This is a genomic window from Pseudomonas sp. 10S4, from assembly GCF_034344865.1.
In the GTDB taxonomy this organism is placed as follows: Bacteria; Pseudomonadota; Gammaproteobacteria; order Pseudomonadales; family Pseudomonadaceae; genus Aquipseudomonas.
Window position 1 is genome coordinate 1323122 of sequence record NZ_CP133774.1, and the last position, 57671, is coordinate 1380792.

The 57671-nt window shown below is 60.3% G+C and carries 46 protein-coding genes and 8 pseudogenes (2 of these 54 running past the window's edge); 26 read left to right on the plus strand and 28 right to left on the minus strand.

Annotated features, from left to right (window positions below; translation table 11 throughout):
* The 3 genes in view from rdgB to RHM58_RS06240 are tightly spaced (at most 22 nt apart) and all read left to right on the plus strand, a layout consistent with a single transcriptional unit that may run on beyond the window.
* On the plus strand, window positions 1-569 hold the 3' portion of the coding sequence (gene rdgB / locus RHM58_RS06230; RefSeq protein ID WP_322269883.1) for an RdgB/HAM1 family non-canonical purine NTP pyrophosphatase. Its footprint begins 28 nt before the window's first position; only the last 569 of its 597 coding nucleotides appear in the window; the start codon falls outside the window, past its left edge; it ends in the stop codon at window positions 567-569.
* Entirely contained in the window at window positions 566-1771 is a 1206-nt protein-coding gene (gene hemW, locus RHM58_RS06235) for a radical SAM family heme chaperone HemW (protein WP_322269885.1), read from the plus strand. Before rdgB ends, hemW begins: the two co-directional genes overlap by 4 nt.
* Window positions 1772-1793: 22 nt before the next feature.
* Complete coding sequence (locus tag RHM58_RS06240; RefSeq protein WP_201190067.1) at window positions 1794-2117, plus strand: DUF3392 domain-containing protein; 324 nt, start codon at window positions 1794-1796, stop codon at window positions 2115-2117.
* 131 nt (window positions 2118-2248) lie between these two features.
* Here the strand turns inward: RHM58_RS06240 and trmB are convergent.
* The 4 genes and pseudogenes from trmB to RHM58_RS06260 form a co-directional block, all read right to left on the minus strand.
* Window positions 2249-2973 (minus strand): annotated as a pseudogene (trmB, locus tag RHM58_RS06245) (tRNA (guanosine(46)-N7)-methyltransferase TrmB).
* A gap of 9 nt (window positions 2974-2982) precedes the next feature.
* Complete coding sequence (locus RHM58_RS06250; protein ID WP_008068101.1) at window positions 2983-3777, minus strand: thiazole synthase; 795 nt, start codon at window positions 3775-3777, stop codon at window positions 2983-2985.
* A gap of 60 nt (window positions 3778-3837) precedes the next feature.
* Window positions 3838-4038 (minus strand): sulfur carrier protein ThiS, encoded by a 201-nt coding sequence (gene thiS, locus RHM58_RS06255; protein WP_322269886.1) that lies wholly within the window; start codon window positions 4036-4038, stop codon window positions 3838-3840.
* Window positions 4039-4208: 170 nt separating this feature from the next.
* Window positions 4209-4580 (minus strand): DUF423 domain-containing protein, encoded by a 372-nt coding sequence (locus tag RHM58_RS06260; protein ID WP_201198306.1) that lies wholly within the window; start codon window positions 4578-4580, stop codon window positions 4209-4211.
* 74 nt (window positions 4581-4654) lie between these two features.
* On the opposite strand from RHM58_RS06260, the gene mtgA reads away from it, so the two are divergent.
* Window positions 4655-5377 (plus strand): monofunctional biosynthetic peptidoglycan transglycosylase, encoded by a 723-nt coding sequence (gene mtgA, locus RHM58_RS06265; protein WP_322269888.1) that lies wholly within the window; start codon window positions 4655-4657, stop codon window positions 5375-5377.
* A gap of 192 nt (window positions 5378-5569) precedes the next feature.
* On the opposite strand, the pseudogene rpoH reads toward mtgA, so the two are convergent.
* The 4 genes and pseudogenes from rpoH to ftsY form a co-directional block, all read right to left on the minus strand.
* A pseudogene (gene rpoH, locus RHM58_RS06270) lies at window positions 5570-6425 on the minus strand (RNA polymerase sigma factor RpoH).
* 113 nt (window positions 6426-6538) lie between these two features.
* Window positions 6539-7560, minus strand: a pseudogene (gene ftsX / locus RHM58_RS06275) (permease-like cell division protein FtsX).
* Window positions 7557-8229: pseudogene (ftsE, locus tag RHM58_RS06280) on the minus strand (cell division ATP-binding protein FtsE). The pseudogenes ftsX and ftsE overlap by 4 nt, the downstream one beginning before the upstream one ends.
* Window positions 8226-9758, minus strand: coding sequence for a signal recognition particle-docking protein FtsY (gene ftsY, locus RHM58_RS06285; protein ID WP_322269889.1), 1533 nt, complete (start codon window positions 9756-9758; stop codon window positions 8226-8228). The pseudogene ftsE and the gene ftsY overlap by 4 nt, the downstream one beginning before the upstream one ends.
* A 344-nt stretch (window positions 9759-10102) precedes the next feature.
* Here ftsY and RHM58_RS06290 point away from each other — a divergent pair, with 344 nt between their 5' ends.
* The 5 genes from RHM58_RS06290 to RHM58_RS06310 are packed head-to-tail and all read left to right on the plus strand — an operon-like array spanning window position 10103 to window position 15457.
* Complete coding sequence (locus tag RHM58_RS06290; protein ID WP_201198576.1) at window positions 10103-11458, plus strand: M16 family metallopeptidase; 1356 nt, start codon at window positions 10103-10105, stop codon at window positions 11456-11458.
* Entirely contained in the window at window positions 11451-12941 is a 1491-nt protein-coding gene (locus RHM58_RS06295; RefSeq protein ID WP_201198578.1) for a M16 family metallopeptidase, read from the plus strand. Before RHM58_RS06290 ends, RHM58_RS06295 begins: the two co-directional genes overlap by 8 nt.
* A complete protein-coding gene (gene rsmD / locus RHM58_RS06300; RefSeq protein WP_201198580.1) occupies window positions 12941-13558 on the plus strand; it encodes a 16S rRNA (guanine(966)-N(2))-methyltransferase RsmD in 618 nt (205 codons plus the stop codon). Before RHM58_RS06295 ends, rsmD begins: the two co-directional genes overlap by 1 nt.
* A gap of 56 nt (window positions 13559-13614) precedes the next feature.
* Window positions 13615-14613 (plus strand): hydrolase, encoded by a 999-nt coding sequence (locus RHM58_RS06305; RefSeq protein WP_322269890.1) that lies wholly within the window; start codon window positions 13615-13617, stop codon window positions 14611-14613.
* A gap of 4 nt (window positions 14614-14617) precedes the next feature.
* On the plus strand, window positions 14618-15457 hold the full coding sequence (locus tag RHM58_RS06310) for an AraC family transcriptional regulator (RefSeq protein WP_322269891.1): 840 nt from the start codon (window positions 14618-14620) through the stop codon (window positions 15455-15457).
* Window positions 15458-15813: 356 nt separating this feature from the next.
* Here RHM58_RS06310 and RHM58_RS06315 read toward each other — a convergent pair whose 3' ends face one another.
* From RHM58_RS06315 to RHM58_RS06325, 3 genes are all read right to left on the minus strand, one after another.
* A complete protein-coding gene (locus RHM58_RS06315) occupies window positions 15814-16839 on the minus strand; it encodes an IS110 family transposase (RefSeq protein ID WP_322269892.1) in 1026 nt (341 codons plus the stop codon).
* Between the two features lie 90 nt (window positions 16840-16929).
* Window positions 16930-17784: a sulfurtransferase gene (locus tag RHM58_RS06320; RefSeq protein ID WP_201198586.1), complete on the minus strand. Its 855-nt coding sequence runs from the start codon at window positions 17782-17784 to the stop codon at window positions 16930-16932.
* Between the two features lie 15 nt (window positions 17785-17799).
* Window positions 17800-18489 carry a TetR/AcrR family transcriptional regulator gene (locus RHM58_RS06325; RefSeq protein WP_201198588.1) on the minus strand — a complete coding sequence of 230 codons (690 nt, stop codon included), beginning with the start codon at window positions 18487-18489 and terminating at the stop codon, window positions 17800-17802.
* A gap of 146 nt (window positions 18490-18635) precedes the next feature.
* Here RHM58_RS06325 and RHM58_RS06330 point away from each other — a divergent pair, with 146 nt between their 5' ends.
* From RHM58_RS06330 to RHM58_RS06350, 5 genes and pseudogenes are all read left to right on the plus strand, one after another.
* Entirely contained in the window at window positions 18636-20066 is a 1431-nt protein-coding gene (locus RHM58_RS06330) for a coniferyl aldehyde dehydrogenase (protein ID WP_201198589.1), read from the plus strand.
* 28 nt (window positions 20067-20094) lie between these two features.
* Window positions 20095-20640: a twin-arginine translocation pathway signal protein gene (locus RHM58_RS06335; RefSeq protein WP_201198590.1), complete on the plus strand. Its 546-nt coding sequence runs from the start codon at window positions 20095-20097 to the stop codon at window positions 20638-20640.
* Between the two features lie 156 nt (window positions 20641-20796).
* Window positions 20797-22391 (plus strand): annotated as a pseudogene (locus tag RHM58_RS06340) (GMC family oxidoreductase N-terminal domain-containing protein).
* Window positions 22392-22506: 115 nt separating this feature from the next.
* A complete protein-coding gene (gene coaD / locus RHM58_RS06345) occupies window positions 22507-22986 on the plus strand; it encodes a pantetheine-phosphate adenylyltransferase (protein ID WP_201198592.1) in 480 nt (159 codons plus the stop codon).
* 123 nt (window positions 22987-23109) lie between these two features.
* Window positions 23110-23361 carry a YfhL family 4Fe-4S dicluster ferredoxin gene (locus tag RHM58_RS06350; protein WP_010466792.1) on the plus strand — a complete coding sequence of 84 codons (252 nt, stop codon included), beginning with the start codon at window positions 23110-23112 and terminating at the stop codon, window positions 23359-23361.
* Window positions 23362-23524: 163 nt separating this feature from the next.
* Here the strand turns inward: RHM58_RS06350 and RHM58_RS06355 are convergent, their stop codons facing one another.
* The 3 genes from RHM58_RS06355 to RHM58_RS06365 are packed head-to-tail and all read right to left on the minus strand — an operon-like array spanning window position 23525 to window position 25580.
* Window positions 23525-23854, minus strand: a complete 330-nt coding sequence (locus RHM58_RS06355) for a multidrug transporter (protein ID WP_201198593.1) — start codon at window positions 23852-23854, stop codon at window positions 23525-23527.
* A 54-nt stretch (window positions 23855-23908) separates the two neighbouring features.
* Window positions 23909-24721 carry a bifunctional DNA-formamidopyrimidine glycosylase/DNA-(apurinic or apyrimidinic site) lyase gene (gene mutM / locus RHM58_RS06360; RefSeq protein WP_201198594.1) on the minus strand — a complete coding sequence of 271 codons (813 nt, stop codon included), beginning with the start codon at window positions 24719-24721 and terminating at the stop codon, window positions 23909-23911.
* A gap of 43 nt (window positions 24722-24764) precedes the next feature.
* Window positions 24765-25580: an HDOD domain-containing protein gene (locus RHM58_RS06365; RefSeq protein ID WP_322270816.1), complete on the minus strand. Its 816-nt coding sequence runs from the start codon at window positions 25578-25580 to the stop codon at window positions 24765-24767.
* A 355-nt stretch (window positions 25581-25935) separates the two neighbouring features.
* Between RHM58_RS06365 and RHM58_RS06370 the strand changes: the two are divergent.
* The 6 genes and pseudogenes from RHM58_RS06370 to RHM58_RS06395 all read left to right on the plus strand — a co-directional run bounded on the left by RHM58_RS06370 (window position 25936) and on the right by RHM58_RS06395 (window position 34070).
* Window positions 25936-27137, plus strand: a pseudogene (locus tag RHM58_RS06370) (class I SAM-dependent rRNA methyltransferase).
* A gap of 423 nt (window positions 27138-27560) precedes the next feature.
* Window positions 27561-28640 carry a SagB family peptide dehydrogenase gene (locus RHM58_RS06375; RefSeq protein ID WP_201257183.1) on the plus strand — a complete coding sequence of 360 codons (1080 nt, stop codon included), beginning with the start codon at window positions 27561-27563 and terminating at the stop codon, window positions 28638-28640.
* Window positions 28637-29602 carry a diiron oxygenase gene (locus RHM58_RS06380; protein ID WP_322269895.1) on the plus strand — a complete coding sequence of 322 codons (966 nt, stop codon included), beginning with the start codon at window positions 28637-28639 and terminating at the stop codon, window positions 29600-29602. Before RHM58_RS06375 ends, RHM58_RS06380 begins: the two co-directional genes overlap by 4 nt.
* Complete coding sequence (locus RHM58_RS06385; protein ID WP_322269896.1) at window positions 29595-30800, plus strand: MFS transporter; 1206 nt, start codon at window positions 29595-29597, stop codon at window positions 30798-30800. Before RHM58_RS06380 ends, RHM58_RS06385 begins: the two co-directional genes overlap by 8 nt.
* Window positions 30801-31057: 257 nt before the next feature.
* Window positions 31058-32899, plus strand: coding sequence for a dihydroxy-acid dehydratase (gene ilvD / locus RHM58_RS06390; RefSeq protein WP_054044474.1), 1842 nt, complete (start codon window positions 31058-31060; stop codon window positions 32897-32899).
* A 145-nt stretch (window positions 32900-33044) separates the two neighbouring features.
* The gene (locus RHM58_RS06395) at window positions 33045-34070 is read left to right on the plus strand and encodes an IS110 family transposase (RefSeq protein WP_201256610.1); all 1026 of its coding nucleotides are present in this window, start codon (window positions 33045-33047) and stop codon (window positions 34068-34070) included.
* Window positions 34071-34469: 399 nt separating this feature from the next.
* Here RHM58_RS06395 and RHM58_RS06400 read toward each other — a convergent pair whose 3' ends face one another.
* Complete coding sequence (locus RHM58_RS06400; protein ID WP_201198615.1) at window positions 34470-35537, minus strand: haloacid dehalogenase-like hydrolase; 1068 nt, start codon at window positions 35535-35537, stop codon at window positions 34470-34472.
* Window positions 35538-35790: 253 nt separating this feature from the next.
* Between RHM58_RS06400 and RHM58_RS06405 the strand changes: the two are divergent.
* Window positions 35791-37181, plus strand: a pseudogene (locus tag RHM58_RS06405) (L-cystine transporter).
* Window positions 37182-37276: 95 nt separating this feature from the next.
* Here RHM58_RS06405 and RHM58_RS06410 read toward each other — a convergent pair.
* Entirely contained in the window at window positions 37277-37789 is a 513-nt protein-coding gene (locus RHM58_RS06410; RefSeq protein ID WP_322269898.1) for a dihydrofolate reductase, read from the minus strand.
* Window positions 37790-37874: 85 nt separating this feature from the next.
* Between RHM58_RS06410 and RHM58_RS06415 the strand changes: the two are divergent.
* Together RHM58_RS06415 and RHM58_RS06420 are read left to right on the plus strand one after the other, a co-directional pair.
* Window positions 37875-39246 (plus strand): annotated as a pseudogene (locus tag RHM58_RS06415) (DUF2868 domain-containing protein).
* Complete coding sequence (locus RHM58_RS06420; RefSeq protein WP_322269899.1) at window positions 39239-40603, plus strand: GTPase/DUF3482 domain-containing protein; 1365 nt, start codon at window positions 39239-39241, stop codon at window positions 40601-40603. Before RHM58_RS06415 ends, RHM58_RS06420 begins: the two are co-directional and overlap by 8 nt.
* 111 nt (window positions 40604-40714) lie before the next feature.
* On the opposite strand, the gene RHM58_RS06425 is transcribed toward RHM58_RS06420, so the two are convergent.
* The 7 genes from RHM58_RS06425 to RHM58_RS06455 form a co-directional block, all read right to left on the minus strand.
* Window positions 40715-41272, minus strand: coding sequence for a phosphonate degradation HD-domain oxygenase (locus RHM58_RS06425; RefSeq protein WP_322269900.1), 558 nt, complete (start codon window positions 41270-41272; stop codon window positions 40715-40717).
* Complete coding sequence (locus RHM58_RS06430; RefSeq protein ID WP_322269901.1) at window positions 41272-42405, minus strand: TIGR03364 family FAD-dependent oxidoreductase; 1134 nt, start codon at window positions 42403-42405, stop codon at window positions 41272-41274. The genes RHM58_RS06425 and RHM58_RS06430 overlap by 1 nt, the downstream gene beginning before the upstream one ends.
* Before the next feature lie 117 nt (window positions 42406-42522).
* Window positions 42523-43548, minus strand: coding sequence for a putative 2-aminoethylphosphonate ABC transporter substrate-binding protein (locus tag RHM58_RS06435; protein ID WP_201198621.1), 1026 nt, complete (start codon window positions 43546-43548; stop codon window positions 42523-42525).
* Window positions 43549-43588: 40 nt separating this feature from the next.
* Window positions 43589-45313, minus strand: a complete 1725-nt coding sequence (locus tag RHM58_RS06440) for a putative 2-aminoethylphosphonate ABC transporter permease subunit (protein WP_322269902.1) — start codon at window positions 45311-45313, stop codon at window positions 43589-43591.
* The gene (locus RHM58_RS06445) at window positions 45313-46389 is read right to left on the minus strand and encodes a putative 2-aminoethylphosphonate ABC transporter ATP-binding protein (protein WP_322269903.1); all 1077 of its coding nucleotides are present in this window, start codon (window positions 46387-46389) and stop codon (window positions 45313-45315) included. The genes RHM58_RS06440 and RHM58_RS06445 overlap by 1 nt, the downstream gene beginning before the upstream one ends.
* 275 nt (window positions 46390-46664) lie before the next feature.
* Complete coding sequence (locus RHM58_RS06450) at window positions 46665-47528, minus strand: LysR family transcriptional regulator (protein WP_123361013.1); 864 nt, start codon at window positions 47526-47528, stop codon at window positions 46665-46667.
* Between the two features lie 16 nt (window positions 47529-47544).
* Window positions 47545-49821, minus strand: a complete 2277-nt coding sequence (locus RHM58_RS06455; RefSeq protein ID WP_322269905.1) for a heavy metal translocating P-type ATPase — start codon at window positions 49819-49821, stop codon at window positions 47545-47547.
* Window positions 49822-49906: 85 nt separating this feature from the next.
* Between RHM58_RS06455 and cadR the strand changes: the two genes are divergently transcribed.
* Window positions 49907-50356: a Cd(II)/Pb(II)-responsive transcriptional regulator gene (cadR, locus tag RHM58_RS06460; protein WP_201198629.1), complete on the plus strand. Its 450-nt coding sequence runs from the start codon at window positions 49907-49909 to the stop codon at window positions 50354-50356.
* Between the two features lie 93 nt (window positions 50357-50449).
* Here cadR and RHM58_RS06465 read toward each other — a convergent pair whose 3' ends face one another.
* From RHM58_RS06465 to RHM58_RS06475, 3 genes are all read right to left on the minus strand, one after another.
* Window positions 50450-51421 (minus strand): thymidylate synthase, encoded by a 972-nt coding sequence (locus RHM58_RS06465; RefSeq protein WP_201198631.1) that lies wholly within the window; start codon window positions 51419-51421, stop codon window positions 50450-50452.
* A 62-nt stretch (window positions 51422-51483) separates the two neighbouring features.
* Complete coding sequence (gene lgt, locus RHM58_RS06470) at window positions 51484-52299, minus strand: prolipoprotein diacylglyceryl transferase (protein ID WP_201190142.1); 816 nt, start codon at window positions 52297-52299, stop codon at window positions 51484-51486.
* An 83-nt stretch (window positions 52300-52382) separates the two neighbouring features.
* Window positions 52383-53165 carry a sulfite exporter TauE/SafE family protein gene (locus RHM58_RS06475; protein ID WP_322269906.1) on the minus strand — a complete coding sequence of 261 codons (783 nt, stop codon included), beginning with the start codon at window positions 53163-53165 and terminating at the stop codon, window positions 52383-52385.
* A 136-nt stretch (window positions 53166-53301) separates the two neighbouring features.
* Between RHM58_RS06475 and RHM58_RS06480 the strand changes: the two genes are divergently transcribed.
* A complete protein-coding gene (locus tag RHM58_RS06480) occupies window positions 53302-54048 on the plus strand; it encodes an NRDE family protein (RefSeq protein WP_322269908.1) in 747 nt (248 codons plus the stop codon).
* A gap of 105 nt (window positions 54049-54153) precedes the next feature.
* On the opposite strand, the gene ptsP is transcribed toward RHM58_RS06480, so the two are convergent.
* Together ptsP and RHM58_RS06490 are read right to left on the minus strand one after the other, a co-directional pair.
* Window positions 54154-56433, minus strand: coding sequence for a phosphoenolpyruvate--protein phosphotransferase (gene ptsP, locus RHM58_RS06485; RefSeq protein ID WP_201198639.1), 2280 nt, complete (start codon window positions 56431-56433; stop codon window positions 54154-54156).
* Between the two features lie 22 nt (window positions 56434-56455).
* Window positions 56456-56935, minus strand: coding sequence for an RNA pyrophosphohydrolase (locus RHM58_RS06490; RefSeq protein ID WP_007945562.1), 480 nt, complete (start codon window positions 56933-56935; stop codon window positions 56456-56458).
* Window positions 56936-57078: 143 nt separating this feature from the next.
* On the opposite strand from RHM58_RS06490, the gene RHM58_RS06495 reads away from it, so the two are divergent.
* Window positions 57079-57671: the 5' portion of an HAD family hydrolase gene (locus tag RHM58_RS06495; RefSeq protein WP_201198641.1), read on the plus strand. Its footprint extends 64 nt past the window's final position; only the first 593 of its 657 coding nucleotides appear in the window; it begins with the start codon at window positions 57079-57081; the stop codon falls past the right edge of the window.

Consider the following 57671-nt stretch of genomic DNA (forward strand, 5'->3'; position numbering starts at 1 on the left):
CCAGCCATAACGCCGGCAAACTCAAGGAACTCCAGGCCATGCTCGGCGAATCGGTGCAATTGCACTCGATCGGCGAGTTCAGCAGCGTCGAGCCGGAAGAAACCGGCCTGTCGTTCGTCGAAAACGCCATCCTCAAGGCCCGCAATGCCGCGCGCATCTCCGGCTTGCCGGCGCTGGCCGATGATTCGGGGCTGGCGGTGGATTTCCTTGGCGGTGCGCCGGGGATCTACTCCGCGCGTTACGCTGACGGTCAGGGCGATGCGGCGAATAACGCCAAGCTGCTCGACGTGCTCAAAGACGTGCCTGAAGCCGAACGCGGCGCGCAGTTCGTTTGCGTCCTGGCGCTGGTGCGGCATGCCGACGATCCGTTGCCGATCCTTTGCGAAGGCTTGTGGCACGGGCGCATTCTGCCGACGGCCAGCGGCCAGCACGGTTTTGGCTATGACCCGCTGTTCTGGGTGCCGGAGCGCAACTGCTCCAGCGCCGAGCTGAGCCCAAGCGACAAGAACCTGATCAGCCACCGCGCCCGTGCAATGGATCTGCTGCGCCAGCGTCTGGGCCTGAAATGACCCACGACTCATCCGCGTCGCCGCTGATCTTCGGCGGCGCCGCCCAATCGCCTCGGGCCGCGCTGCCAACGTTGCCGCCCCTGGCGCTGTACATCCACATCCCGTGGTGTGTGCGCAAATGCCCTTATTGCGACTTCAACTCCCACACCGCCAGCCCGGTGTTGCCGGAAGAAGAGTACGTCAACGCGTTGCTGGCCGACCTCGATCAGGATCTACACGCGGTTTACGGCCGTGAGCTGAGCTCGATCTTCTTTGGCGGCGGCACGCCGAGCCTGTTCAGCGCCGAGGCCTTGGGCCGTTTGCTCAAAGGCGTGGAGCAGCGGATTCCGTTTGCCAGCGACATCGAAATCACCTTGGAAGCCAACCCGGGGACGTTCGAGCAGGAGAAGTTCGTCGCCTACCGGGCACTGGGCATCAATCGCCTGTCGATCGGCATCCAGAGCTTCCAGGAAGAGAAACTCAAAGCGCTGGGGCGGATTCACAACGGTGACGAAGCGGTGCGAGCCGCCGGCATGGCCCGTCAGGCCGGGTTCGACAACTTCAATCTGGACTTGATGCACGGTTTGCCCGATCAGTCGCTGGACGACGCCTTGAGCGACCTGCGCCAGGCCATCGCGCTGAAGCCGACTCACTTGTCCTGGTATCAGCTGACGCTGGAGCCGAACACGGTGTTCTGGAACCAGCCGCCGACGCTGCCGGAAGACGACACGTTGTGGGACATTCAGGAAGCCGGGCAGGCGCTGTTGGCCGAGCACGGTTACGCGCAATACGAAGTCTCGGCCTATGCCCAGCCCGGTCGCCCGGCGCGGCATAACCTCAATTACTGGAGTTTCGGCGACTTCATCGGCATCGGCGCTGGCGCCCACGGCAAGCTCAGCCACCCGGACGGGCGCATCGTCCGGACCTGGAAGACCCGTCTGCCGAAGGACTACCTCAACCCGGCCAAAAGCTTCAAGGCCGGCGAGAAAGCCCTGACCAACGACGAGCTGCCATTCGAGTTCCTGATGAACGCCTTGCGCCTGACCGAGGGAGTGGAATCGCGACTGTATCCGGAACGTACCGGGCTGCCGCTGGAAAGCCTCGCCGAAGGTCGCCGTGAAGCCGAACAAAGCGGCTTGTTGCAGGTCGAACCGTCACGTCTGGCGGCCACCGAGCGCGGACAACTGTTTCTCAATGACTTGCTGCAGACATTTCTGAGCTGATTTCAGCCTTAAGGGAAAACCAATGGATTTGATCCTCGACCTGCTCGCCACCGTGTCCCGCTGGAGCCGTAGCAACCTGTCGGAAATCTCTCTGGCACTGGTGGGTTGCCTGCTGGTGCTGTTCGGCGCGGACATCAAAGGCTGGGTCGAACAACGCCTGGGCGGCCTCGCCGGCGCCTTGCGCGTCCCGATGATGGCCCTGCTGTGCATGGTCGGCAGTGGGCTTGCGCTGATCTACGCCACGCCATGGATCATCAAAGGCCTGAGCCAGTTCAACAACTACAGCCTCGCACCGGTGTTGTTGGTGGTGCTGGTGTTGATTGGCGTAGTAGCCGACCGCCGCTGATTTCAGCTGCAACCGAAAACAACTGTGGGAGCGAGCTTGCTCGCGAAGGCGGTGTATCAGTCGACATTAAAGTTGAATGACACACCGCTTTCGCGAGCAAGCCCGCTCCCACATTGGGTATTGCGTAGGGCTTAGGACTGCTTTTCGAACTTCAGGTCCCACACGCCATGCCCAAGACGTTCGCCGCGGCGTTCGAACTTGGTGATCGGGCGCTCGGTCGGGCGCGGGACGCATTTGCCGTCTTCGGCAAGGTTGCGGTAACCCGGTGCGACGTTCATCACTTCCAGCATGTACTCGGCGTACGGTTCCCAGTCGGTGGCCATGTGCAGAATGCCGCCGACTTTCAACTTGCTGCGCACCAGTTCAGCGAACGACGCCTGAACGATACGGCGCTTGTGGTGACGGCTCTTGTGCCACGGGTCCGGAAAAACAGCATCAGACGATCGAGGCTGTTATCGGCCACGCAATTGTTGAGCACTTCGATCGCGTCGCAATCGTAGACCCGCAGGTTGGTCAGGCCCTGAGTCAGCACGCCATTAAGCAGCGCGCCAACACCCGGGCGGTGAACTTCCACACCGATGAAATCCTGCTCCGGCGAAGCGGCAGCCATTTCCAACAGCGAATGACCCATGCCGAAACCGATTTCCAGGGAACGCGGCGCCGAACGGCCAAACACTTGGTCGAAGTCTACCGGCGCATCGGCCAGCGGCAGGACGAACAGCGGGGTGCCCTGCTCCAGGCCTTTTTGCTGGCCTTCGGTCATGCGCCCGGCGCGCATCACGAAACTCTTGATGCGGCGGTGTTGGCGTTCTTCGCCTTCTTCCGGCTGGATAGGCGTGTCGTTTGATTCAGTCATCAATGGCTCTTACTTGATCAGACCATCCAGCGGCGAGGAGGCGCTGGCATAGAGTTTTTTCGGCATGCGGCCGGCGAGGTAGGCCAAGCGGCCTGCAACGATGGCGTGTTTCATGGCTTCAGCCATCATGATCGGCTGCTGGGCGTGAGCAATGGCCGAATTCATCAGCACCGCTTCGCAACCCAGTTCCATCGCGATGGTGGCGTCGGAAGCGGTACCGACACCGGCATCCACCAGCACCGGGATCTTGGCTTCTTCGAGGATGATCTGCAGGTTATACGGGTTGCAGATCCCCAGGCCAGTACCGATCAGACCGGCCAGCGGCATGACCGCGATAACGCCGATTTCCGCCAGTTGACGGGCAATGATCGGGTCATCGCTGGTGTAAACCATCACGTCGAAACCTTCCTTGACCAGCACTTCGGCGGCCTTGAGGGTTTCGATCACGTTAGGGAACAGGGTTTTCTGGTCCGCCAGCACTTCCAGCTTCACCAGGTTATGGCCGCCGAGCAGCTCACGGGCCAGGCGACAGGTGCGCACAGCCTCGGTAGCGTCGAAGCAACCGGCGGTGTTCGGCAGGAAGGTGTAGCGATCCGGCGACAGGACTTCAAGCAGGTTCGGTTCGCCCGGGTTCTGGCCCAGGTTGGTGCGGCGCACGGCGAAGGTGACGATCTCGGCACCCGAGGCTTCGATGGCCAGGCGGGTTTCTTCCATGTCACGGTACTTGCCGGTACCTACCAGCAAACGCGACTGGTAAGTACGACCGGCCAGGACGAAGGGCTTGTCGCTACGAACGATGCTCATGGGAAATCCTCTGTAGGGGTGAGGTTCTTGCAGAATTCTGTGCCCTTATGGGCCGGGCGACTAGCCGCCGCCGATGGCGTGCACGACTTCGACGTTGTCGCCATCGCTCAGCGTGGTGTCGGCATGCTGGCTGCGCGGGACGATATCCAGATTGAGTTCGACCGCCACCCGGCGTCCGGCCAGATCCAGACGGGTCAGCAGGGCCGCAACGGTTTCACCGTCGGGCAGTTCAAGGGATTCGCCGTTCAACTGAATGCGCATGCCGGATGCCGCCATCATTTTTAGGGGCAGGCATTCTAGCCCGATCGGTCAGGCTGACCCAAGCCATTCGTCTTGAAACACAATCCCGTAGGAGCTGCCGCAGGCTGCGATCTTTTGATCTTGCTCTTTTGAAGATCAAAAGAGCGCAGCCTGCGGCAGCTCCTACAAGGTCAAGTCAAGCGCCAGGCGGCAAGCCCCAGGCAGAACCAGCCCACCAGGAATGCCAGGCCGCCGAAGGGCGTGATGATCCCCAGCTTGCTGACGCCGGTGATGGTCAGCAGGTACAGGCTGCCGGAGAACAGCAAAATACCGATGGCAAACGATGCGCCCGCCCAAGTGATCAAACGACCGGGAATCTGCGTGGCTAGCAGGGCAACACCTAGCAATGCCAGGGTGTGTACCAGTTGATAGGTGACCCCAGTGTGGAAAATCGCCAGGTACTCGGGTGTCAGGCGGTTTTTCAAGCCATGGGCGGCAAACGCGCCAAGGGCAACGCCGGTGAAACCGAAGAAAGCGGCCAGCATCAGAAAGCCACGCAGCATGAAGAACTCCAGTCAGTCTCGATCAACAGGGTCTGTATAATGGCCCGCTCAACGGGTTCGGCCAAGCCATCTCTATGCTGCGTTTAATTTTCCGTCGTTTCACGAAGGCCCTGCTCTGGTTCGCTGGCGGCAGCATATTGCTGGTGCTGATTTTTCGCGTGGTGCCGCCACCGGGCACGGCGTTGATGGTCGAGCGCAAGGTCGAATCCTGGTTCGACGGCGAGCCCATTGACGTGCAGCGCACCTGGCAACCCTGGGATCAGATCTCCGACGACCTGAAAGTTGCGGTGATTGCCGGCGAGGACCAGAAATTCCCGGAGCATTGGGGTTTTGACTTTGGGGCGATTCAGGCAGCGCTGGCCCATAACGAACTCGGCGGCTCGATTCGGGGCGCCAGCACCTTGAGCCAGCAAGTCTCGAAAAACCTCTTTCTTTGGTCCGGTCGCAGTTGGCTGCGCAAAGGGCTGGAAGCGTGGTTTACCGGGTTGATCGAAGTGTTCTGGCCCAAGCAGCGGATTCTTGAGGTGTATCTCAACAGCGTCGAGTGGGATGACGGAGTGTTTGGCGCCGAAGCGGCGGCCCGGCATCACTTTGGCGTGACCGCTAAGAATTTGAGTCGTCAGCAGGCGAGCTTGTTGGCCGCGGTGCTGCCGAACCCGCGGGTGTGGAGCGCTAGTCATCCGACCAACTACGTCGCACGCCGGGCCGGCTGGATTCGGCAGCAGATGAGCCAACTAGGCGGCGATAGCTACCTGCTCGGCCTTAACGATTCGCGGCGGGCGCCTTGGGCTCAATAACACCCAAGATCTCCTGTGGGAGCGAGCTTGCTCGCGATAGCGGTTAGTCATTCAACATTTATAGAGACTGACTTGACGCGATCGCGAGCAAGCTCGCTCCCACAGGGGCCAGGGTGAGGCTGGAATATCGGATACAAACAAAAACGCCCCGATCATCGCTGATCGGGGCGTTTTTTATTGCCGGTGCGCGGGTTAGGCGGCGATCGACAACTTGAGCTTGTTCATCGCGCTCTTTTCAAGCTGACGAATACGCTCGGCCGACACGTTGTACTTTTGCGCCAGGTCGTGCAGCGTGGCTTTTTCTTCTGCCAGCCAGCGCTGGTAGAGAATGTCACGGCTGCGGTCGTCCAGCACTTCCAGCGCTTCGTGCAGGTTGTGGTTGGAGTTGTCGCTCCAGTCGGCATCTTCCAGTTGACGGGCCGGGTCGTACCGGTGGTCTTCCAGATAGTTGGCCGGCGATTGGAAAGCGCTGTCGTCGTCCGCTTCGGCGGCCGGGTCGAAGGCCATGTCATGGCCCGTCAGGCGACTTTCCATCTCGCGCACTTCCCGCGGCTCTACGCCGAGGCTTTCCGCCACACGGTGGACTTCCTCGTTGTTCAGCCACGCCAGACGTTTCTTCTGGCTGCGCAGGTTGAAGAACAGTTTGCGCTGGGCCTTGGTGGTCGCGACTTTCACAATGCGCCAGTTGCGCAGGATGAACTCGTGAATTTCCGCCTTGATCCAGTGCACAGCGAACGAAACCAGACGCACACCCATTTCCGGGTTGAAGCGTTTTACAGCCTTCATCAGGCCGACGTTGCCTTCCTGGATCAGGTCGAGCCTGGGCCAGGCCGTAGCCGGAATAGCTACGGGCAATGTGTACAACAAAACGCAGGTGGGCGAGCACCATCTGCCGAGCCGCCCCCAAATCCTGCTCATAATAGAGACTCTCGGCCAGTTCACGCTCCTGCTCCGGCGTCAGCAATGGAATGCTGTTCACGGTGTGCACATAGGCCTCCAGGTTTGCGCCTGGGACCAGAGCATAAGCAGGTTGCAAAGAAGTGGTCATACGAAAAAACCTCCGACTTACATAACTCGTGCAGTTCAGCACTGCGAAAATTGACCGGAAACCGTTGGACAAGTTCCCATAAAAACCGAAAGGTCAATACGCACAAAAAGATACTACTTCGGCGCCAACTCCCTGAGATGGCGTGCGACTGCAATCCATGCACCGATATAACCCAACAGCACCGCGCCAAGCAAGAGCGACAGACCATCGGCAACTGGCACTCCGGCCAGCGCAAAATTACTGCCGTACAAGCCGGCCAAACCAACCACTGCGTCGTTCAGCCAGTTCAGGCCAAACGCCAAGACACCCCAGGAAAGAACCCCCGCACCGAAGCCATAAAGCGCGCCCATGTACAGAAAGGGCCTGCGCACATAGCTGTCCGTGCCGCCGACGAGTTTAATCACTTCTATCTCTGTGCGGCGGTTTTCAATATGAAGACGAATGGTATTGCCTATCACCAAAAGTAATGCAGAAACCAAAAGCACGGTCAGACCGAAGACAAACCGGTCACCCAGCTTGAGGATGGCGGCCAGACGCTCGACCCAGACTAGATCAAGTTGCGCTTGTTGTACCTTCGGCAATTCGGAAAGTTTTTGTCGTAATGCTTCAAGAGTCGGCTTGTCGACCTCTTTCGGCGTCACCAGGACCACGCCTGGCAGCGGGTTTTCCGGCAACTCCTTGAGCGCCTCACCCAGGCCCGACTGTTGCTGGAACTCTTCCAGCGCCTGATCGCGACCGACATATTCAGCATCTGCTACGCCGGGCATGCCTTTGATCTGTTCGCGCAACGACTCGCCCTGTTCCGGGCTGGCGCTGAGTTCCAGATACAAGGAAATCTGCGCCGCACGTTGCCAGGAACCACCGAGTCGCTCGACGTTATTCAGCAAAAGTGACAGGCCCATCGGCAAACTCAGGGCCACTGCCATCACCATGCAGGTGAAAAAGCTGCCGATCGGCTGTTTGCCCAACCGACGCAGACTGTCCACCAGGCTGGCGCGATGGCTTTCGATCCAGGCACGCAACAGCGTGGCGAAATCCGGGCCGTCGTCATCGTCGCGTTTTTCTTTTTCGGTTGCTGATCGGCAGCCTTGGGGGCTACGCGCTCGGAAACCTTGGGGCTGCGTGTCGCACTCATACGCCGGCCTCCCCGTCACCGATCAATCGACCGCGCTGCAAGGTCAGCATGCGATGGCGCATACGGGCGATCAGTGCCAGGTCGTGACTGGCGATGAGTACGCTGGTGCCCAAGCGGTTGATGTCTTCGAACACGCCCATGATCTCGGCCGCCAGACGCGGATCGAGGTTACCGGTCGGTTCGTCCGCCAGCAGCAAGGCCGGACGGTGAACGAGGGCGCGGGCGATGCCGACGCGCTGCTGTTGACCGGTGGACAGGTCGCCGGGGTACAGATCGGTCTTGTCCGAGAGCGCCACGCGCTCCAGGGCCGAGTCGACACGTTTGGCGATCTCGGGCTTGGACAGGCCGAGGATCTGCAACGGCAGCGCGATGTTGTTGAACACCGTGCGATCGAACAGCAGTTGGTGGTTCTGGAACACCACGCCGATCCTGGCGCGCACGGTACGGAATCTGTGCGTTGCTGATGGTGCCCAGGTCCTGTCCGGCCAACAGCAATTTGCCGGTGGTCGGACGCTCCATGGCCAGCAACAGCCGCAGCAAGGTGCTTTTACCGGCGCCGGAATGGCCGGTGACAAACAAGAATTCGCCCCGACGGACTCGAAAGCTCAGCTCATGCAAGCCGACGTGACCATTCGGGTAGCGTTTACCGACCTGTTCGAAACGAATCATGAACGCTCCCGCTCGGCAAACAATGCCTGGACAAAGGGTTCTGCTTCAAAAGTACGCAAGTCGTCGATGCCTTCACCGACGCCGATGTAGCGAATCGGCAAGCCAAACTGCTTGGCCAGGGCGAAAATCACCCCGCCCTTGGCCGTGCCATCGAGCTTAGTCAGCGCCAGGCCCGTCAACTGCACGGTCTGGTTGAACTGCTTGGCCTGGTTGATGGCGTTCTGGCCAGTACCGGCGTCGAGCACCAACAGCACTTCGTGCGGCGCGTCGGCGTCAAGTTTGCCGATCACCCGACGAACCTTCTTCAGTTCTTCCATCAGGTTGTCTTTGGTGTGCAGGCGACCGGCGGTGTCGGCAATCAGCACGTCGATGCCCCGGGCCTTGGCGGCCTGCACAGCGTCGAAGATCACTGAAGCCGAATCGGCGCCGGTGTGCTGGGCGATCACCGGGATCTTGTTGCGCTCACCCCAGACCTGCAATTGCTCCACCGCAGCGGCGCGGAAGGTGTCACCGGCGGCGAGCATGACTTTCTTGCCCTCCAGCTGGAGCTTCTTCGCCAGTTTGCCGATGGTGGTGGTTTTGCCGGCGCCGTTGACGCCAACCACCAGAATCACGAACGGTTTGTTCTGCGAGGTGATTTTCAGCGGCTGCTCGACAGGCTTGAGCATCGCTGCCAGTTCCGCTTGCAGGGATTTGTACAGCGCATCGGCATCGGCCAGCTCTTTGCGCGCGACTTTCTGGGTCAGGCGCTGAATGATCACCGACGTCGCTTCGACGCCTACGTCAGCGGTCAGCAGACGGGTTTCGATGTCTTCGAGCAGCTCGTCATCGATGATCTTCTTGCCCAGGAACAGGCTGGCCATGCCTTCGCCGATGCTGGCGCTGGTCTTGGACAGGCCTTGCTTGAGGCGAGCGAAGAAACCGGCTTTGGTTTCTTCGGTGCGCGGCGGCTCGGCCGGGGTTTCGACGATGGCCACAGGCGCAGCAACAACCGGCGCGATGACCGGTGCAGGTGCAGGTGCAGGTGCAGGCGTTTGAACAATCGGGGCAACTGGCGCCACGAAAGCAGGTACTACAGGCTCTGGGATAACCGGCGCAGGCTCGGCGACAACCACTGGCGCGACAACTGGCTCAACCGCTGGCACATGAATCGGCGCAGGGGTAAACGCAATCGGGGCTGGAATCGGCGGAGTGACGTGCGGCACCTGCTCGTCTTCGACCAACGCCACCGGCTCTTCCGCTACCGGCAAGGTCAGCCAGGGCGCAGCGGCCGGCGTCACTGGCGACTCGGCCACGACTTCGACTTGAGGCTCAGGCTCAGGCTCAGGCTCAGGCTCAGCCACCGGTTGCAGCACCGGCTCGGCAATCGCCAGGACAATCGGCGCCGGCTCTTCTTCTATTACCGGCTCGGGCAGTGGCTGTGGCTGTTCGACGACGGTTTCCTGCGGCTTTTTGCGCAGCCATCCGAACAGGCTTTTCTTCTCGCCAGCCGCAGCTGGGGTCTTCTTGTCGTCGTTGGAACCAAACATGGAGGACGGCTATCTCACGGTAGCGACGCGCCAAAGGGCGCCCCGGCAAATAAATATTCAATGCAGAACAGACTGCGATTCATCCAGCTTGTTCACGCGCAACTATTTGTCGAGGCACCAACGGCACCTCAAAGGTCGACTAATACGAAGGACTGGACCGGCATCGTCGGCGAAAACGCAGAGTTTAGCTGACAAACTGAAAGCTTCTGCCGAGAACCCATACAACCTGCAGGCCGATTAATGGCCTGATAGGCGTGGCCGCCAGTAAAACGGATCAGTATCCTAGCACCTCCTCGCCCGCCTAGGCTAAGACCAAGCGGGCAGCTCAACAGGTTTAAAAACGTATGAATGCTCTAGCCCGCCGCGCCGCAGGCCTGCTGCTCAGCACAGTTTGTCTGCCCCTCTCGGCCCTGGCTGCCGATCCACAACCCACCCACGAATTCACCCTCGACAACGGCTTGAAGGTCGTCGTGCGCGAAGACCATCGTGCGCCGGTGGTGGTTTCCCAGATCTGGTACAAGGTCGGCTCAAGCTATGAGACGCCGGGGCAAACCGGTTTGTCCCACGCCTTGGAACACATGATGTTCAAGGGCAGCGAGAAGGTTGGCCCCGGCGAAGCGTCGCTGATCCTGCGTGACCTCGGCGCCGAAGAGAACGCTTTCACCAGCGACGACTTCACGGCGTACTACCAAGTGCTGGCCCGTGATCGCCTGGGCGTGGCCTTCGAGCTCGAAGCGGACCGCATGGCCAACCTGAAATTGCCGGCCGACGAGTTCAGCCGCGAGATCGAGGTTATTAAAGAAGAGCGTCGCCTGCGCACTGACGACAAGCCGATGTCCAAGGCTTACGAACGTTTCAAGGCCATGGCCTACCCGGCCAGCGGTTATCACACGCCGACCATCGGCTGGATGGCTGACCTCGACCGCATGAAGGTCGAAGAACTGCGCCACTGGTACAAGTCCTGGTACGTGCCGAACAACGCCACTTTGGTGGTGGTCGGCGACGTAACCCCGGATGAAGTCAAAGCCCTGGCCCAGCGTTACTTCGGCCCGATTGCCAAGCGCGACGTACCACCGGCGAAAATCCCGCTGGAACTGGCCGAGCCCGGCGAACGGCAGATCACCCTGCACGTGCAAACCCAACTGCCGGCCCTGATGCTGGCCTTCAACGTGCCGAGCATCGCCACCGCCGAAGACAAGCGCTCGGTAAATGCCTTGCGCCTGATCTCGGCCCTGCTCGACGGCGGCTACAGCGGACGTATCCCGACACAACTGGAGCGCGGCGAAGAGCTGGTGTCCGGCGGTTCGTCGAGCTACGACGCCTACACCCGTGGCGACAGCTTGTTCACTCTGTCGGCGACCCCGAACACCCAGAAAAACAAAACCATGGCCCAGGCTGAGGCCGGTCTATGGAAGCTGCTCGAACAGCTGAAAACCACCGCACCATCGGCGCAGGAACTGGAGCGCGTGCGGGCTCAGGTCATTGCCGGCCTGGTCTACGAGCGCGACTCGATCACCAGCCAGGCCACCTCGATCGGCCAACTGGAAACCGTCGGTCTGTCGTGGAAGCTGATGGACACCGAACTCGCCGATCTGGAAAGCGTCACCCCCGAAGACATCCAGAAAGCCGCCAAGCTGTATTTCACCCGCGAACGTCTCAGCGTCGCCCATGTACTTCCACTGGAGACGACTCATGAGTGAGCATAAAAAATCGCGCCTGCCACTGATTGGCCTGATCGCTGTCGCCCTGATCGGCTCGGCCGCGTTCTATTTTTCCAAAACCGATGAGTCCAAGGCCAGCGAAGCCCTCGATAAAGCCAAGACCAGCCAGAAGCTGCAGTCTTTGGCCGAACTCGACGGCAAAGCCCCGAGCCATCGCAACATGAACGTGCAATCCTGGACCACCGCCGAAGGCGCCAAGGTGTTGTTCGTCGAAGCCCGGGAGCTGCCGATGTTCGACATGCGCCTGATCTTCGCCGCCGGCAGCAGCCAGGACGGCAATGCGCCCGGCCTGGCCCTGCTGACTAACGCCATGCTCAACGAAGGCGTTGCCGGCAAAGATGTCGGCGCTATCGCCCAGGGCTTCGAAGGCTTGGGCGCAGACTTTGGCAACGGTGCTTATAAAGACATGGCGATTGCTTCGCTGCGCAGTTTGAGCGCTGTGGACAAACGCGAGCCGGCATTGAAGTTGTTCTCCGAAGTCATCGGTAAACCGACCTTCCCTGCCGACTCGTTCGCGCGGATCAAAAACCAGATGCTCGCCGGCTTCGAATACCAGAAGCAGAACCCCGGCAAACTGGCTGGCCTGGAGCTGATGAAACGTCTCTACGGCGATCATCCTTACGCTACCTCCAGCGACGGCACAGCGAAATCTGTTCCGGCGATCACCCTGGCGCAGTTGCGGGCCTTCCATGAGAAAGCCTACGCCGCGGGTAACGTAGTAATTGCGATGGTCGGTGACCTGTCCCGCGCCGAGGCTGAAGCGATTGCCGCGCAAGTCTCCAGCGCCCTGCCAAAAGGCCCGGCCCTGGCGAAGATTGCGCAGCCGACCGAACCGAAGGCCAGCATCAACCACATCGAGTTCCCTTCCAAGCAAACCAACCTGATGCTCGCGCAACTGGGTATCGACCGTGATGACCCGGACTACGCAGCACTGTCCATGGGCAACCAGATCCTTGGCGGCGGCGGTTTCGGCACCCGATTGATGAGCGAAGTGCGCGAGAAGCGTGGTCTGTCTTACGGCGTGTATTCGGGCTTCACCCCGATGCAGGCTCGCGGGCCGTTCATGATCAATCTGCAAACCCGCGCCGAAATGAGCGAAGGCACCCTGAAACTGGTGCAGGATGTCCTCGCCGACTACCTTAAAACCGGCCCGACCCAGAAAGAACTCGACGACGCCAAGCGTGAACTGGCCGGCAGCTTCCCGCTGTCCACCGCCAGCAACGCCGATATCGTCGGCCAACTCGGCGCCATGGGTTTCTACAACTTGCCGCTTAGCTATCTGGAAGACTTCATGCAGCAGTCCCAGAGCCTGACTGTCGAGCAGGTTAAAACCGCACTGAACAAACACTTGAGCACGGACAAAATGGTCATCGTCACCGCTGGCCCGACCGTGCCGCAAAAGCCGTTACCGGCCCCATCTGATAAACCCACCGAGCAGCCGCTCGGGGTTCCGGAGCATTAATGGCCAGTCCATCGCGTCCTAAAAAACCTGTTCACAACGTCCATAACGGCGTAAATCAACTGCGCATCATCGGCGGTGAATGGGGCAGCCGAAAGCTGAGCTTCCCCGATGCGCCGGGCCTGCGCCCGACGCCGGACCGGGTGCGTGAAACCCTGTTCAACTGGCTCGCACCGTATGTCGCCGGGGCCAAGGTGCTGGATCCGTTTGCCGGCAGCGGCGCACTGTTCCTCGAAGCGCTGTCCCGTGGCGCGGCCATGGGCCAGGCGCTGGACGCCAGCAACATCGCGGTCTCCAGCATCAAGGAACACTTGGGCACGCTGCGCTGCACCACCGGCCAGGTCCAGACCGCCGACGCCTTGCGCTACCTGGAAACCCAGACAGCAACCGCCTACGACGTGGTGTTCCTCGACCCGCCGTTCAACCAGAACCTGTTACCCGGTGTTTGCGCACTACTCGAAGAGCGTCAATGGCTGGCCGACGAGGCCTGGGTCTACACCGAAAGCGAAAATGCGCCGTCGTCGCTGGGTTTGCCGGGCAACTGGCGCCTGCACCGCGAGCAGAAATCCGGGCGGGTTTACTACGCGTTGTGGCAGCGTACAGCAGAGATTGCTGGTTAATCGACTAGCCTGAAACAAGGTGCGCACCGGTTGCGCACCGCTGCATCGAGAATAATGTGTCCCATCCGCCAGAACGCTTCACCCCGGCCTTCGGCTTTGGCAACCCGCACTTGCAAACCTTGTGGGGGCCGCTGTGGCGAAAAACCACCCATATTGATCGCGAGCGCGAACGGCTTTGGCTGGAAGACGGCGACTTCCTCGACCTCGACTGGCACGGCCCGCACACCGCCAACGGACCGCTGGTGCTGGTGTTGCACGGGCTGACCGGTTCGTCGAACTCGCCTTACGTGGCTGGCCTGCAAAAAGTGCTGGGCGATCAGGGTTGGGCCAGTGTTGCGCTGAACTGGCGCGGTTGCTCGGGCGAGCCAAATCTGTTGCCGCGAAGCTACCATTCCGGCGCCAGTGAAGACCTGGCCGAAACCATCAAGCACCTGAAAGCCAAACGACCGCTCGCGCCGCTGTATGCCGTCGGCTATTCCCTGGGCGGCAATGTGTTGCTCAAGCACTTGGGCGAGACCGGCAGCGACAGCGGCGTACTCGGCGCTGTGGCGGTGTCAGTGCCGTTTCGCCTTGATCAGTGCGCCGACCGCATTGGGCAGGGTTTTTCCAAGGTCTATCAAGCGCATTTCATGCGCGAGATGGTGGCCTACATCAAGAACAAGCAACGCCAGTTCCAGCATGACGGACGCCACGATGGCTTGGCCGAATTGGCCGCGCTAGGCTCGCTGGAAAACATGCGCACGTTCTGGGATTTCGATGGCCGGGTCACCGCGCCGCTGAATGGTTTCGCGGACGCCGAGGATTACTATCGCCGCGCCTCTAGTCGCTATTTCCTCGGTGAAATCCGCACACCAACCCTGATCATCCAGGCTGCTGACGACCCGTTCGTGTTTCCTCACAGCCTGCCCGAAGCCAGTGAGTTGTCTGCCTGCACCCAATTCGAGTTGCAAGCCAAGGGTGGGCATGTCGGCTTCGTCGACGGTTCGTTCAGGCAACCGGGTTACTACCTTGAGCGGCGCATTCCCCAATGGCTGACCGCTGCGGGTCGCGAATAACGCCATGGATAACGATCAGGGCGAGTCGATTCGGTTCTGGCAAACGGCACCGCTGGCCGGGGTCGAACTGTTATCCGCGCGCTACATCGAACACCGCTTCGCACCCCATGTGCATGACGGCTATGTCATCGGCATGATCATGGCTGGCGCCCAGCGCTATCGTTATCGCGGCGCTGAGCATCTGGCGGGCAGTGGCACTCTCGTTTTGATCAACCCGGATGAATTGCACACCGGCCATAAAGGCGCCGAGGACGGTTGGTTGTACCGAGCGTTTTATCCCGACAGTGGGCAGATTCTCTCGCTGCTGGCCGAGCTGGAATTGCCAACCAGTGAATTGCCGGCATTCGGCGCCACGCTGTATCGCGATCCGGATCTGGTGAAGGGTTTCTGCCAGTTGCATCGTCTGCTGGAGAGCCCGTCCACAGCATTGCAACAGCAGACGGTCTGGCGGGAAATGATGCTGTCGCTGCTGCAACGCCATGCCGCCGTGTCGATTGCCGGCAAACCTGGCAAGGAACACCGGGCGGTGACGCAGGCCAAAGACTTGCTGCATTCGCAATTGGCAGCACCGCCGTCACTGGAAGAACTGGCCACAGCAGTGAACCTGTCGCCCTTCCACTTTGCCCGAGTGTTCCGCCGCGCCACCGGCATGCCGCCGCACACCTGGCTGATGCAGCAACGTATTGCTCGAGCGCGGGCCTTGTTACGGGACGGCTGCCTGCCGCTGGAAGTCGCGACGCGATTGGGGTTTGCCGACCAGAGTCATCTGAGCCGGCAGTTCAAGCAGGTTTACGGGGTTGGGCCGGGGGCGTATCGCAGTGCCCGAAAACCGCTCAGGGGTTGAGCCTGGCGCAGAACCAAATGTGGGAGCGGGCTTGCTCGCGAAAGCGGTCTGTCATTCGACATTTCTATCGACTGACATGGCCTCTTCGCGAGCAAGCCCGCTCCCACATCTATGGTTCCCCCTTTTCTGCAATACTGTTTTTGATGATGTGTTTGGCTTGCTTTCATCTATCCGGCGTCTGAGTGGAGGTTGGTCCATTCGCGCCTTGATGAGAATCGATGCCCGGCGATCCTAATTACTTGGACGGCCTTTCAGCCGTGTGGGAGCTCAGGGTTTTCGTCAGGCCGGTTGGCCGTTCACGTCATCTGTTATCCAGCATCGCAAACCAGGTGGGTGGTGCTCGGGTGACAGCGGGGTCAGGCGTTCATCGCGCCTGGCCCCGCATCGAATTCGGTGTGGTGTGCTGCAATCGCCCAGGCGATTCTCGCCAGTTTGTTGGCCAGTGCGCAGACCACATGATTGGAGTGATGGTTGTCCCATAGCCGTCGGACCCAGTCCGCCAGCGCTCCTTTCTGTCGATCCAACTGCATCAGATAGACGCGGGCACACTGGATCAGCAGACGTCTCTGGTTTCGGTCACCCCGCTTGCTGATGCCTAAAAGTACGGTTTTTCCGCCCGTGGAGTGTTGTTTGGGCACTAGCCCGATCGAGGCCGAATAGCCTCGGCCGCACTTGAACTGTTTGCCATCGCCCAACTCGGCAGCCAGGACGCTGGAGGTGATCGGGCCGACACACGGCATCGTCATCAAGCGAACAGCCAGATCATCTTCAGCGGCTTGGCACTCCACTTCCTTATCCAAAGCCTTGACCTGCTCGTGCAAGTAATTGAAGTGCTCACGCAGCCTGGTCAGTAGTTTTTTGATGGAATCGGGAAGTGGATGCGCTTCAAGCAGCGCTGGAAGATCTTTGATGGACTTGAAGCCTGGGGCCAAGCTGATTCCGACTTCCAGGAGGGCTGCGTGAATCCGATTGACGGTAGCAGTACGTTCTTTGATGAACGAATCACGTGTCGAGTTGAGCATGGCCAGCGCCTGCTGAGCCTGATTCTTGGGCGGCACAAAGCGCATTGTTGGACGAGTTGCAGCCTCGCAGATCGCTTCGGCATCAGCGAAGTCGTTCTTGTTGCTTTTCACATACGGACGCACGAGATGCGGAGCAATGAGTTTGGGTATATGCCCCAGTCTTGAGACTTCCTGCGCCATGAAGTGGGCTCCGCCGCAAGCTTCCATCGCAACGGTGCAGGGTTCGAGATTGGCCAGATGCTGGATGAGCGCCGCCCGATTAAACTTTTTGCGGTAAAGCTCATGACCACGATCATCTTGTGCATGCAGATGAAAGCTGTGTTTTCCCAGATCGATGGCGACAATAGCTACTTTGTTCATGGCAACGGTCTCCGATGAGCCCCCTGTGAAAGCTTAGTGGGCGATCACAGGGGGCGGCGGGGGGAGCCATTTCATTATTTGGTTCTGTGTTTATTCGCCGGTCGCAACGCCCCGCGCCGGTTCATTGATCCACTCACTCCACGACCCGGCATACAACGACGCCAACGGATAACCCGCCAGGCACAACGCAAACAGGTTGTGGCAGGCCGTCACGCCGGAACCGCAATACGCCACCAATTCCGTCGGCGAGCGATCACCGAGTTTCGCGGCAAAGCGCTGCTTGAGCTGATCGGCCGGCAGGAAACGCCCGTCGCTGCCCAGATTGTCAGTGAACGCCGCGCATTGCGCGCCGGGGATGTGCCCGGCAATCGGGTCGATCGGCTCCACTTCGCCTTTGAAGCGCGGCAAGCCGCGGGCGTCGAGCAGGGTCAGCGCAGGATGGCCGAGACGTTGCTGAAGTTGATCGGCACTAAGCAACAATGAAGCATCCGGCGTACCGCTGAAGGTTCCACGCAAAACCGAAGGCGCATCGAGACTCAATGGCAGACCGGCCGCGTGCCAGGCTTTGAGCCCGCCATCGAGGATGAACACGCCGTCACGCTTGCCCAGCCAGGCCAGTAACCACCAGGCCCGAGCCGCGTAGGCACCGGGACCGTCGTCGTACAGAACCACTTCGCTGTCAGGGCTGATGCCCCAGGCTTGCAGGCGTTCGATCAAATCTTCGGGTTCAGGCAGCGGATGGCGCCCGGTGACGCCTTTGATGACCGTCCCGCTGAGATCACGCTCCAGATCGGCAAAGCTCGACCCGGCGATATGCCCTTCGGCATAACTGCGCTGACCGTAGTCAGGGTCTTCGAGGGCAAAACGACAATCCAGAATCACCAGCCCCGGCTGCTCCTTCTTCAGGTCCAACGCTTGCGGGCTGATCAGTTGCGCAATGGGCATAACGGGCTCCTGTGATTAACTCGGTATTTGATCCTGCGGCCCTTCTTCCAGGGCTTGGGCCAGCGGCACGTAAAACTCTTCGAACAGGGCATTCACCTCTTCGCGAGACTGATCGGTGACAAACCCGGCTTCCAGCACCAACACCTGATACACCCCACGCTTGATCGCTTGCTCGCTCAAGTGGTTGGAGTTTTCCCGCGTGGTGCACAAAAAACGCACCCAGGACGTAAGAATGATCCAGGCATTGATGGTCAGGGATTCGATCTGCACCCGGTCCATGTTCAGGATGCCAGCCTCGACGAACCCTTTGTAAATGGCCGTGCCCTGAATCACGCAGCGCTGGGAAAAGCGCCGGTAACGGGCGGCCAGGTCCGGATCGCTTTCGAGCAGGTGTTCGAGGTCACGGTGCAAAAACCGGTAGCGCCACATCGCCGCCAGCAGCTCCTTGAGGTAGTAACGCTTGTCCTCAACCGTAGCGGCGCGGCCTTGGGGCGGGCGCAGGAAGCTGTCCACAAGGCTTTCGTACTCACTGAACAACACGGCGATGATCGCCTGCTTGTTGGGGAAGTGGTAGTACAGGTTGCCCGGGGAAATTTCCATATGGGCAGCAATGTGGTTGGTGCTGATGCTGCGCTCGCCCTGCTGATTGAACAGCTCCAGGCTGTTCTGCACGATGCGCTCGCTGGTTTTGATCCGTGGGGCCATGGCTTGAGCTTTAATTCAGAGTGCGGTGACGGGCATCTTACGACCTATCCGGGAGTGGATAAAACAAAGCTGCGCCAGGATGTCATTTGACTTTCTAGAGCATAGACTCTAAAAAGTTCCTCATTACAATAAATCCGGAGCCGACCATGAGTGCCGACATCGCCTACCTGCAGAACCTACAGCAGCCTTTGGACGAACTCCAAACACTGTTTGATGCGCAACGGGCCGCTTACGCCGCCAACCCGATGCCGCCCGCCGCCCAACGCCAGCAATGGCTCAAGGCTTTGCGGGATCTGCTGAGCGATGAACGTCAGGCCTTGATCGACGCCATCAGCCAGGATTTCAGCCACCGCAGCGCCGATGAAACCCTGCTCGCCGAGCTGATGCCGAGCCTGCACGGCATTCATTACGCCAGCCAACACCTCAAGGGCTGGATGAAACCGTCGCGGCGCAAGGTCGGCATCGCTTTTCAACCCGCTTCAGCCAAAGTCGTTTATCAGCCGCTCGGCGTTGTCGGTGTGATCGTGCCGTGGAACTACCCGCTGTATCTGGCCATCGGCCCTCTGGTGGGTGCGTTGTCGGCGGGTAATCGGGTGATGCTCAAACTCAGCGAGTCCACGCCGGCTACGGGTTTACTGCTCAAGGAGTTGCTCGGCCGGGTGTTTCCACAAGACCTGGTCTGCGTGGTGCTGGGCGAGGCTGATATCGGTGTCGCGTTCTCCCGACTGCGTTTTGATCACTTGCTGTTTACCGGCGCCACCAGCATCGGCAAACACGTCATGCGCGCAGCGGCCGAGAACCTGACCCCGGTGACACTCGAACTGGGTGGCAAGTCCCCGGCCATCGTCTCTCGCGACGTGCCACTCAAGGACGCTGCCGAACGCATCGCTTTCGGTAAAACCCTCAACGCAGGGCAAACCTGCGTGGCGCCGGACTACGTGCTGGTGCCCGAGGATCGTGTCGGATCTTTCGTCGAAGCCTATCGCCAAGCGGTTCGCGGGTTTTATCCGACCCTGGTCGACAACCCGGATTACACCGCCATCATCAATGACCGACAGCTGGCGCGGCTTAACGGCTACCTCAGCGACGCCACCAGCAAGGGCGCGCTGTTGATTCCGCTGTTCGACCAGGGCCAGGGCCGACGCATGGGCCACAGCCTGTTACTCAATGTCAGCGACGACATGACGGTAATGCAGGACGAAATCTTCGGCCCGGTGCTGCCTATCGTGCCGTACACCGACCTGAATCAGGCATTTGCCTACATCAATCAACGGCCTCGTCCGCTGGCGCTGTACTACTTCGGCTACGACAAGCGCGAGCAGAATCGCGTGCTTCACGAAACCCATTCCGGCGGCGTGTGCCTGAACGACACGCTGCTGCACGTCGCCCAGGACGACATGCCGTTCGGTGGCATCGGCGCCTCGGGCATGGGCCATTACCACGGTCACGAAGGTTTCCTGACCTTCAGCAAGGCCAAGGGTGTGCTGATCAAACAGCGGTTCAACGCGGCGAAGTTGATTTATCCGCCGTATGGCAAAGCTATTCAGAAACTGATTCAGAAGCTGTTTATCCGCTAATAACCCTCACCGCCGGGTAATAACAATAATGAGCCCAAGCCTGTCCGATACACCCGCGCTGTCACGGCGCGGCCTGCTGAAATTCAGCCTGGGCGCCAGCGCCTTTCTCGCCACCGCCGGGCTGGGGGCCAGCCTCAGTGGTTGCTCGTCGAGCATTCCGGCCAGCGGTTTTGCGATTTTGCGCAGCGGCGACCTGTTGTTTTTGCGAGCGCTGATCCCGGTGATGCTCGACGGCGCAGTGGCCTCAGTGAACATGCCGACGGCGGTCGACGGCACCCTGAAAAACCTGGATAGCGGCCTCAATCACCTGTCACCGGAAATGCTCAAACTGACTCAACAGCTGTTCGATGTGCTCGGGATGGCCGTGACTCGTGGACCGCTGACCGGGATCTGGGGCAGTTGGGAAAACGCCAGTGGCGATGAGATCCGGCATTTCCTTGATCGTTGGCAGAACAGTTCGTTGAGCCTGTTGCGCATGGGGCATAGCTCGTTGCTACAACTGGTGATGATGGCGTGGTACAGCCGGAAGGAGTCCTGGGCGCATTGCGGGTATCCGGGGCCACCGACCGTTTGAGACCGAGGCGACCCCTTCGCGGGCAAGCCTCGCTCCCACAGGGTTTGTGGCGGAGCGCCCATTTGTAAACGACTCAAACCCTGTGGGAGCGTGGCTTGCCCGCGAAGGCGCCAGCCGCCTCACGACTGAATCCAAAATAAAAAGAGAATTCTGAACATGCCCGTACCCGATCCGTTCCGCGAAGGCCTGGCCCGTGGCTGGAAAACCTACAACGGCGCGCAATTGACCCAGGACCTGACCCTGGAAGCCGACGTGGCAATCATCGGCAGCGGTGCCGGTGGAGGCACCACCGCCGAAATCCTCAGCGCCGCTGGCTACAAGGTGTTGCTGATCGAAGAAGGCCCGCTCAAGACCAGCAGCGACTTCAAGATGCTCGAAGACCAGGCCTACGCCAGCCTCTATCAGGAAGGCATCGGTCGCATGAGCAAGGATGGCGCGATCACCATCTTGCAAGGCCGGGCGGTGGGCGGCACCACGCTGATCAACTGGACCTCAAGCTTCCGCACGCCGGACCCGACCCTCGAACACTGGGCCAAGGAGCACAACGTCAAAGGCCACAGCCCGACCGAGATGGCGCCGTGGTTCGAAAAATGGAACAACGCCTGGGCGTCGCGCCGTGGATGATTCCGCCCAACGCCAACAACGACGTGATCCGCAAAGGCTGCGAGCAACTCGGCTATAGCTGGCACGTGATCCCGCGCAATGTGCGCGGCTGCTGGAACCTCGGCTACTGCGGCATGGGCTGCCCGACCAACGCCAAGCAATCAATGATGGTGACGACCATTCCGGCGACCCTGGAAAAGGGCGGCGAACTGCTCTACCTGGCCCGTGCCGAGAAGCTGTCGATCAAGGATGGCAAGGTCACCGGCCTCAATTGCGTGGCCATGGACGATCGCTGCGTCGCACCGACCGGACGCACCATCACGGTCAAGGCCCGGCACTACGTGCTGGCCGGCGGCGGGATCAACAGCCCGGCGTTGCTGTTGCGTTCCGACGCACCCGACCCGCACAAACGGCTGGGCACCCGGACGTTCCTGCATTTGGTGAACATGTCCGCCGGGCTGTTCGACGAGGTGATCAACCCGTTCTACGGTGCGCCGCAGTCGATCTATTCCGACCATTTCCAATGGCAGGACGGCACCACCGGCAAAATGTCCTACAAGCTCGAAGTACCGCCGCTGCAACCGGCCTTGGCCGCGACTCTGCTGGGCGGCTTTGGCAAAGAAAACTCACAACACATGGAAAACCTGCCCCACACCCACGCCATGCTGGCGTTGCTGCGCGACGGCTTCCACCCGGACAGTCCCGGGGGCAGCGTCGAGTTGCGCGGCGATGGCACGCCGGTCCTCGACTACCAGGTTTCACCCTACGCCTGGGACGGCTTGCGCCGTGCGTTCCATAGCATGGCCGAGATCCAGTTCGCCGGTGGCGCCAAAGCGGTGATGCCGATGCACGCCGATGCGCGCTACGTGAAAACCCTCGCCGAGGCCCGATCCTTGATCGATGGCCTGAGCCTTGAGCTGTACCGCACACGCCTGGGCAGTGCTCACGTGATGGGCGGTTGTGCGATGGGCGAAGACCCGAAAAACGCGGTGACCGACAGCCTTGGCCGCCATCATCAGATCAGCAATCTGTCTATCCACGACGGATCGCTATTCCCCACCAGCATTGGCGCAAACCCACAATTGTCGGTCTACGGGCTGACGGCGCAACTGGCGACTTCCCTGGCCGAACGCCTGAAAAACCCATGAAAAACCGGAATTCTCCTATCGTCTATAGTGCTTTCTTACCCAACAGGCGACTTTCCCGACCGGGAAGGCTGCGATACCATCCGACTCCCCAACGGACTCCCGCCAGGACGACGCGATGAACCGAGTGTTGTACCCAGGTACCTTCGACCCTATTACCAAGGGCCATGGCGATCTGGTCGAACGCGCCTCGCGCCTGTTCGATCATGTGATCATCGCTGTCGCCGCCAGCCCGAAGAAAAACCCGTTGTTTCCCCTGGAACAGCGTGTGGAGCTGGCCCGCGAGGTCACTAAACATCTGCCCAACGTTGAAGTCGTCGGCTTCTCGACGCTGCTGGCGCACTTCGCCAAAGAGAAGAACGCCAACGTGTTCCTGCGCGGTTTGCGCGCAGTGTCGGACTTCGAATACGAATTCCAGCTGGCCAACATGAACCGCCAACTGGCGCCGGATGTGGAAAGCCTGTTTCTTACGCCTTCCGAGCGTTATTCGTACATTTCCTCGACGCTGGTTCGTGAAATCGCTGCCTTGGGCGGCGATATCACCAAGTTTGTCCACCCAGCGGTGGCGGACGCCCTCACCGAACGCTTCAAGAAGTAGGAGCTGCCGAAGGCTGCGATCTTTTGCCCTTGATCGCGCCCGCGTGCACTGCGGACGCCAATGCGGCACAATTGCGCGCATTGGTTTATTGCGCCCGGGCCTGCCGCCCTGGCTGGAGTTAGCATGTCCCTGATCATCACCGACGATTGCATCAATTGCGACGTTTGCGAACCCGAGTGCCCGAACGCCGCCATCTCCCAAGGCGAAGAGATCTACGTGATCGACCCTAACCTGTGCACGCAGTGTGTCGGCCACTACGACGAGCCTCAGTGCCAACAAGTCTGCCCGGTAGATTGCATTCCGCTGGATGAAGCGCATCCAGAGACTGAAGAGCAGTTGATGGCGAAATACCGGATCATTACCGGTAAGGCGTGAGCCAGATGTTTCTGTGGCGTCTTTGCGGTCCTCTTCGCGAGCTAGCCCGCTCCCACATGGGATCTGCTGTGCTCAGACCCACTGATTAACAACACAGATCAACTGTGGGAGCGGGCTTGCTCGCGAAGGCGTCATCAGCCATACCGAAGATGTCACCGAGACTTCACTCGCGCTCCTCAAACCCATCCCCGGTACACCCCAGGCACCGCACAAACGCGGCTTTCGCCGGATCAACCACCAGCGCCTGCCCCGCATCGCCAACACCGCCACCCAACGCGGTAAACGGCAACGACACCACAAACACACCCGCACCGATCACTGTCGCCACCACCAATAAAGGTCGGGCAATCAGCAAGTCGCCGATCATGGCGTAGGCCGGTGGGTTCTGGATGGCGTAACGCGGATCGCCGCTGCCGCCGCTGCTCTCAGCCGCCAGCGCCGGCAGACCGGCACTCAGCAGCAAAACAACGACAAAGGTTCGAAACGAATTCATGGCACGGTCCTTCGGCTAGGCAGTGAGAACACTGACTATAGACCGTAGGACGTATCAGCTCTGACAGCGTGGGCAAAAGACACTGGCGCGCTGCCCGAGGCGCACGTCCCGCAGCTCTGTGCCGCAGACTTTGCAGGGCTCACTGCCACGACCGTAGACGAACAGTTCCTGCTGGAAGTAGCCCGGCTGGCCGTCGCCGCCGATAAAATCGCGCAACGTAGTGCCGCCCCGCTCGATGGCATGGGCGAGGATGCGTTTGATCTCGATTGCCAGTTTCAGGTATCGCGCCCGGGAAATGCTCTTCGCTTCACGGCGCGGGTCGATGCCGGCAGCGAACAACGCTTCTGTCGCATAGATATTGCCGACACCCACCACCACCGCGTTGTCCATGATGAACGGCTTGACCGCCATGGAGCGCCCGCGAGACTTCTGGAACAAGCGCTCGCCATCGAACAGGTCGGTCAACGGCTCCGGCCCCAGGCGAATCAGCAATTCGTGATTGAGCGGGTCCAGGCTCCAGAGCATCGCGCCAAACCGGCGTGGGTCGGTGTAACGCAGGGCTAGGCCAGACTCGAGTTCAATATCCACATGCTCATGCTTGGCCGCCGGGGTGCCGACCTCGACCAGACGCAAATTCCCCGACATCCCCAAATGGCTGATCAGGGTGCCGACCTCGGCATTGATCAACAGGTATTTGGCGCGCCGCTCCACCAACACAATGCGCTGGCCAGACAGCCGCACATCCAGGTCTTCGGGAATTGGCCAGCGCAGACGCCGGTCGCGCACGATCACCCGGCTGACGCGCTGGCCTTCCAGGTGCGGGGCGATGCCCCGGCGGGTGGTTTCGACTTCTGGCAGTTCAGGCATGGTGCTCTCGAATCAGACGCTTTGATCAGGAAAAACCGGCCCCTCAGTGATGAGTGCCGAGGTCACGGATCGTTTGCTTGAGGGTTTCGAAATCGTAATCCGAGAGACCGACATAATCGAGCACCAAAGGCCCGACGCTGTTCCACTCGTGGTCCTCGGACTGGTTACCCAGCACCCGATAGGACGCGCAAATGTGTTCGGCCATTTTCAGGATCGACAGCAGGTTTTTCAGCTGGCTGTTGCGCGAGGATTCATCACTGAAGATCGCCAGCGCATTGTGGTGATTGGCGATGGCGGCGGTGATGTGTTCCGGCAAGCGCCAGGACTTGGCGGTGTAATAACCGACCACGGCGTGGTTGGTGTTGAACACCCGGTTCTCGGTGTCCACTACCCGGCATTCGACACTCGCGTTGGCGTAGGCCTCTTCCAGGGTTTTCATGTAGTCGGGGAAACGCTTGAGCATCAACGGCACGCCGCAGTCATGGAACAAGCCCAGCGCATAAGCCTCGTCGCCGGCCTGGGAGCCGATGCGCTTGGCCAGCGTCAGGCATGTCATCGCCACATCCTGAGCGGTGTCCCAGAACCGGTTCAGGGTCACGATGGTGTCGTCGTTCATCTCACCCTTGATCGACTGCGCGTTGATCAGGTTGATGATCGAACGGCTGCCCAGCAAATTCACTGCACGCTGGATCGAAGCGATCTTGTTACTCAAGCCGTAGTAAGGCGAGTTGACGATTTTCAGCAGTGCCCCGGAGAGGCCTGGGTCCTGGGCAATCAGTTTCGCGATCACTTCCAGGTCCGGATCGGGCATGTACTGTTCCATCTGCAGATCCACCATGATCTGCGGCTGGGCCGGCACGCTGATGCCTTGCAGGGACTGTTGAATCTGTTCGGAACTCAGCTCTTGGGACATAAGTACACACTCTGGGACAGGCGGGGATTCTAACCTTTAAAAAGTTGGATCCGACACATTGGCCGGCAGATCGCCGAAAATTTCATCTATTGCCCAGTCATTCCTGGGCTGATGTGCAAGCGTCTGTGGCGAGGGAGATTGCTCCCGCTGGACGGCGACGCCGGCCCAAAATCAACGACTGCTCCGCAGCCGAACGGGGGCAAGCCCCTCACCACAGGAAGCTCCCGCGCCACAGGTCTATCTGCCAAGCCGGGGCCTTGCACAACACGCTATACTCCCGCTCTTTTTCCGGAGCGACGTCATGTCCCTGCCTAGCCTGCGCCTCAAAGCCAACGCCGACCGTCGCCTGCGGAACGGCCACTTGTGGGTCTATAGCAACGAAATCGATGTAGCGGCGACCCCTTTGCACGGTTTCAAGGCCGGTGACCAGGCGACTACGGCCTCGAAGCCGCCGGCGGCAAGCCGCTGGGCATCGTCGCCATGAGCCCGAACAACCTGATCTGCGCACGCCTGCTGTCGCGCGACATCAAGTTGCCATTGGACAAATCGCTGCTGGTGCATCGCCTGAACGTCGCCCTGTCCCTGCGCGATCGCCTGTTCGACAAGCCGTTCTATCGCCTGGTCTACGGTGATTCGGACCTGTTGCCAGGCCTGGTCGTCGACCGTTTCGGCGACATCCTGGTGGTCCAGATCGCTTCGGCGACCATGGAAGCTCATAAAGAAGACGTGATCGCAGCGCTGACCCAAGTGCTCAAGCCGAGCGGCATTCTGTTCAAGAACGACTCCGCGGCCCGTGACGCCGAAGGCCTCAACCGCTACGTCGAAACCGTATTCGGCCTGGTGCCGGAATGGGTTGCGCTGGAAGAGAATGGCGTGAAGTTCGAGGCGCCTGTCATTCAAGGCCAGAAAACCGGCTGGTTCTACGACCACCGCATGAACCGCGCACGCCTGGCGCCGTATGCCAAAGGTAAGCGCGTGCTCGACCTGTACAGCTACATCGGCGGCTGGGGCGTGCAAGCCGCCGCGTTCGGCGCCAGTGAAGTGTTCTGCGTCGACTCCTCAGCCTTCGCCCTCGACGGCGTCGAGCGCAACGCCGCGCTGAACGGCGTCGCCGAGAAAATGACCTGCGTCGAAGGCGATGTGTTTGAAGCCCTGAAAGAGCTCAAAGCCAGCGAAGAACGATTCGACGTGATCGTCGCCGACCCGCCGGCCTTCATCAAACGCAAGAAAGACATGAAGAACGGTGAAGGCGCCTACCGTCGCCTGAACGAGCAAGCCATGCGCCTGCTCAGCAAGGACGGCATCCTGATCAGCGCTTCGTGCTCGATGCACCTGCCGGAAGACGATCTGCAGAACATCCTGCTGACCAGCGCCCGTCACCTGGACCGCAACATCCAAATGCTGGAACGTGGCGGTCAGGGCCCGGATCACCCGGTTCACCCGGCCATCGCCGAAACCCGCTACATCAAGAGCATCACCTGCCGTCTGCTGCCAAACAGCTGATTACGCGGGTTTGACGGGGAGCCAACAGGCTCCCCGCTTGCTTTATCCCCCTGAAATTTTTCTATTTCTTACACTTGTCGTCCTACTGACGTGCAGGAAGTTTCCCTGCATCTTTTATTCTAAAGAATAAGACTACAAGCCTTTTCAAGTTCAAAGATAGCTCCCACAAAATTTCTGGAAGTTTCCTACCGATATTCCCCTTGATAAGAACTCATTACAAACTATGATTGAGTTGTCACCACGAGGTGGCACTCACTATCACTTACATGGAGTTAAAAACATGAAAGCAATTACTCTGGAAACCAACAAAATCGCTAACCTGGCTTTTCTGGTCGCCCCTAAAGCCCGTTAAGTAAGCGAGACGCTGGGGAGTGCCGGCTACCCAGCGTTTTCCATGGCTCAGCCCAGAGTGAAACGCCCATCATGCATATAAACCCTGATTTATTCATATTGCCCCGTACACCCGGCCAAATAGTCTGGGACTACAGGCAACACAAGCAATTTGAACTCAGCCTGGAATATTCAACCCGACTCGCACAACTTATCGACAACCCTGAAGCATTCGATAACAACAACACAATAGACATTCAATTCCTGAACACCGGAATACTGACAACTGCAAAACAAGACACTACCGAATGGGGCTGGGATGAACTATCAAAGATATTTCATATCGGCACCAAGAATATACCTTGCGAACATGTCCCACAGAATATCCATGAATGGTCGAGACACTATCTGGACCATTGCAATGAAGTATTGGCCGCCAGCACACCGGGTTCCGAACTCACGCACCGCCCGGCCAGCGAACTGATTACCCTGCCTGCCCCCTCGGGACTGCCGGTCGATAGCCTGGCCAATGCCCTGGTCAGCCGTAAGACCTGCCGTTCTTTCACCGGCGAAGCCATGTCCCTCGGCGACATCAGTACCTTGCTTTACTTGTCCCTCGGGTACCTTAAAGAGCGCGAAGACGCTATCGATGAAACGGTCGCCGAAGGCCTGGGTGCCCGGCGCAGCAGCCCTTCGGGTGGCGGGTTGAATGCCTGCGAAGGTTTTCTTCATGTGCAAAACGTCGATGGCCTGGAGCCCGGGGTCTACGCCTACCATCCGGCCGATCATGCGCTGAGCTTCGTCAATACACTTCCAGGCTCGCCTCTTGGACAGCTCCTGTGTGGGCAACACTTCATCAACAACCTGCCCGCCGGCCTGTTCATCAGCGCGCGCTTCGACAAGTTGTGGTGGAAGTATCAACACTCCCGGGCCTACCGGATGGCTTACGTAGAGGCGGGTCATATTTCCCAGACCTTCCAACTGGTGGCCACTGCACTGGGTTTGAGCACCTGGCTTACCGGGGCGCTGACTGATGATCAGGTCGAAAAGCTGCTGGGGCTCGAAGACAGCGCAGAGCAACCGTTGTTTTTTGTCGGCTGCGGCCAGAGCGACGGGCAAGTGATGTGCAAGGAGCTGAAAGCGCTGCTGGACAATCAAGGCCCGCTGCAATGACCAGTGCCTCTCCTTTCCCCGATTCCAGGGCCCAGCGCTTCACCTTGGGTGAATGGAATACCCGAGCTTCGGTGCGCGTCAGTGAGCACACCTATGCATTGCCGGCTGACCTGGAACATCAACTGCAAACACGCTACTGGTTTCCCCCGGCGTTTCTGCCTTACCTCAATCACCCGAGCATCGAGGCGGCGGGCCAATCAACGCTCCATCGCTTATCGGCCAACCATCTGGTGTATTTCCTCGACTACACCACCCTGCTCGAACATCGCATCGTCAACCGCGCGGTAGAAACCATCGTTCATGGCGAACTGGATCTCAACATCCCGCAACGGATGAAAACGGCGGCGTTGCAGCTCTATACCGACGAAGGTTTCCACGCATTGTTCTCCAATAGCCTTGCCGAGCAGATTGCCCGTTTTTACGGCATCACCCAGCGTCCAGTGATGCCCCAGCGGATCACCCGGCTGAACGCTCTGCTCGCCCAAACCCCGGACCGGCACAGCGCACTGGCCTGGTTCCTGGTCGGCTTTGTGTCGGAGACGATTATCGCCAGGGAACTGCTCGATGTTTGCCGCGAGTCGCTGGTGACCAGCGTTCAGGAGATGCTCAGGGATCACCTCACGGACGAGGCGCGCCACAGTCGCTATTTTTCAGAGGTGTTCCACTACCTGTGGCTGACCCTGACCAGCAGTCAGCGCACGTTCGCCGCCAGACTGTTGGTGGACATCATCCAGGTGTTCTTTGAAGTCGATGAGCGATGGCTGAAGGAAAGCCTGCACAGCGCGGGCCTGAGCGCAGCCTGCATTGCAGACATCCTTGGCGGATTGACAGGCATTCAGGCGGTCGTCCAGCGTGCGCGTTCAGGCGCTGGCGCTACGCTCCAGGCATTGCGCAACGCAGGGTTCTTCGACCTGCGCAGCAACCAGCTACTTTTCACACAGGCAGGACTTCTCGATGGATGAAGGAAAATCTGCGGTCAGTCTCAAAAAACGTCGTGCCGCGGTCATCCTGTTGATGACCATGGTGCTGCTCGGGGTCTTTCCGCTGGACGTTTTGTTGCCCTCTTTTCCAGCACTGGCCGAACACTTTCAGACCACCTCGGCCGACATTGCGTTTTCAATCAGCCTGTTCGCCGTCGGCATCGCCCTGTCTCAACTGCTGATCGGGCCGCTGTCGGACACCATCGGACGCAAGGGGCTGCTGCTGGCCGGGATGCTGGTCTCGATCATCGGCGCGGCAGGTTGCCTGCTTTCCACCGAGTACTCCTGGTTCCTGCTGTTCCGGGTGATACAGGCTATCGGTTGCGGTTGTTTCGTACTCACTCAAGCCTTGGTTCAAGATCTGTTCGAAGGCAAGGAGCGAGATCGCTTGAGGATTCTCATGGTGACTGCCAGCGGGATCTTCATTTCCATTTCGCCACTGGCCGGGACGCTGCTGCAACAAGCCCTGGACTGGCCCGGAAGCTTTGTGGCCTTCATCGCCCTGGCCAGTGCCGTGTTTCTGAAAGCCTGCTTCCTCCTTGAAAACCAGCGCCCGACCCATGTCATGCGCCAGGGCATTGTCCAGTCATACCGTTTGGTCTATCGCGATGCGGGGTTTCTTGGGTATTGGTTGATCGCCGCGATTGCCTTTGCCTGCCATTTTTCTTTCATCGTCATTTCGCCACTGATCTTCATGGACCAGTTGCAGCTTTCGCCGTACGAGTTTTCGCTGACGCTGTTGCTCTATGGCCTTGCGTACATCATCGGCGGCATCGTCGCCCGACTCCTCGGCGGCCGAATAGCACCCAATACGCAGATCCTCACGGGCCTGGGCCTGATCCTCTTTTCGGGCCTGGTGATGCTCATGCTTTCAACGTTGCTGGGGCTGTCGACCTTCACCGTCCTGATCCCGATGATCATCTGCACCGCCGGCACCACCATCGCCCGCCCGATCGCCACCTCCAAAGCCATGGAGGTATTTCCGGACAAGGCAGGTACATCTGCGGCGGCCGGGAACACCCTGATATTCATATTCGGCGGATTGATCAGCGCCTTGATCAACCTGAGTGCCACCGACCTGCAGTCGACCCTGGCACTGAGTTTTCTGCTTCTCAGCGCCACCGGTATAGGCCTCAATGCGCTGATTACCCGACGCCATCGGGTACTGACCGCCGGGTGAACGTTGCCGGTCGTCATCCCACATGTTGCGTTAGCGCTGGATCAACACTTTCCGGCATTCCCTCTTGACGCCAGCGGTGTAGAATCGCGGGATTCATCGCCATTCATCCCCCGGCGGGTTTATGAGCTCAGGCTGAGGCAAGCGGCGATCCCGCAAAGTCATCGGCAACTTCCGGACACACGGCCATTTCTGAGTGTTCCAGACGTCAATAGAAGCTCACTCCCCTTTGATACCTGATTAGCCGCCCGGAGTGCTCCATGCCTGATTACCGCTCGAAAACATCCACCCACGGCCGCAACATGGCCGGCGCCCGCGCACTGTGGCGCGCCACCGGGATGAAAGATGACGACTTCAAGAAGCCGATCATCGCCATTGCCAACTCCTTCACCCAGTTCGTACCGGGCCACGTCCACCTCAAGGACCTTGGCCAACTGGTCGCCCGCGAAATCGAACGGGCCGGCGGTGTCGCCAAAGAATTCAACACCATCGCCGTGGATGACGGCATCGCCATGGGCCACGACGGCATGCTGTATTCGCTGCCGAGCCGCGAGATCATCGCCGACTCCGTCGAATACATGGTCAACGCCCACTGCGCCGACGCCATCGTCTGCATCTCCAACTGCGACAAGATCACCCCTGGCATGCTGATGGCCGCCCTGCGCCTGAACATTCCGGTGATCTTCGTTTCCGGCGGTCCGATGGAAGCCGGCAAGACTAAACTGGCCAGCCACGGTCTCGACCTGGTCGATGCCATGGTGATCGCCGCCGACTCCAGCGCTTCTGACGAGAAAGTCGCTGAGTACGAGCGCAGCGCTTGCCCGACCTGCGGTTCGTGCTCCGGCATGTTCACCGCCAATTCGATGAACTGCCTGGTTGAAGCCCTGGGCCTGGCATTGCCGGGCAACGGTTCGACCCTGGCCACCCACAGCGACCGCGAGCAATTGTTCCTGCAAGCCGGCCGCACCATCGTCGATCTGTGCAAGCGTTACTACGGCGACAACGATGAGTCGGTATTGCCGCGCAACATCGCCAACTTCAAGGCGTTCGAAAACGCCATGACGCTGGACATCGCCATGGGCGGTTCCACCAACACCATCCTGCACTTGCTGGCCGCCGCCCAGGAAGCCGAGATCGACTTCGACCTGAAGGACATCGACCGCCTCTCCCGCCACGTGCCGCAACTGTGCAAAGTCGCGCCGAATATCCAGAAGTACCACATGGAAGACGTACACCGCGCCGGTGGCATCTTCAGCATCCTCGGCTCGCTGGCTCGTGGCGGCCTGCTGCACACCGAGCTGCCGACCGTGCACAGCAAGAGCATGGCTGAAGGCATCGCCAAGTGGGACATCACCCAGACCACCGACGAAGCCGTACATCACTTCTTCAAGGCCGGCCCTGCGGGTATTCCGACGCAAACCGCGTTCAGCCAGTCGACCCGTTGGGAAACCCTGGACGACGACCGTGAAAACGGCTGCATCCGCAGTGTCGAGCACGCTTATTCGCAAGAGGGCGGCCTCGCCGTTCTGTACGGCAACATCGCCCTGGACGGTTGCGTGGTGAAAACCGCCGGCGTCGACGAGTCGATCCACGTCTTCGAAGGCAACGCGAAGATCTTCGAAAGCCAGGACAGCGCCGTACGCGGCATCCTCGCTGACGAAGTGAAGGCCGGCGACATCGTGATCATTCGTTACGAAGGTCCGAAAGGCGGCCCGGGCATGCAGGAAATGCTGTACCCGACGTCCTACCTGAAATCCAAAGGCCTGGGCAAAGCCTGCGCGCTGCTCACCGACGGTCGTTTCTCCGGCGGCACCTCGGGTCTGTCCATCGGTCACGCTTCGCCAGAAGCCGCTGCTGGCGGTGCGATTGGTCTGGTGCAGGACGGCGACAAAGTGCTGATTGACATTCCGAACCGCTCGATCAACCTGTTGATCAGCGATGAAGAACTGGCGGCACGCCGGGTCGAGCAAGACCAGAAAGGCTGGAAACCGGTAGAGAAACGTCCACGTAAAGTGACCACCGCGCTGAAAGCCTACGCCCTGCTGGCCACCAGCGCTGACAAGGGTGCTGTGCGTAACAAGGCGATGCTCGACGGGCTGTAAGGCTTAACCGTCGAACAAAAAAATGCCCCGCCAAGTGCGGGGCATTTTTTTGCGTTCAACTCGGTCAAGTAATGAAATGGCTCCCCCGCCGCCCCCTGTGATCACCCACTAAGCTTTCACAGGGGGCTCATCGGAGACCGTTGCCATGAACAAAGTAGCTATTGTCGCCATCGATCTGGGAAAACACACCTTTCATCTGCATGCACAAGATGATCGTGGTCATGAGCTTTACCGCAAAAAGTTTAATCGGGCGGCGCTCATCCAGCATCTGGCCAATCTCGAACCCTGCACCGTTGCGATGGAAGCTTGCGGCGGAGCCCACTTCATGGCGCAGGAAGTCTCAAGACTGGGGCATATACCCAAACTCATTGCTCCGCATCTCGTGCGTCCGTATGTGAAAAGCAACAAGAACGACTTCGCTGATGCCGAAGCGATCTGCGAGGCTGCAACTCGTCCAACAATGCGCTTTGTGCCGCCCAAGAATCAGGCTCAGCAGGCGCTGGCCATGCTCAACTCGACACGTGATTCGTTCATCAAAGAACGTACTGCTACCGTCAATCGGATTCACGCAGCCCTCCTGGAAGTCGGAATCAGCTTGGCCCCAGGCTTCAAGTCCATCAAAGATCTTCCAGCGCTGCTTGAAGCACATCCACTTCCCGATTCCATCAAAAAACTACTGACCAGGCTGCGTGAGCACTTCAATTACTTGCACGAGCAGGTCAAGGCTTTGGATAAGGAAGTGGAGTGCCAAGCCGCTGAAGATGATCTGGCTGTTCGCTTGATGACGATGCCGTGTGTCGGCCCGATCACCTCCAGCGTCCTGGCTGCCGAGTTGGGCGATGGCAAACAGTTCAAGTGCGGCCGAGGCTATTCGGCCTCGATCGGGCTAGTGCCCAAACAACACTCCACGGGCGGAAAAACCGTACTTTTAGGCATCAGCAAGCGGGGTGACCGAAACCAGAGACGTCTGCTGATCCAGTGTGCCCGCGTCTATCTGATGCAGTTGGATCGACAGAAAGGAGCGCTGGCGGACTGGGTCCGACGGCTATGGGACAACCATCACTCCAATCATGTGGTCTGCGCACTGGCCAACAAACTGGCGAGAATCGCCTGGGCGATTGCAGCACACCACACCGAATTCGATGCGGGGCCAGGCGCGATGAACGCCTGACCCCGCTGTCACCCGAGCACCACCCACCTGGTTTGCGATGCTGGATAACAGATGACGTGAACGGCCAACCGGCCTGACGAAAACCCTGAGCTCCCACACGGCTGAAAGGCCGTCCAAGTAATTAGGATCGCCGGGCATCGATTCTCATCAAGGCGCGAATGGACCAACCTCCACTCAGACGCCGGATAGATGAAAGCAAGCCAAACACATCATCAAAAACAGTATTGCAGAAAAGGGGGAACCATAGATGTGGGAGCGGGCTTGCTCGCGAAGAGGGAGTGTCAGTCAATATCACTGTTGCCTGACACACCGCTTTCGCGAGCAAGCCCGCTCCCACAGAGGATTTGTGTCGATCACAATATTGTGGCCTTACACAAATCTTGTGGAAGCGAGCCCGTCTTACTGAATCTCTTCAGGCTTGACGATCACCCAGTTCTTGTCCGCCGTCACCGGCAAGCCTTCTTTCGCCTGAGCCGCAGCGTGCTTGGCCATCATGCCGTTGAGCTGAGTCATGTATTTGTCTTTGCGGTTGACCCACAAGTGGATGCCACCCTTGGCCACGTCGACGCTGTGAAACAGCATGTAGCCGTCACTGGTCGGTGTATCGCCACCCACCAGCACCGGTTTTTTCCACTCGTCGATGTAGGTCAGGATCGCCGCTTGCTTGCCGGCCATCCAGGTTGCCGGTGTCCACAGGTATGGCGTCAGTTCCAGGCCGAGGTTGGCCTTCTCGTCATACTTGCCGGCGGTGATCTGTTTGCGCGCGGTGGTCAGTTCGCCAGTCTTGCGGTCCTTGAGCAGCGTGCTCACGCCGATCACGTTCTGCGGTTTGACGTTGTAGCCGTATTTCGGATCGGCCGCGACCATGCGCACCAGTTCCTCGGAGGCGGCGGTCATCACGTAGACCTCGATGCCGTTCTCCATCAGCTTGTTGTAAAGCTCGGCCTGGCCGGTGAAGACTTTCGGTGGCTGGACGTCGATGTTCTTGACCACATCGCCGTCGTAATACGTGCTCGGCACCGGTTTGCCGGACGCCATCAGCTCATCGACATAACCCTTGAGCTCTTGAAGGGTGAAGCCTGCGAACACTTGGGCGACCCATGGATAGCAAACCATGTCGTCGATTTCACAGAGGCGATAGTAGTAACTGAACAGGCTTTCCTTATGGTCGGCGGTGTCCTTGAACGGAATCAGTTTCAGGGAGGGATCGAGGGTCTCGCGGGTGATCAGGCCCTTGTTTTCCAGGAACGGCAGCAACGACTCTTCGAGGTCGTAGCGGTAACTGGTGTTGTCCATGTCGAACACCGCGAAGTTACCTTTGTTGGCATTGGCCGCGATCATCGCGTCCAGTGCCTTGGCCTGATCGGCTGGCCAGTGTTTCAGGTCAGTCGCGAACGCCTGGCCCGCAAGGCTCAAGCCCAATCCTAAACCCAGTGCGACAGCCAGCATTTTCGGTGCGAACTTCATCTGCATGCTTCCTTGTAGAGAGACCCTGATTCAAAGAGATCGACGCTAACAAAAAAGTGTGACCGTTCTCGTCCGCCCGCGACCGCTTACGTCCTGATTCCGTCAGGCGCATTCCCCAGAGCGGCACTGGCTTATTCCAAAAACGACAGTCCACCTCTGTTTTTGATATTAATTCATTAGATATCAAGCTGTTAGGCTTGCCGGTTCGCAGCTGCCCTGGAAGGCAGTTGGCACAAGCCTTATCGGAGTCTTTATGAATCTGCCGCTGATTCTCAATCTGCTGGTGTTCCTCGCCCTGCTCTTCGGCCTGGTGCAAACCCGTCACACCTCCTGGAGCCTGGCCAAAAAGTCCTGCTCGCACTGGCATTGGGTGTGGCATTCGGCGTGGCGTTGCACGCCATTTACGGTGACGGCAACCCGGTGCTGAAAGCCTCGATCGGCTGGTTCGATCTGGTCGGTAACGGTTACGTGCAGTTGCTGCAAATGATCGTGATCCCGCTGGTGTTCGCCTCGATCCTCAGCGCTGTGGCCCGTCTGCACAACGCCTCGTCGCTGGGCAAAATCAGCTTCCTGACCATCGGCACGCTGCTGTTCACCACCGCCATCGCGGCGCTGATCGGTATCGGCCTGACCAACCTGTTCGGCCTGACCGCCGATGGCTTGGTGGCCGGCACTCAGGAAATGGCCCGTCTGCAAACCATCCAGACCGACTACGCCGGCAAGGTCGCTGACCTGAATGTGCCGCAGTTGCTGCTGTCGTTCATCCCGCAGAACCCGTTCGCCGACCTGGCCCGCGCCAAGCCGACGTCGATCATTAGCGTGGTGATCTTCGCTGCGTTCCTCGGGGTCGCGGCGCTGCAGCTGCTGAAAGACGACGTCGAGAAAGGTCAGAAAGTGATCAACGCCATCGACACCCTGCAAGCCTGGGTGATGCGTTTGGTGCGTCTGGTGATGAAGCTGACCCCGTACGGCGTTTTGGCGCTGATGACCAAAGTGGTCGCCGGCTCCAACCTGCAAGACATCATCAAGCTCGGTAGTTTCGTGGTGGTGTCCTACATCGGCCTGGGCCTGATGTTCGTGATCCATGGCCTGCTGGTGTCGGCGGCCGGGATCAACCCGCTGCGTTTCTTCCGCAAGATCTGGCCGGTGCTGACCTTTGCCTTCACCAGCCGCTCCAGCGCAGCGAGCATTCCGCTGAGCATCGAAGCGCAGACCCGTCGCCTGGGCATCCCGCAGTCCATCGCCAGTTTCGCCGCTTCGTTCGGCGCGACCATTGGCCAGAACGGTTGTGCCGGTCTGTATCCGGCGATGTTGGCGGTGATGGTCGCGCCGACCGTGGGCATCAACCCGCTCGACCCGCTGTGGATCGCGACGCTGGTGGCGATTGTGACCCTGAGTTCGGCCGGTGTGGCCGGGGTCGGTGGCGGCGCGACGTTTGCCGCGTTGATTGTGCTGCCGGCCATGGGCTTGCCGGTGTCACTGGTGGCGTTGCTGATTTCGGTCGAGCCGCTGATCGACATGGGCCGTACGGCGTTGAACGTCAGCGGTTCGATTACGGCGGGGGCGATTACCAGCCAGATCATGCAGCAGACGGATAAAGAGCTGCTGGATGCGGATGAGCATGCGGAGTTGGCTCAGGCTTGATCAGCGCCTGACAGACCGCTATCGCGAGCAAGCTCGCTCCCACAGGGTGTGTCGATCACACATCCAATGTGGGAGCGAGCTTGCTCGCGATGCTTTTAGGCTTTTTCCCAAATTTCAAATGCGTACGCCGGCTTATCCCCTTCCGCCGGATTCGGCACATTCGACACCAGTTTCCACTGGTTCAAATCAAACTCCGGAAACCACGCATCCCCTTCCGGGCTCAGCGCGACACGCGTCAGGTACAGCCGATCGGCCTGTGCCAAGCCTTGGGCATACAACTGCGCCCCGCCAATCAGCATCAGCTCATCGATGCCCTGCTCCTTCGCCCACTCTTCAGCGCGAACAACCGCAGCCTCCAGCGACGGATAAACCTCCGCGCCCGCCAACACCAGATCCGCCTGACGGCTGACCACGATGTTCAACCGGCCCGGCAGCGGACGACCGAGGGAATCCCAGGTCTTGCGCCCCATGATGATCGGCTTGCCCAAGGTGGTGGCCTTGAAGTATTTGAAGTCCCCCGGCAAGTGCCAGGGCATGCTGTTGTCGACGCCGATCACACGGTTTTCACCGAGGGCTGCGATCAGGCTAAGGGGGAGTGATTTAGTCATGCCGGCGAGGATACCAGAGCCTCCCTTTCCCGGATAAGCGCCACAGCGGTTATGCTCACCGTTCATTTAAGCGACGGGATGCCGCGTGACTGAACTGACTAACCTCTGGCTGACGGAAACCATCCGTTTGCGCGAAGAACATGCCGGGCCACTGGATGACCTGGAAGCCAACCGACTGGCCCGCACGGCTGGCGGCGACCTGCCGACACGGATTCAACGCCGCGCCCTGTGGCTGGCCGAACGCGATGGGCTGACCAACGCGCTCACCCACTGGCTGCAAGGTGCACGACTGGCGTTGTTGGTGCTCGTCATAGTGGCCGTGGTCAGCGGCGCCGGCCTCGCGTTTGCGGCGCTAAGCGATGGGCAAATTGCGGTGAATGTGTTCTGGGCCTTGGGCAGCCTGCTCGGGCTGAACCTGATTCTTCTACTGAGCTGGGCCTTGGGCCTGGTATTTGCCGGTGAACACGGCGCTACTCTCGGACGACTGTGGCTGTGGCTCAGCGAAAAACTCGCCCGCGACGCCAAAGCCGCACAACTGGCCCCGGCCCTGCTGCTGTTGCTGCAACGGCACAAACTCAATCGCGGGCATCGTCGGCGTGCTGGTCAACAGTTTGTGGTTGCTGGCGATGCTCAGTGCCCTGGCGATTCTGCTGACGCTGATGGCGACCCGGCGTTACGGCTTTGTCTGGGAAACCACCCTGCTCAGCGCCGACACCTTTGTCGCCATGACCCAAACCCTCGGCACCCTGCCGGCCTTGCTCGGCTTCAACGTGCCGACCGTGGAGATGATCCGCGCCAGCGGCGACACCGCGCTCAACATCGAAAGCGCCCGTCAGGCCTGGGCAACCTGGCTGGTCGGCGTCTTGGTGGTTTACGGCGTGGTGCCGCGCCTGCTGCTGGCGCTGTTTTGCCTGTGGCGCTGGAAAACCGGCCAGGCTGCCTTGCGTCTGGATTTGAACCTGCCCGGCTACGCTCAATTACGCGAACGCCTGATGCCCACCAGCGAACGCTTGGGCATCAGCGATGCCGCCCCGGATCAACTTCACCGCGTCGAAAGCAGCGTCAGCGAATTGCACAGCGATGGCGCGCTGCTGGTGGCCATCGAACTGGACGGTCAACGCCCATGGCCGCCGCAACTACCAAAAACCGTGAGCGATGCCGGCATCCTCGACAGCCGCGAGTCGCGCAACAAACTCCTCGAACAGCTCAGCCGCTTTCCCCCGGCTCGCCTGTTGATTGCCTGCGACCCGCGCCGTTCACCGGATCGCGGCAGCCTGGCGTTGATCGCCGAACTGGCGCGCAACGCCAGCGCCACCCGCGTCTGGCTGCTGCAAGCGCCGCCCGGCGAAGCGCTGGATGCCGAGCGACTCGGTGACTGGCATACGGCGTTGCAACAGCTTGAACTGCCGTTCGCCGATTGCGCGCCCATGAACTGGCTGGAGACCGGCCATGACTAAGCCGTTGAAGCTCGCCGTCGTCGGCCACACCAACGTCGGCAAAACCTCATTGCTGCGCACCCTGACCCGGGACGTCGGTTTCGGTGAAGTGTCCCATCGGCCCAGCACCACCCGCCACGTCGAAGGCGCGCGGTTGTCGGTGGACGGTGAGCCGCTGCTCGACCTCTACGACACGCCCGGCCTGGAAGACGCCATCGCCCTGCTCGACTACCTCGAACGCCTGGAACGCCCCGGCGAACGCCTCGACGGCCCGGCACGCCTGGCGCGATTCCTCGAGGGCAGCGAGGCCCGACAGCGGTTCGAACAAGAGGCCAAGGTGCTGCGCCAACTGCTGGCCTCGGACGCCGGACTCTATGTGATCGACGCCCGGGAACCGGTGCTGGCCAAGTACCGCGACGAACTGGAAGTGTTGGCCAGTTGCGGCAAACCGTTGCTGCCGGTGCTGAATTTCGTCAGCAGCGCCAACCATCGCGAACCGGATTGGCGCGAGGCTCTGGCGCGGCTGGGTTTGCATGCGTTGGTGCGTTTCGACAGCGTCGCTCCACCAGAAGATGGCGAACGCAGACTCTATGAAAGCCTCGCACTGTTGCTGGAACACTCCCGCGAGCAGCTTGAACGGCTGATCGCCGATCAACAGGCTCAACGCCTGGCTCGCCAGCAGAGTGCAGCGCGGCTGATTGCCGAATTATTGATCGATTGCGCCGCGTGCCGGCGCAGCGTGGCGAGTAAACCTGAGCTGGAACAACAAGCAATCAACGAATTGCGCAAAGCCGTTCGACAACGGGAACAACGTTGCGTCGAAGCGTTGCTCAAGCTCTACGCGTTCCGCCCACAGGACGCGGCGGCCAGTGACTTGCCGCTGCTCGATGGCCGTTGGGGTGATGACTTGTTCAACCCGGAAACACTCAAGCAATTGGGGGTGCGGGTTGGCAGTGGCATCGCGGCCGGCGCGGCGGCGGGAGCTGGCGTGGACCTGCTAGTCGGCGGCCTGACCCTCGGCGCAGCAGCACTGGCCGGTGCGATTGCCGGCGGCGCCCTGCAAACCGCGCGCAGTTATGGCGGCCGGTTGCTGGGCAAGATCAAGGGGCGGCGGGAGCTGACTGTCGACGACAGCGTGTTGCGGTTGCTGGCGTTGCGTCAGCGGCAGTTGGTACAAGCCCTGAACCAGCGCGGACATGCGGCGATGGACAGCATCCAGGTCGCCACACCGCAGGACAAAACCTGGCGCGAAGGCAAACTGCCCGAAGCCCTGAACAAGGCTCGGGCGCATCCGCAATGGTCGTCGCTTAATCCGCAGGCGAAGTTAAGTCAGGGGGAAAGGCAGGAGCAGGTTGAGGTGTTGGCGCAGCAGCTTTAGATCTGCGGTGCTCGAACCGGCCCCTTCGCGAGCAAGCGCGCTCCCACAGGGGAACGCATTCCAATGTGGGAGCGGGCTTGCTCGCGAAGGCCGCACCTCGGTCTTGGGGCCCTACGCAACCAATAGCCGCAACGCCTTTTCCTTCAAGACGCCAAGGTCCATCACCGGCACCCACTCTTCCTTTGCCAGTTCATCCCACTGCCGCATCCGCAAACTGACCGCACACAACGGATCACGCTCAAACGCCTCAGCCTCGGCCACCGTCATCACCCCACCCTGATATTCCAGTGTCCGGCGACTGGCTTCGCTCAAACGCTCGTAGTACCCCGGCTCCTTGAGCGTCAGATAACGCTTGGCTTGAACGTGGTATTCCACCAGCCGCGCCATGCGCTCGCTGAAGCCAGCCCGACGCAAATAATCCGCGCCCAAACGCTCATGACTGACCACGCCAAACCCGCCCATGTTCTCGGCATCTTCAGCACAGACATGCCCGATATCGTGAAAGAACGCCGCCAACACCACTTCATCGTCGAAGCCTTCGGCCATGGCCAGTTCGGCGGCCTGGGACATGTGCTCGATCTGCGACACCGGCTCACCGATGTAGTCGCTGTCGCCAAAGCGCTCGTACAGCGCGAAGACTTCGGCGATCACTTGTTCATGGCGCTCCATCAATCCTCTCCCAACAACAGTGCGACGTTACGTTCGGCCATCGCCGGCCCGACGCTCATGCCGACGCCAGTGTGCATCAACGCCACGCCCAAACCTTTCGCCGGGCGCAGGAACGAGAACGGCCCCGGTCCCCGTGAACCATAGACACCCTGCCAGCGCTCGACCACTTGCACTTTGCAGCCCAGGGTCTGCTCCCCGAGCTCGATCATCCAGTCGTCCACCTGCTCGGCGTTGAACGGTGAAGGGTCGCTGCCGTAATGGTGGGAATCGCCGATGATCAGTTCGCCGTGAGGCGTCGGGCTGATCAGCAGGTGAATGCCGTTCTCCTGCAAGTGCGGCGCGTCCCGCAGGATCTGTGCTTGCACCGCCGCAGCTTCCGGCAGGTCGGCAAACGCGCCGTAATGCACGCAACTCAATCCGGTGAGCAGTGCGTGTTGCAGATTCAGGTTGATCTGCGGCCGGGCGCGAAGCATTTGCAGACGACAGATTTGCGGGTTGAGCGCGGCAATCGACTCAGCCAGCAAGGTCTGATAGTCGTGACCGGAGCAGACGATGATCTGCTCGGCAAAGAAGCTGCCGGCAGTGCTGTGCAAGCGGCCGGGCTCAATGTCGCGCACCAGGGTGGAGAAGTGAAACTCGACGCCCAATTCGCGGCGCAGGTAGTCGATCAGCGCTGGAATTGCTTCGCGCGAATACAGTTGCTGATCGTCCTTGCCGTGCAGCGCGGCGCGGTGATGGCTGAACTGGCCGCCGTACAAGTCCCGCAATGCCGCGCCACGCAGCAACTCGACGTTGTAGTTGTGCTCCACGGCGCGGCCGTTGCAAAAGGCTTGCAGCAGATGTTCTTCAGCTTCGGTGCGGGCAAACAGGTACGAGCCGTTGCGCTTGAGTTGCAGGCCGGCCAGCTGTGCCCATTGGCCCCAAATCTCGCGACTGGCCTTGGCCAGTTCGAGCATCGGGCCTGGCGGTTGGCCGGTGACCAGGGCTTGGCCGAAGTTGCGGACCGAGGCGCCGAGCGGGGTTTCGCTGCGTTCGAAAACAGTGACTTTGAGGCCGCGTCGGGCGGCGGCGTAGGCGTGAGACAGGCCCAGAATGCCGGCGCCGACGATCAGCATGTCGTTGTGTTGTGTCATTGGGTTTTGTCCTGAATGACAGACCGCCATCGCGAGCAAGCTCGCTCCCACATTGGAACGCGGTCAACTGTGGGAGCGAGCTTGCTCGCGATGAGGCCGTATCAGCCGATAGAGATCTTACTTGGCAACGACCTTCTCGGACTTGCCGTCATAGCGCTTACGCCACTCGGTCAAGATCTCGTCGCGATTCTTCGAGGCCCAGGCAAAGTCGTTCTTGATCAAACGCTGCTCGTAATCCGCGGGCAATTCGGTCTGCGGCTTGGCAATACCCGGTTGCGCGAGGACCGCGAAGTTCTCTTTGTACAACTCCATCGCCGCCGGGCTGGCCGAGAAGTCCGCCAGTTTCTTCGCCGCTTCTTCATGGGCCGTGCCCTTGATTACGGCGGTCGCTTCGATCTCCCAGCCCAGGCCTTCTTTCGGCAGGATGATGTCCAGCGGCGCGCCCTGGCGTTTCAGCTGGACGGCCGGGTATTCGAAGGAAATACCAATCGGGAATTCGCCGGAAGCCGCCAGTTTGCAAGGCTTGGAACCGGAGTGAACGTACTGGCCGATGTTCTGGTGCAAGCCGTCCATGTACGCCCAACCCTGCTTCTCGCCGAAGGTTTGCAGCCAGGCGCTGACATCAAGGAAACCGGTGCCGGACGAGGCCGGGTTAGGCATGACGATCTTGCCTTTGTACTCAGGCTTGGTCAGGTCTTGCCAGCTCACGGGTTTGCTCAGGCCCTGCTTTTCGGCTTCGACAGTGTTGAAGCAAATGGTCGCGGCCCAGACGTCCATGCCGACCCAGGCTGGCGGGTTGGCGGCGTCGCGGTAGTTGCCGCCGATCTTGGCCAAATCCTTTGGCGCATAGCTTTGCAGCATGCCTTGCTGATCAAGGATCGCCAGGCTCGACGCCGCCAGGCCCCAGACTGCGTCGGCTTGTGGCCGGGCTTTTTCGGCCAGCAGTTTGGCGGTGATGATCCCGGTGGAGTCACGCACCCACTTGATCTCGACGTCCGGGTTGGCCTTTTCGAAGGCAGCCTTATAGGCCGTCAGTTGTTCGGCTTCGAGGGCGGTGTACACCGTCAACTCGGTTTTCGCCGCAAAGGCGTTCAGGCTGAAAGCGGTGAGGACAGCAGCGGCCAGGGCCAGGGGCTTGAACATGATCTTTTCCTGTTTGAGTTGAGGTTTGCGGGATTGAAAATCAATGGCTAGGCGCGGTCTGCCGCCAGGCCTGGGAGCGGCGCAGCAAACCGCGCGAAGCCCAGGCCAGCAGCAGGGACACGCCCGCCGAAGTGAACAGAATCAAAGTCGACATCGCCGCCGCGCCACCGACGTTGCCGGCGTCGTCCATGTTCAGCACCGCCACCGCCGCAAGGATGGTGTCGGGGCTGTAGAGGAAGATCGCTGCCGAGACGGTGGTCATCGCCGAGACGAACAGGTAGCGCACGATGTCCAGCAGCGCCGGCAGGCAGATCGGCACGGTGACCCGCAGGTAATGCCGATACAGCGGCGCCTTGAGCGACAGCGCGGCGGCCTCGAACTCGGCGTCGAGTTGGCGCAGCGCAGTGGTGGCGGTCATTTGCGCGGTGGTCAAATAGTGAGCAATGGTGCAGACCACCAGCAGGGTCATGGTCCCGTAGAGCACATGCAGCGGGTTGCCGTTGAGGTTGAAGAAGAAGACGTAACCCAGGCCCAACACCAGACCCGGCACCGCCATCGGTACGAAACTGAGCATGCGCAGGGTCAGATTCAATCCGCGCTGGCCTTTGGTTTTTTCCATCAGGTAGGCGCCGGTGAAAATCAGCACGCTGCCGATCAACGCCGTGCACAGGGCCATCTTCACGCTGTTGCCGTAGGCCAGCCAGCCACCGCCTGCGGTGTCGTTGAACTGGTAATGGTTGAGCGACAGCGACAGGTTGTACGGCCAGAATTTCACCAGCGACGAGTACACCGCCATGCCGAACACCAACAGCAACACCGCGCAGATCAGCAGCACAACGGCCAGGTAGCAGCCGTCCCGCAGCTTCGATGGCGCCGGTTTGAACACTTGCGCCCGACCGCTCATGGAATCGCCGTGACGCCGACGCAGCCAGGCGTCGACCCCGAAACTGAATAGCGCCGGCAGCAGCAGAACCATGCCGATCAACGCGCCACGACCGAACTGTTGCTGGCCGACCACGGCTTTGTAGGCTTCCAGCGCCAGCACTTGATAGTCGCCGCCAACCACTACGGGCACGCCGAAGTCGGTGATGGTCAGGGTGAAGACGAGGCAGAACGCCGCGAACACCGCCTGACGCGTCGCCGGCCAGGTGATGCTGCGAAAGGCTTTCGCCGGACTGGCGCCCATGCTTGAAGCGGCATCGAACAGTCGCGCATCCGCCAGGGACAGCGCCGACAGAAGAATCATCAAGGCGTGTGGGAAGGTGTAGATCACCTCACCGAGAACAATCCCCCAGAAACCGTAGATATTGTCCGAGAGCAAACCGCGCAACATGCCCTGGTTACCGAACAGGTAAACCAGTGCAATCCCCGGCAGCATCGACGGCGCCATCAGCGGCAACAGAGACATCCCGCGCCAGATACCTTTGCCCGGAATCAACGTACGTTGCAGGGCGTAGGCAAACAGGTAAGCCAGCGGTACGACGATGGCCGCGACGCTGAGGGAAACTTTCAGACTGTTGCCGAGCAACCAATGGAAATTCGCGCTGGTCACCAATTCACGGGCAGCCACCAGACCACCGCCCTGCCCGGCTTCAGCGCTGAAACCGCGCCAGAAGATCGCCAGCAACGGCATCAACACCGCGACACCGAGCAAGACCAGCAACAGCACTTTGCCGCCGACCACGAACACCCGGTCGCCGATCTCGGCACGGGAGGTCTGCCGAACCTGCTTGTGCGGTATCGGCAGCGCGAGGTTCGCGCCCATCAGGCAAACACCTGCAGGCTACGCGGTGGCAAGGCGACCATGATGTGCTGGGCACCGAGGCGCGGCATGGCCTCCGGGGCAAGTTCGGCCAGCAGCGGATGGCCCGGCAGTTGGTCGAGTTCGAAACTCATGCGGCAGCGATTGCCGAGGAAGGTGATTTCACGAACCTTGGCCGGGAACAGGTTTTCTTCGTGCACCGGCGGGTTGACGTTGATCGCCTCCGGGCGGCAGAACAAACGGCCGGACGCGGTTTTCGCACTGCCTTCGGCCAGGCGCATGTTCATCCCGCCGACCTGGGCGTGGCTGTCGCTGCTGCGGCGGAACGGCAGCCAGTTGCCCTGACCAACGAACTCCGCCACAAACGGCGTGGCCGGACAGTCGTAGATTTCCTGCGGCGTGGCGTACTGCTCGACTCTGCCGTTGTTCATCACGGCGATGCGATCGGCCATCAGCATGGCCTCGTCCTGATTGTGCGTGACCATCAGGGTCGTGACGCCGAGGTTGCGCTGCAATTGGCGCAGCTCGGTGCACAGGTGCTCGCGGACTCGCGCGTCGAGTGCCGACATCGGTTCGTCGAGCAGCAACAACGAAGGCGCCGGAGCCAAGGCTCGGGCCAGTGCGACGCGCTGCTGTTGGCCGCCGGACAATTGGCCGGGGTACTTTTTCTCACTGCCGAGCAGGCCGACCAGTTCCAGCATCTGACCGACACGCTTGCGCACTTCATCGCGACCACTGCCGGCGAGGCCGTAGGCAATGTTCGCTTCGACGGTCAGATTGGGGAACAGCGCGTAGGACTGGAACAGAATGCCGTAGTCCCGGGCTTGCGGCGCCAGGTGGGAAACGTCGCGATCACCCAGGTACAACTCGCCGCTGTCCTGCTTCTCCAGACCGGCAATGCAACGCAGCAAGGTGGTTTTGCCACAACCCGACGGGCCCAGCAGACACACCAGCTCACCGGCCGCCACGTCGAGGGAAACGTTATCCAGCGCGGTGAAGGCGCCGAAGCGTTTCTGCACGCCGCGCACTTTCATGGGTGCGCCGGGGTTGGTCAGGGCAGTTGTGATCGAGTGGTTCATGGACAGACCTCATCAAGCAGATGAGGGCCATCCTAGGTTTGTAATGCGTCCGTCATGTGGCAACGAGGCAAAAACGGCCGATAGTGGTATTCGGGGATTTGGGTTGAGAGAAATCCACAGCCTTATGCCAGATGAAATTGTGGCGAGGGGGCTTGCCCCCGTTGGGTCGCGAAGCGGCCCCAAAACTGCGAGGGTGTTTTTTCAGGCATACCGCATTTAATGGGTTTACGACTGCTGCGCAGCCGAACGGGGGCAAGCCCCCTCGCCACAGGAATCTAGGCGGGGGCCATTTCCTGCGCCAACCCCAGAAACGCCGCCGGCAACCGCGCGCCCTTTCGCTCCTTGAGGCAGTACAAGTACTCCGGAATCTGCGGCGCATTCTCGATGGTCAGCACCCGCAATTGCGGGTCATGCGGCACTTCCTGCCGGGCGATGATGCTGATGCCGATATTGCGCAGCACCGCTTCACGGATCGACTCACGGCTACCAATCTCCAGCAGCGGCCCGAAACTCACCCCGGCGCTGGCCAGTAACTCTTCAGTCAGCCGCCGAGTGGTCGAGCCCGACTCACGCATCAACAAGGTATGCCCCGCCAACGCGCTGAGCGGCACATGATCGTGTACTGCCAACGGATGATTACGATGTACCGCCAGCACCAGCGGATCGCTGCCGAGCACTCGGCGAATCAGCCGCGCATCGTCCAGCAACTGCGAAGACGCGGCGACATCGACCCGGTAATCCTCCAGCGCTTCGAGCACTTGTTGGGAGTTGCCGATTTCCACCGACACTTCCACCTGCGGCAAACGCTCGCGAAAGGTCTTCACCAGATCGAGGATGTAATACGGAGCGGTGGCGGCGATGCGCAACGTGCCCTGGACCTGCCCGCTGTTGCGCAGGAAAAACTCGATGTCGGCTTCCTGCTGCAACAGCGCCTTGACCATCGGCAGCAGCCGCGCGCCTTCATCGCTGACGCTGAGGCGGCGACCGCCACGGTAGAACAGCTCAACCGAGTATTGGCTTTCCAGATGCCGAATCTGGGTCGTCACGGTGGGTTGGCTCAGGCCGAGCTTCTTGGCCGCCAGGGTAATGCTGCCCAAGCGGGCCACCATGTAAAACGCCTTCAGCTCGGCACTCAGCACACCCGTTCCTCATCGCTTATTTGCGCAACAGGCGCAAACCGTTGAACACCACCAACAGGCTGACGCCCATGTCGGCGAACACCGCCATCCACATGGTGGCGATCCCGGCGAAGGTTACCCCAAGAAAGATAGCCTTGATGACCAAAGCGAGGGCGATGTTCTGTTTCAGGATGCTTGAGGTCTGACGCGACAGTCGGATGAACGCAGGGATTTTGCGCAGATCGTCGTCCATCAGGGCGACATCAGCCGTCTCGATGGCGGTATCGGTGCCTGCGGCGGCCATGGCAAAACCGATCTCAGCCCGGGCCAATGCCGGGGCGTCGTTGATGCCGACGCCGACCATCCCGACGTTATGTCCTTTCGCATAAAGGGCTTCGATGGCTTGCAGTTTGTCGGTCGGCAGCAGGTCGCCCTTGGCTTCGTCGATCCCGACTTGCGCGGCAATCGCCTGGGCGGTGTGGACGTTGTCGCCGGTCAGCATCAGGGTTTTGATGCCGAGATCGTGAAGCTGTTGAATCGCTTCACGGCTGGACTCTTTCACTGTGTCCGCCACGGCAAACAGCGCCAAGGGGCCAGACTTGTCGAGCAGCAGCACCACCGATTTTCCCTGTTTCTCCAGGGCGAACAGTTTTTCTTCCAGCGCTGGCGAGCAGAGGTTCAGCTCTTCCACCAGACGATGGTTGCCCAGGTAATAGACCTGACCATCGATTTCACCGCGCACACCGCGACCGGCCAAAGCCTCGAAGTTATCCACAACCCACGGCGCCAGTTGTTTATCCACAGCGGCGTTGGCGATAGCCAGCGACACCGGGTGATCGGAACGGCCGGCCAGCGCTGCGGCAATAGCTGGCGCGGTTTCATCGGTAGTCGGGTCGAGGGACAGATAATCGGTCTGTACCGGTTTGCCGTGGGTGATGGTGCCGGTCTTATCCAGGGCCAGGTAATCGAGCTTGTAACCGCCCTCCAGATAGACGCCGCCCTTGACCAGAATCCCTTTGCGCGCCGCTGCCGCGAGGCCGCTGACGATGGTCACCGGGGTGGAAATCACCAGCGCACATGGGCAAGCAACCACCAGCAACACCAGCGCCCGGTAGATCCAGTCGAACCACAGCGCGCCCATGAACAATGGCGGAATAACCGCGACAGCCAGGGCGAAGATGAACACTGCCGGGGTGTAGATTTTCGAAAACTGATCGACGAAGCGCTGGGTCGGTGCCCGCGCGCCTTGGGCCTGTTCGACGGCGTGGATGATCCGCGCCAGGGTCGAGTTGTTGGCCGCAGCGGTCACGGTGTATTCCAGCGAACCCGCCTGGTTGATGGTGCCGGCGAAGACTTTATCGCCCACAGTCTTCTCGATCGGCAGGCTTTCGCCGGTGATCGGCGCCTGATCGATGGTCGAAGTGCCGGAAACCACTTGGCCGTCGAGGCCAATCCGCTCGCCGGGACGCACGCGAACTCGGGCACCCAGTTCGATGGTTTTGACGTCTTGCTCGACCCAACTCCCGTCGGTCTGCTGCACCGTGGCTTGTTCCGGGGTCATCTGCATCAGCCCGCCGATGGCGTTGCGGGCGCGGTCCAGGGACTTGGCTTCGATCAATTCAGCGATGGTAAACAGGAACATCACCATCGCCGCTTCCGGCCATTGGCCGATGAGGATCGCACCCGTCACCGCGATGCTCATCAGTGCGTTGATGTTCAGGTTGAGGTTTTTGAGGGCGATCCAGCCTTTCTTGTAAGTGGTGAGGCCGCCGCTGAGGATCGAAATCAGCGCGATGATCGCCACCACCCAGGTCGGTGCGGCGTTGGTGAAGTGGATGACTTCAGCTGCCAACGCGCCCACGCCGGACAGCGCCAAAGGCCACCAGTGCTTCTTCTCGGCGGCCGGCGCGGGGGCTTCGACGCCCTGCTCCAATGGCTCCGCGACCATGCCCAGCGACTTGATCGCCTCGATGATCGGCGCAGTGCTCGGCAGGTCGTGGGTCACGCCCAACACCCGGTTGATCAGGTTGAATTCCAGTTGCTGCACACCCGACAGCTTGCCCAGTTTGTTCTGGATCAGTGTTTGCTCGGTCGGGCAGTCCATCGCGTCGATGCGGAAACTGCTCAGCCGCGCGCCGTCGGTCGGCTTGTCGCTCAGCTTGATCAGCGATGGCGCGGCGGCTTTGGAGGAACAGCAGGAATCCCCGTGGCCGCCATGGTCGTGCTTCTTCTGCACAGGCTGCAGCTTGTGGCTGTGATCGTGATCGTGATCGTGATCAGCCTCGGGTTTGTGGGTGTGAAGGGAATCGCTCATCGGGTTGCGTCCATAAAGATGCCTGTTGCCAAGTAAAGACCCTGTAGCCACTATAGGGTCAAGCAACCTTTTGGAGATTGTCGCGATGAAGATCGGAGAACTGGCCAAACTGACCGACTGCGCAGTGGAAACCATCCGCTATTACGAGCGCGAAAACCTGCTCCCGGAGCCGGCCCGCAGCGATGGCAACTACCGCGTCTACACCCAGGCTCATGCCGAGCGGCTGACGTTTATCCGCAACTGCCGCACCCTCGACATGACTCTCGAAGAAATCCGCAGCCTACTGACCCTGCGCGACAGCCCGCAGGATCAGTGCGAAAACGTGAATGCGCTGATTGATGAACACATCCATCACGTCAAGGCACGGATCGATGGTTTGCTGGCCTTGCAGATACAACTGCTCGACCTGCGCCAACGTTGCAGCGAAGGGCCGGATATCGATCAGTGCGGGATTTTGCAGCGGCTGGAAGTGAGCGGCGGGGTTGTGGCGACGGAGGTTGAGCATTCCCATGTCGGGAGAAGTCATGGGCATTGAGGACGCCTTCGCGGTCAAGCCTCGCTCCTACGGGAATGGTGTGAACCTGTAGGAGCGAGGCTTGCCCGCGAACACCGCGAAGCGGTGCCTGAATCAGACCGCCATCGGCGCGGTCATCGGCGCATGGTGCTGATAACCCTCAAGCGAGAAATCACTCGGCTCGATCAACTCCAGCCACTCCGGCTGGTACTCGCCAGTCTTGGCAAACTCCGGCACACGGTCACTGATCACCAGTTTCGGCATCGGGAACGGCTCGCGGGTGAGCTGTTCATTCAGCATGTCCAAATGGTTTTCGTAGACATGGGCGTCACCGATGAAATAGGTGAACCAGCGCGGCGTGTAGCCGGTCAGGCGACCGATCAGGCTCAGCAGCGCGGCGCCTTCGGTGAGGTTGAACGGCGTGCCCAGGCCCAGGTCGTTGGAGCGGATGTAGAGGGTCAAAGAAATCTCTTTGGTCTCGACATTCGGGTGGAACTGGTACAGCAGGTGGCACGGCGGCAAGGCCATTTCATCGAGCTGGGCGACGTTCCAGCCGTGGAACAGGATGCGACGGCTGCCCGGGTCCTTGATGATGGTGTCGACGCACTGGCGGATCTGGTCGATCGCCTTGTACAGCACCACGTAGGCCTGACCGTCTTCTTCACCTTCGGCAATCTGACGATAGCCCTGGCTCAGGGTCTGCTCGATGGCCGCCGGGTTGCTGAGCGGGATCTGCTTGTACGCCGGCCATTTGCGCCATTGCACGCCGTAGATCTCGCCGAGGTCGTCTTCGCCCTGACGGAACGGGTTGGCCAGCCACTGGGCGTTTTCGTTGGCGTTCTGGTCCCAGACCTTGCAGCCCAGCGCCCGGAATTCGGCGGCATTGTTCACCCCGCGCAGGAATCCGCACATCTCGCCGATGGCCGATTTGAAGGCCATCTTGCGGGTGGTGATCGCCGGAAAACCTTCCTTCAGGTCATAACGCAGCATCGCGCCAGGGAAACTGATGGTGTTAACGCCGGTACGGTTGGCCTGTTTGGTGCCGTTCTTGATGACGTGAGCCACCAGATCGAGATATTGCTTCATGAGTTACCTGTGTCCTGGAACCCGGAGCCGTGGCCCCGGATTCGAATCTAAAGCGCGGCGTCTTAAGCGGCCGAAGTCACTGGGGTCTTTGGCTCGCGATGATAAGCCAGCCAGATCAGGAACAGACCGGCGACGATCATCGGGATGCACAGAATCTGCCCCATGGTCACCCAACCGAACGCCAGGTAACCGAGTTGCGCGTCAGGTACGCGAACGAACTCGACAACGAAACGGAAGATCCCGTAGAACAGCGCGAACATGCCGGAAACTGCCATGGTTGGCCGTGGCTTGCGCGAGAACAACCAGAGAATCAGGAACAGCGCCACGCCTTCCAGTGCGAACTGGTACAGCTGCGAAGGGTGGCGCGGCAGTTGTGCCGGGTCGCTGAACGGTGGAAACACCATCGCCCATGGCAGATCGGTCGGTTTGCCCCACAACTCGGCGTTGATGAAGTTACCGATACGCCCGGCGCCCAGACCAATCGGCACCATCGGTGCGACGAAGTCCATCAGTTGGAAGAACGACTTGCCGTTGCGGCGACCGAACCACCAGGCCGCGATCATCACCCCGATAAACCCGCCGTGGAACGCCATGCCACCCTTCCACACTTCGAAAATCAGCGTCGGGTTGGCCAGGTAAGCGCTCAGGTCGTAGAACAGCACGTAGCCCAAACGGCCACCGACAATAACCCCCATCGACAACCAGAAGATCAGATCGGAGAGTTTTTCCTTGGTCCAGGTCGGATCGAAGCGGTTCAGCCGACGGGACGCCAGCAGCCAGGCGCCGCCGATGCCGATCAGGTACATCAGACCGTACCAGTGGATTTTCAGCGGACCGATGGCCAGGGCCACCGGGTCGATCTGCGGGTAAGGCAGCATTGCGACTCCTCGTTAGAGTTGAAACCTTCAAAATTCCCGGGGGACGCTGCCACCTCAGGATTAAGCCAGGATTGCGATTGGCGTCAGAGCAGGAAATTCAGCCCGACGCAGAACAGCAAAGCGGCGAATAGTCTTTTGAGCAAGCGCGGCGACAAATTGTGAGCCAGTCGCGCACCGAAGCGGGCAAAGAACATGCTGGTCAGGGCAATCCCCAGCAACGCCGGCAAATAAATAAAACCGAGACTATGGGCCGGCAACAATGGATCGTGCCAGCCCAAAATCATGAAACTTAATGCACTTGCCAGGGCAATCGGCAGCCCGCAGGCCGACGATGTGGCCACCGCATGTTGCATCGGCACGCTACGCCAGGTCAGGAACGGCACGGTCAACGACCCGCCGCCAATCCCGAAAATCGCCGAAGCCCAGCCAATCACACTACCGGCCACGGTCAGACCGACTTTCCCCGGCACCGTTCGGCTGGCCTTGGGTTTGAAGTCCAGGGCGAGCTGAGCGGAGACGATCAATGCGAATATGCCGATGATCTTCTGCAAATTCGGGCCGGAGATCGCTTCAGCGGTCAGCGCGCCGAAACCGGCGCCGATGAGAATGCCAACGGTCATCCAGGCAAAAATCGGCCAACGTACGGCGCCCCGGCGGTGATGCTCGCGAACCGCATTGACCGAGGTAAAGATGATCGTCGCCAGTGAAGTGCCGACGGCCAGGTGCGTAAGGATCGACGGATCGAAGCCTTGCAGTTTGAAACTGAACACCAGCACCGGGACGATGATGATCCCGCCGCCTACCCCGAACAGCCCGGCCAGCACGCCCGCACAGGCGCCGAGCGCCAGGTAGAGCAGAAATTCCACGACCGTATCCTCACGCATCCCCAAAAACAGGTGCGGCATGGTAACGGATGCATGGCCTCGGGCTCTACTACGCAAGCCGATGGATCGACGGGCGATGTCTGCGTAGAGTGAGCAAAAAACACACAAGGACCACCTTATGTGCCTGATTGTCTTTGCCTGGCGGCCCGGCCACGCCCAGCCGTTGATCGTGGCGGCCAACCGCGACGAATTCTATGCCCGGCCCACCCTGCCCCTGGCTCAGTGGTCACATTCGCCCCACGTTCATGCCGGCCGGGATCTGGAAGCGGGCGGCACCTGGCTCGGCGTGGGTGCCGATGGGCGCTTTGCCGCGCTGACGAATATCCGCGATCCGCATCAACCTCCGTCGCGCAAGTCACGGGGTGAATTGGTCGCGGGGTTTCTCAGCGGCGACATGTCCATTGACGACTATTTGAGCGACGTTGTCGGACGTTCGCTGGAATATGCCGGGTTTAACCTACTGATAGGCAATACCAACGAGCTGTGGCACTTCAATGCACGGGAAACCGCGGCGGTGATGCTGGCGCCGGGGGTTTATGGATTGTCGAACGCCGGGCTGGATACGCCGTGGCCGAAGGTGCTCAAGGCCAAGGCTGCGTTGAGTGAAGTGCTGGACGATCCGCGGCCTGAGGCGTTGTTGGCGATTTTGAGCGACTCGCAGGCAGCGCCGTTTGCGGAACTGCCGGATACCGGGGTGGGGTTGGCCACCGAGACGTTGTTGTCGAGTGTGTTTATTGCCAGCCCGACGTATGGGACACGGGCGAGTACGGCGTTGATCGTTCAGGCGGATGGGACGCGGGTGATGGTGGAGCGCAGTTTTGGGCCGTATGGCGGGCATTTGGGGGAAGTGGAGTTGACGATTTAGATTGGTGTTATCTGGGCGGACGCCTTCGCGAGCAAGCCCGCTCCCACATTCGGAATGCATTTCAAATGTCGGAGCGGGCTTGCTCGCGAAGAGGCCGCAGCAGGTTTAGAGCGTCTTGACCGAAGCCGGATTAATCATCCGCGCCAACCCAAGGTTCTTCAGCGCCAATTGCAGCGAGCTGTGGATAACTTGCGGGTTGTCGATGGTCATCAGCTCAGCCAGCAATTCCTTGGCCTTGCTCAGGTTGATCTGGCGCAGCATCCACTTCACCTTCGGCAAGTTGGTGGCGTTCATCGACAGGCTGTCGAAGCCCATCGCCATCAACAACACTGCTGCCGCCGGGTCGCCGGCCATTTCGCCGCAGATACTCACCGGTTTGCCTTCGGCATGGGCGTCACGCACTACATTCTGCAAGGCTTGCAGCACCGCCGGGTGCAGGTAGTCGTAGAGGTCGGCCACTCGCGGGTTGTTCCGGTCCACCGCCAGCAGGTACTGGGTCAGGTCGTTGGAGCCAACCGACAGGAAGTCCACCATCCGCGCCAGTTCCTTGGTCTGGTACACCGCTGCCGGAATCTCGATCATCACGCCAATCGGCGGCATCGGCACATCAGTGCCTTCGTCGCGGACTTCGCCCCACGCACGGTGAATCAGGTGCAGGGCTTCTTCCAGCTCATGAATGCCGGAGATCATCGGCAGCAGAATCCGCAGGTTGTTCAAGCCTTCGCTGGCCTTGAGCATCGCGCGGGTCTGGACCAGGAAAATTTCCGGGTGGTCGAGGGTGACGCGAATCCCGCGCCAGCCGAGGAACGGGTTGTCTTCCTTGATCGGGAAGTACGACAGCGACTTGTCGCCGCCGATGTCCAGGCTGCGCATGGTCACCGGTTGCGGGTGGAACGCGGCGAGCTGCTCGCGATAGATCGCCAGTTGCTCTTTTTCGCTCGGGAAGCGCTGGTTGATCATGAACGGCACTTCTGTGCGGTACAGGCCCACGCCTTCAGCGCCACGCTTCTGCGCCCGCGCCACGTCCGCCAGCAGGCCGGTGTTGACCCACAGCGGCATGCGGTGGCCATCGACGGTGACGCACGGCAAGTCCCGCAGCGCATCGAGCCCGAGGGCCAGTTGTTTTTCTTCCTCGACCACTTCGGCGAACTGCTTGCGCAGCAAATCACTCGGGTTGGTATAGACCTCACCGTGGTAGCCGTCGACGATCATCTGGATGCCGTCGACCTTGGCGTACGGCAGGTCGACCAGGCCCATCACCGTCGGGATGCCCATGGCACGGGCCAGGATCGCGACGTGAGAGTTACCGGAACCGAGTACCGAGACCAGACCCACCAGCTTGCCTTCCGGCACCTCGCCGAGCATCGCCGGCGTCAGTTCTTCGCTGATCAGAATGGTGTTGTCGGGGTAAACCAGAGTCTGCTGGCGCTCTTCCTGCAAGTAGGCGAGCAGACGGCGACCGAGGTCCTTGACGTCCGAGGCGCGCTCACGCAGGTAGGCGTCGTCCATCAATTCGAAACGGTTGACGTGTTCGGTGACCACCTGACGCAACGCGCCCTGGGCCCACTGGCCAGTCTTGATCACGGTGGTGATTTCGCTACCCAGCGAGGCATCGTCGAGCATCATCAGGTAGACGTCGAACAGCGCGCGCTCTTCCGGGCGCAGCTGGGTCGCGAGCTTGGCGGACAAGGCACGCATGTCGGCGCGCACGCCTTCGATGGCGGTCTTGAACAGCCCGAGTTCGGCGTCGATGTCGGTGATGGTCTTGTCCGGCACCACGTCCAGATCGGCGGGTGGCAGCATGACTACCGCGGTACCGACCGCCGCACCCGGCGAACCCGGTACGCCGACGAACTTGGCTTCCTGGATACCTTTGCCCTGGCGGCCCAGGCCACGGATCGAACCGGTGGCCTCGGCGTGGGCGATAACGCCCGCCAGTTGCGCGCTCATGGTTACGAGGAAGGCTTCTTCACCTTCATCGAACTGGCGGCGTTCTTTTTGCTGAATGACCAACACGCCGACGACGCGACGGTGGTGAATGATCGGCGCCCCGAGGAATGAGGCGTAGCGTTCTTCACCGGTCTCGGCGAAGTAACGGTAGCGCGGGTGATCCGCGGCGTTTTCGAGGTTCAGGGGTTCTTCACGCGTGCCGACCAGGCCAACCAGACCTTCGTTGGGTGCCATGCTGACTTTGCCGATCGAGCGCTTGTTCAAGCCCTCGGTGGCCATCAGCACGAAGCGGTTGGTCTCTGGATCAAGCAGGTAGACCGAGCAGACCTGGCTGCCCATGGCCTCTTTGACGCGCAACACAATAATCCCCAACGCCGCCTTGAGATCCTTGGCGGAGTTAACTTCCTGGACGATCTTGCGCAGCGTATTGAGCATGGCTCGGGGTCGAACTCCGTCGTCAGTCGCGCGTTAAAAGGCGCGGGGCAAGCTCTTTGAGAGCGCGTCGATACACCTCGCGCTTGAATGTCACCACCTGGCCCAACGGATACCAATAACTGACCCAGCGCCAGCCATCGAATTCCGGTTTACCGGTCAAATCCATCCGCACCCGCTGCTCGTTGGAGATCAGGCGCAGGAGAAACCATTTCTGCTTCTGGCCGATGCACAGCGGTTGGCTGTGGGTACGGACCAGACGTTGCGGCAAACGATAGCGCAACCAGCCCCGGGTGCAGGCGAGAATTTCAACATCTTCGCGCTCCAGACCCACTTCTTCGTTCAACTCGCGGTACAAGGCGTCTTCCGGCGTCTCCTGGGGGTTGATCCCGCCCTGTGGAAACTGCCAGGCATCTTGATTGATACGGCGAGCCCATAGCACCTGGCCAGCATCATTCGTGAGAATGATCCCGACATTGGGGCGGAAACCATCGGGGTCGATCACGGCAACAACCTCGCAAACGCATGTCGCCGCATTGTTCCACAAAGGTTGTGAAGGCAGCAACGAGCCGGCCCACCTTATGTGCACTCTTGTGAAAAGTACGTATTCTGGGGGCCTTTCTACAGACTTTTCAGCGAGTAACTGCAATGCGGCTGGCTTTATTCGACTTGGACAACACGCTTTTGGGCGGCGACAGTGACCACGCCTGGGGCGATTACCTATGCGAACGCGGCTTTCTCGACGCCGTGACGTACAAGGCACGCAACGACGAGTTCTATCAGGATTACCTGGCGGGCAAGCTGGATAACGCCGAGTACCTGAATTTTTGCCTGGAAATCCTTGGCCGCACCGAGATGGCCACGCTGGATCACTGGCATTCGGATTACATGCGCGACTGCATCGAACCGATCGTATTGCCCAAGGCCATCGAACTGCTGGCCAAACACCGCGAAGCCGGCGACAAACTGGTGATCATCACCGCCACCAACCGCTTCGTTACCGGGCCGATTGCCCTGCGCCTGGGTGTCGAAACCCTGATCGCCACTGAGTGCGAAATGGTCGATGGCCGTTATAGCGGGCGCAGTACCGACATTCCGTGCTTCCGTGAGGGCAAGGTGACACGGTTGAATCGTTGGCTGGAAGAGACGGGGTATTCATTGGAAGACAGCTATTTCTATAGCGATTCGATGAATGATTTGCCGTTGTTGGAGCAGGTGACGAATCCGGTTGCTGTGGACCC

Coding starts and splice junctions, on each gene's coding strand:
- hemW (WP_322269885.1), top strand. CDS start 566: ATGACCCACGACTCATCCGCGTCGCCGCTGATCTTCGGCGGCGCCGCC.
- RHM58_RS06240 (WP_201190067.1), top strand. CDS start 1,794: ATGGATTTGATCCTCGACCTGCTCGCCACCGTGTCCCGCTGGAGCCGT.
- RHM58_RS06250 (WP_008068101.1), bottom strand. CDS start 3,777: ATGAGCATCGTTCGTAGCGACAAGCCCTTCGTCCTGGCCGGTCGTACT.
- thiS (WP_322269886.1), bottom strand. CDS start 4,038: ATGCGCATTCAGTTGAACGGCGAATCCCTTGAACTGCCCGACGGTGAA.
- RHM58_RS06260 (WP_201198306.1), bottom strand. CDS start 4,580: ATGCTGCGTGGCTTTCTGATGCTGGCCGCTTTCTTCGGTTTCACCGGC.
- mtgA (WP_322269888.1), top strand. CDS start 4,655: ATGCTGCGTTTAATTTTCCGTCGTTTCACGAAGGCCCTGCTCTGGTTC.
- ftsY (WP_322269889.1), bottom strand. CDS start 9,758: ATGTTTGGTTCCAACGACGACAAGAAGACCCCAGCTGCGGCTGGCGAG.
- RHM58_RS06290 (WP_201198576.1), top strand. CDS start 10,103: ATGAATGCTCTAGCCCGCCGCGCCGCAGGCCTGCTGCTCAGCACAGTT.
- RHM58_RS06295 (WP_201198578.1), top strand. CDS start 11,451: ATGAGTGAGCATAAAAAATCGCGCCTGCCACTGATTGGCCTGATCGCT.
- rsmD (WP_201198580.1), top strand. CDS start 12,941: ATGGCCAGTCCATCGCGTCCTAAAAAACCTGTTCACAACGTCCATAAC.
- RHM58_RS06310 (WP_322269891.1), top strand. CDS start 14,618: ATGGATAACGATCAGGGCGAGTCGATTCGGTTCTGGCAAACGGCACCG.
- RHM58_RS06315 (WP_322269892.1), bottom strand. CDS start 16,839: ATGAACAAAGTAGCTATTGTCGCCATCGATCTGGGAAAACACAGCTTT.
- RHM58_RS06320 (WP_201198586.1), bottom strand. CDS start 17,784: ATGCCCATTGCGCAACTGATCAGCCCGCAAGCGTTGGACCTGAAGAAG.
- RHM58_RS06325 (WP_201198588.1), bottom strand. CDS start 18,489: ATGGCCCCACGGATCAAAACCAGCGAGCGCATCGTGCAGAACAGCCTG.
- RHM58_RS06330 (WP_201198589.1), top strand. CDS start 18,636: ATGAGTGCCGACATCGCCTACCTGCAGAACCTACAGCAGCCTTTGGAC.
- RHM58_RS06335 (WP_201198590.1), top strand. CDS start 20,095: ATGAGCCCAAGCCTGTCCGATACACCCGCGCTGTCACGGCGCGGCCTG.
- coaD (WP_201198592.1), top strand. CDS start 22,507: ATGAACCGAGTGTTGTACCCAGGTACCTTCGACCCTATTACCAAGGGC.
- RHM58_RS06350 (WP_010466792.1), top strand. CDS start 23,110: ATGTCCCTGATCATCACCGACGATTGCATCAATTGCGACGTTTGCGAA.
- RHM58_RS06355 (WP_201198593.1), bottom strand. CDS start 23,854: ATGAATTCGTTTCGAACCTTTGTCGTTGTTTTGCTGCTGAGTGCCGGT.
- mutM (WP_201198594.1), bottom strand. CDS start 24,721: ATGCCTGAACTGCCAGAAGTCGAAACCACCCGCCGGGGCATCGCCCCG.
- RHM58_RS06375 (WP_201257183.1), top strand. CDS start 27,561: ATGCATATAAACCCTGATTTATTCATATTGCCCCGTACACCCGGCCAA.
- RHM58_RS06380 (WP_322269895.1), top strand. CDS start 28,637: ATGACCAGTGCCTCTCCTTTCCCCGATTCCAGGGCCCAGCGCTTCACC.
- RHM58_RS06385 (WP_322269896.1), top strand. CDS start 29,595: ATGGATGAAGGAAAATCTGCGGTCAGTCTCAAAAAACGTCGTGCCGCG.
- ilvD (WP_054044474.1), top strand. CDS start 31,058: ATGCCTGATTACCGCTCGAAAACATCCACCCACGGCCGCAACATGGCC.
- RHM58_RS06395 (WP_201256610.1), top strand. CDS start 33,045: ATGAACAAAGTAGCTATTGTCGCCATCGATCTGGGAAAACACACCTTT.
- RHM58_RS06400 (WP_201198615.1), bottom strand. CDS start 35,537: ATGAAGTTCGCACCGAAAATGCTGGCTGTCGCACTGGGTTTAGGATTG.
- RHM58_RS06410 (WP_322269898.1), bottom strand. CDS start 37,789: ATGACTAAATCACTCCCCCTTAGCCTGATCGCAGCCCTCGGTGAAAAC.
- RHM58_RS06420 (WP_322269899.1), top strand. CDS start 39,239: ATGACTAAGCCGTTGAAGCTCGCCGTCGTCGGCCACACCAACGTCGGC.
- RHM58_RS06425 (WP_322269900.1), bottom strand. CDS start 41,272: ATGGAGCGCCATGAACAAGTGATCGCCGAAGTCTTCGCGCTGTACGAG.
- RHM58_RS06430 (WP_322269901.1), bottom strand. CDS start 42,405: ATGACACAACACAACGACATGCTGATCGTCGGCGCCGGCATTCTGGGC.
- RHM58_RS06435 (WP_201198621.1), bottom strand. CDS start 43,548: ATGTTCAAGCCCCTGGCCCTGGCCGCTGCTGTCCTCACCGCTTTCAGC.
- RHM58_RS06440 (WP_322269902.1), bottom strand. CDS start 45,313: ATGGGCGCGAACCTCGCGCTGCCGATACCGCACAAGCAGGTTCGGCAG.
- RHM58_RS06445 (WP_322269903.1), bottom strand. CDS start 46,389: ATGAACCACTCGATCACAACTGCCCTGACCAACCCCGGCGCACCCATG.
- RHM58_RS06455 (WP_322269905.1), bottom strand. CDS start 49,821: ATGAGCGATTCCCTTCACACCCACAAACCCGAGGCTGATCACGATCAC.
- cadR (WP_201198629.1), top strand. CDS start 49,907: ATGAAGATCGGAGAACTGGCCAAACTGACCGACTGCGCAGTGGAAACC.
- RHM58_RS06465 (WP_201198631.1), bottom strand. CDS start 51,421: ATGAAGCAATATCTCGATCTGGTGGCTCACGTCATCAAGAACGGCACC.
- lgt (WP_201190142.1), bottom strand. CDS start 52,299: ATGCTGCCTTACCCGCAGATCGACCCGGTGGCCCTGGCCATCGGTCCG.
- RHM58_RS06480 (WP_322269908.1), top strand. CDS start 53,302: ATGTGCCTGATTGTCTTTGCCTGGCGGCCCGGCCACGCCCAGCCGTTG.
- ptsP (WP_201198639.1), bottom strand. CDS start 56,433: ATGCTCAATACGCTGCGCAAGATCGTCCAGGAAGTTAACTCCGCCAAG.